Source organism: Myxococcus sp. AB056 (assembly GCF_006547365.1).
In the GTDB taxonomy this organism is placed as follows: Bacteria; Myxococcota; Myxococcia; order Myxococcales; family Myxococcaceae; genus Myxococcus; species Myxococcus virescens.
On the sequence record NZ_VHLB01000023.1, the window covers coordinates 1 to 56,708 of the forward strand.

48 protein-coding genes (1 of these 48 running past the window's edge) are annotated in these 56,708 nt (G+C 69.5%); 26 read left to right on the forward strand and 22 right to left on the reverse strand.

Going from position 1 to position 56,708, the window contains the following annotated elements:
- The first annotated feature begins 261 nt into the window (after nucleotides 1-261).
- Nucleotides 262-1,443 (forward strand): hypothetical protein, encoded by a 1,182-nt coding sequence (locus tag FMP39_RS12835; protein ID WP_141590194.1) that lies wholly within the window; start codon nucleotides 262-264, stop codon nucleotides 1,441-1,443.
- 110 nt (nucleotides 1,444-1,553) lie between these two features.
- Here the strand turns inward: FMP39_RS12835 and FMP39_RS12840 are convergent, their stop codons facing one another.
- Nucleotides 1,554-2,312: a DUF6209 family protein gene (locus FMP39_RS12840; protein WP_141590195.1), complete on the reverse strand. Its 759-nt coding sequence runs from the start codon at nucleotides 2,310-2,312 to the stop codon at nucleotides 1,554-1,556.
- Between the two features lie 340 nt (nucleotides 2,313-2,652).
- Here FMP39_RS12840 and cheB point away from each other — a divergent pair, with 340 nt between their 5' ends.
- From cheB to FMP39_RS12870, 7 genes are all read left to right on the forward strand, one after another.
- Nucleotides 2,653-3,711, forward strand: coding sequence for a chemotaxis-specific protein-glutamate methyltransferase CheB (gene cheB, locus FMP39_RS12845; protein ID WP_141590196.1), 1,059 nt, complete (start codon nucleotides 2,653-2,655; stop codon nucleotides 3,709-3,711).
- 6 nt (nucleotides 3,712-3,717) lie between these two features.
- Nucleotides 3,718-5,040, forward strand: a complete 1,323-nt coding sequence (locus FMP39_RS12850) for a protein-glutamate O-methyltransferase CheR (protein ID WP_141590197.1) — start codon at nucleotides 3,718-3,720, stop codon at nucleotides 5,038-5,040.
- Between the two features lie 88 nt (nucleotides 5,041-5,128).
- Entirely contained in the window at nucleotides 5,129-5,968 is an 840-nt protein-coding gene (locus tag FMP39_RS12855) for a tetratricopeptide repeat protein (RefSeq protein ID WP_194858375.1), read from the forward strand.
- Nucleotides 5,965-6,099 carry a hypothetical protein gene (locus FMP39_RS38415; RefSeq protein WP_002634075.1) on the forward strand — a complete coding sequence of 45 codons (135 nt, stop codon included), beginning with the start codon at nucleotides 5,965-5,967 and terminating at the stop codon, nucleotides 6,097-6,099. The genes FMP39_RS12855 and FMP39_RS38415 overlap by 4 nt, the downstream gene beginning before the upstream one ends.
- A 72-nt stretch (nucleotides 6,100-6,171) precedes the next feature.
- Nucleotides 6,172-7,110, forward strand: coding sequence for a 5'-nucleotidase (locus FMP39_RS12860; RefSeq protein WP_141590199.1), 939 nt, complete (start codon nucleotides 6,172-6,174; stop codon nucleotides 7,108-7,110).
- 111 nt (nucleotides 7,111-7,221) lie between these two features.
- Nucleotides 7,222-7,443, forward strand: coding sequence for a 50S ribosomal protein L31 (gene rpmE, locus FMP39_RS12865; RefSeq protein WP_011555112.1), 222 nt, complete (start codon nucleotides 7,222-7,224; stop codon nucleotides 7,441-7,443).
- A gap of 220 nt (nucleotides 7,444-7,663) precedes the next feature.
- A complete protein-coding gene (locus FMP39_RS12870; protein WP_011555111.1) occupies nucleotides 7,664-8,548 on the forward strand; it encodes a site-specific DNA-methyltransferase in 885 nt (294 codons plus the stop codon).
- Between the two features lie 21 nt (nucleotides 8,549-8,569).
- Here FMP39_RS12870 and FMP39_RS12875 read toward each other — a convergent pair whose 3' ends face one another.
- Nucleotides 8,570-10,324: a M1 family metallopeptidase gene (locus FMP39_RS12875; RefSeq protein ID WP_141590200.1), complete on the reverse strand. Its 1,755-nt coding sequence runs from the start codon at nucleotides 10,322-10,324 to the stop codon at nucleotides 8,570-8,572.
- 127 nt (nucleotides 10,325-10,451) lie between these two features.
- On the opposite strand from FMP39_RS12875, the gene FMP39_RS12880 reads away from it, so the two are divergent.
- Together FMP39_RS12880 and FMP39_RS12885 are read left to right on the forward strand one after the other, a co-directional pair.
- Nucleotides 10,452-12,830: a 3-hydroxyacyl-CoA dehydrogenase/enoyl-CoA hydratase family protein gene (locus tag FMP39_RS12880; RefSeq protein WP_141253589.1), complete on the forward strand. Its 2,379-nt coding sequence runs from the start codon at nucleotides 10,452-10,454 to the stop codon at nucleotides 12,828-12,830.
- A gap of 79 nt (nucleotides 12,831-12,909) precedes the next feature.
- Nucleotides 12,910-14,082 carry a thiolase family protein gene (locus tag FMP39_RS12885; protein ID WP_026114036.1) on the forward strand — a complete coding sequence of 391 codons (1,173 nt, stop codon included), beginning with the start codon at nucleotides 12,910-12,912 and terminating at the stop codon, nucleotides 14,080-14,082.
- 74 nt (nucleotides 14,083-14,156) lie between these two features.
- Here FMP39_RS12885 and FMP39_RS12890 read toward each other — a convergent pair whose 3' ends face one another.
- Nucleotides 14,157-16,001, reverse strand: coding sequence for a DNA mismatch repair protein MutS (locus tag FMP39_RS12890; RefSeq protein WP_194858376.1), 1,845 nt, complete (start codon nucleotides 15,999-16,001; stop codon nucleotides 14,157-14,159).
- A 166-nt stretch (nucleotides 16,002-16,167) separates the two neighbouring features.
- Here FMP39_RS12890 and FMP39_RS12895 point away from each other — a divergent pair, with 166 nt between their 5' ends.
- Nucleotides 16,168-17,262 (forward strand): vWA domain-containing protein, encoded by a 1,095-nt coding sequence (locus FMP39_RS12895; protein WP_141590202.1) that lies wholly within the window; start codon nucleotides 16,168-16,170, stop codon nucleotides 17,260-17,262.
- A 13-nt stretch (nucleotides 17,263-17,275) separates the two neighbouring features.
- Here the strand turns inward: FMP39_RS12895 and FMP39_RS12900 are convergent, their stop codons facing one another.
- Nucleotides 17,276-18,982: a HEAT repeat domain-containing protein gene (locus tag FMP39_RS12900; RefSeq protein ID WP_141590203.1), complete on the reverse strand. Its 1,707-nt coding sequence runs from the start codon at nucleotides 18,980-18,982 to the stop codon at nucleotides 17,276-17,278.
- Nucleotides 18,983-19,138: 156 nt separating this feature from the next.
- Here FMP39_RS12900 and FMP39_RS12905 point away from each other — a divergent pair, with 156 nt between their 5' ends.
- Both FMP39_RS12905 and FMP39_RS12910 read left to right on the forward strand, forming a co-directional pair.
- A complete protein-coding gene (locus tag FMP39_RS12905; RefSeq protein ID WP_141590204.1) occupies nucleotides 19,139-19,909 on the forward strand; it encodes a metallophosphoesterase in 771 nt (256 codons plus the stop codon).
- A complete protein-coding gene (locus FMP39_RS12910) occupies nucleotides 19,909-20,505 on the forward strand; it encodes a hypothetical protein (protein WP_141590205.1) in 597 nt (198 codons plus the stop codon). The genes FMP39_RS12905 and FMP39_RS12910 overlap by 1 nt, the downstream gene beginning before the upstream one ends.
- A 45-nt stretch (nucleotides 20,506-20,550) precedes the next feature.
- On the opposite strand, the gene FMP39_RS12915 is transcribed toward FMP39_RS12910, so the two are convergent.
- Entirely contained in the window at nucleotides 20,551-22,446 is a 1,896-nt protein-coding gene (locus FMP39_RS12915; protein ID WP_228557949.1) for a sulfatase-like hydrolase/transferase, read from the reverse strand.
- A 95-nt stretch (nucleotides 22,447-22,541) separates the two neighbouring features.
- On the opposite strand from FMP39_RS12915, the gene FMP39_RS12920 reads away from it, so the two are divergent.
- Both FMP39_RS12920 and FMP39_RS12925 read left to right on the forward strand, forming a co-directional pair.
- On the forward strand, nucleotides 22,542-23,462 hold the full coding sequence (locus FMP39_RS12920; RefSeq protein WP_141590207.1) for a LysR family transcriptional regulator: 921 nt from the start codon (nucleotides 22,542-22,544) through the stop codon (nucleotides 23,460-23,462).
- Nucleotides 23,463-23,565: 103 nt separating this feature from the next.
- Nucleotides 23,566-25,137, forward strand: coding sequence for an aromatic amino acid hydroxylase (locus FMP39_RS12925; RefSeq protein WP_194858380.1), 1,572 nt, complete (start codon nucleotides 23,566-23,568; stop codon nucleotides 25,135-25,137).
- Nucleotide 25,138: 1 nt separating this feature from the next.
- Here the strand turns inward: FMP39_RS12925 and FMP39_RS12930 are convergent, their stop codons facing one another.
- The 4 genes from FMP39_RS12930 to FMP39_RS12945 all read right to left on the reverse strand — a co-directional run bounded on the left by FMP39_RS12930 (nucleotide 25,139) and on the right by FMP39_RS12945 (nucleotide 29,307).
- Nucleotides 25,139-25,717, reverse strand: coding sequence for an SMI1/KNR4 family protein (locus FMP39_RS12930; protein ID WP_141590209.1), 579 nt, complete (start codon nucleotides 25,715-25,717; stop codon nucleotides 25,139-25,141).
- 124 nt (nucleotides 25,718-25,841) lie between these two features.
- Nucleotides 25,842-26,588, reverse strand: a complete 747-nt coding sequence (mrpC, locus tag FMP39_RS12935; RefSeq protein ID WP_002634092.1) for a Crp/Fnr family transcriptional regulator MrpC — start codon at nucleotides 26,586-26,588, stop codon at nucleotides 25,842-25,844.
- A 273-nt stretch (nucleotides 26,589-26,861) separates the two neighbouring features.
- Nucleotides 26,862-28,325, reverse strand: coding sequence for a sigma-54 dependent transcriptional regulator (locus FMP39_RS12940; protein WP_141590210.1), 1,464 nt, complete (start codon nucleotides 28,323-28,325; stop codon nucleotides 26,862-26,864).
- Between the two features lie 7 nt (nucleotides 28,326-28,332).
- Nucleotides 28,333-29,307, reverse strand: a complete 975-nt coding sequence (locus FMP39_RS12945; RefSeq protein WP_368667064.1) for a histidine kinase dimerization/phospho-acceptor domain-containing protein — start codon at nucleotides 29,305-29,307, stop codon at nucleotides 28,333-28,335.
- 44 nt (nucleotides 29,308-29,351) lie between these two features.
- Between FMP39_RS12945 and FMP39_RS12950 the strand changes: the two genes are divergently transcribed.
- The 3 genes from FMP39_RS12950 (at nucleotide 29,352) to FMP39_RS12960 (ending at nucleotide 33,606) form a co-directional block, all read left to right on the forward strand.
- Nucleotides 29,352-32,228 (forward strand): fused MFS/spermidine synthase, encoded by a 2,877-nt coding sequence (locus FMP39_RS12950; protein WP_141590212.1) that lies wholly within the window; start codon nucleotides 29,352-29,354, stop codon nucleotides 32,226-32,228.
- A 165-nt stretch (nucleotides 32,229-32,393) separates the two neighbouring features.
- Nucleotides 32,394-32,651: a hypothetical protein gene (locus FMP39_RS12955; RefSeq protein ID WP_026114034.1), complete on the forward strand. Its 258-nt coding sequence runs from the start codon at nucleotides 32,394-32,396 to the stop codon at nucleotides 32,649-32,651.
- 175 nt (nucleotides 32,652-32,826) lie between these two features.
- A complete protein-coding gene (locus FMP39_RS12960) occupies nucleotides 32,827-33,606 on the forward strand; it encodes a MerR family transcriptional regulator (protein ID WP_194858377.1) in 780 nt (259 codons plus the stop codon).
- On the opposite strand, the gene FMP39_RS12965 is transcribed toward FMP39_RS12960, so the two are convergent.
- Nucleotides 33,603-34,772, reverse strand: coding sequence for a hypothetical protein (locus FMP39_RS12965; RefSeq protein ID WP_141590214.1), 1,170 nt, complete (start codon nucleotides 34,770-34,772; stop codon nucleotides 33,603-33,605). The genes FMP39_RS12960 and FMP39_RS12965 overlap by 4 nt on opposite strands.
- A gap of 77 nt (nucleotides 34,773-34,849) precedes the next feature.
- Here FMP39_RS12965 and FMP39_RS12970 point away from each other — a divergent pair, with 77 nt between their 5' ends.
- The 5 genes from FMP39_RS12970 (at nucleotide 34,850) to FMP39_RS12990 (ending at nucleotide 40,240) form a co-directional block, all read left to right on the forward strand.
- A complete protein-coding gene (locus FMP39_RS12970) occupies nucleotides 34,850-36,175 on the forward strand; it encodes an amidohydrolase family protein (RefSeq protein ID WP_141590215.1) in 1,326 nt (441 codons plus the stop codon).
- A gap of 8 nt (nucleotides 36,176-36,183) precedes the next feature.
- Nucleotides 36,184-37,170, forward strand: coding sequence for a class I SAM-dependent rRNA methyltransferase (locus FMP39_RS12975; protein WP_141590216.1), 987 nt, complete (start codon nucleotides 36,184-36,186; stop codon nucleotides 37,168-37,170).
- Nucleotides 37,171-37,432: 262 nt separating this feature from the next.
- Nucleotides 37,433-38,659 (forward strand): serine/threonine-protein kinase, encoded by a 1,227-nt coding sequence (locus tag FMP39_RS12980; RefSeq protein WP_090491584.1) that lies wholly within the window; start codon nucleotides 37,433-37,435, stop codon nucleotides 38,657-38,659.
- A gap of 3 nt (nucleotides 38,660-38,662) precedes the next feature.
- Nucleotides 38,663-39,460: a tRNA pseudouridine(38-40) synthase TruA gene (truA, locus tag FMP39_RS12985; RefSeq protein WP_141590217.1), complete on the forward strand. Its 798-nt coding sequence runs from the start codon at nucleotides 38,663-38,665 to the stop codon at nucleotides 39,458-39,460.
- Between the two features lie 21 nt (nucleotides 39,461-39,481).
- Entirely contained in the window at nucleotides 39,482-40,240 is a 759-nt protein-coding gene (locus FMP39_RS12990; RefSeq protein ID WP_141590218.1) for a hypothetical protein, read from the forward strand.
- Between the two features lie 25 nt (nucleotides 40,241-40,265).
- On the opposite strand, the gene FMP39_RS12995 is transcribed toward FMP39_RS12990, so the two are convergent.
- Complete coding sequence (locus FMP39_RS12995; RefSeq protein WP_141590219.1) at nucleotides 40,266-41,174, reverse strand: universal stress protein; 909 nt, start codon at nucleotides 41,172-41,174, stop codon at nucleotides 40,266-40,268.
- 85 nt (nucleotides 41,175-41,259) lie between these two features.
- The gene (locus tag FMP39_RS13000; RefSeq protein WP_141590220.1) at nucleotides 41,260-42,870 is read right to left on the reverse strand and encodes a Na+/H+ antiporter; all 1,611 of its coding nucleotides are present in this window, start codon (nucleotides 42,868-42,870) and stop codon (nucleotides 41,260-41,262) included.
- A 186-nt stretch (nucleotides 42,871-43,056) separates the two neighbouring features.
- On the opposite strand from FMP39_RS13000, the gene FMP39_RS13005 reads away from it, so the two are divergent.
- Nucleotides 43,057-43,857, forward strand: a complete 801-nt coding sequence (locus FMP39_RS13005; RefSeq protein ID WP_141590221.1) for a TVP38/TMEM64 family protein — start codon at nucleotides 43,057-43,059, stop codon at nucleotides 43,855-43,857.
- Here the strand turns inward: FMP39_RS13005 and argC are convergent.
- From argC to FMP39_RS13040, 7 genes are read right to left on the reverse strand one after another with little or no spacing between them, the layout of a single operon-like run.
- A complete protein-coding gene (argC, locus tag FMP39_RS13010; RefSeq protein ID WP_090491578.1) occupies nucleotides 43,796-44,863 on the reverse strand; it encodes an N-acetyl-gamma-glutamyl-phosphate reductase in 1,068 nt (355 codons plus the stop codon). The genes FMP39_RS13005 and argC overlap by 62 nt on opposite strands.
- Entirely contained in the window at nucleotides 44,860-45,921 is a 1,062-nt protein-coding gene (locus FMP39_RS13015) for a hypothetical protein (protein WP_011555083.1), read from the reverse strand. The genes argC and FMP39_RS13015 overlap by 4 nt, the downstream gene beginning before the upstream one ends.
- Before the next feature lie 7 nt (nucleotides 45,922-45,928).
- On the reverse strand, nucleotides 45,929-47,119 hold the full coding sequence (argG, locus tag FMP39_RS13020) for an argininosuccinate synthase (RefSeq protein WP_090491576.1): 1,191 nt from the start codon (nucleotides 47,117-47,119) through the stop codon (nucleotides 45,929-45,931).
- 25 nt (nucleotides 47,120-47,144) lie between these two features.
- Nucleotides 47,145-48,494, reverse strand: coding sequence for an argininosuccinate lyase (gene argH / locus FMP39_RS13025; RefSeq protein ID WP_141590222.1), 1,350 nt, complete (start codon nucleotides 48,492-48,494; stop codon nucleotides 47,145-47,147).
- On the reverse strand, nucleotides 48,487-49,548 hold the full coding sequence (locus FMP39_RS13030; protein WP_141590223.1) for a M20/M25/M40 family metallo-hydrolase: 1,062 nt from the start codon (nucleotides 49,546-49,548) through the stop codon (nucleotides 48,487-48,489). Before FMP39_RS13030 ends, argH begins: the two co-directional genes overlap by 8 nt.
- Nucleotides 49,545-50,471: an acetylglutamate kinase gene (gene argB / locus FMP39_RS13035; protein WP_141590224.1), complete on the reverse strand. Its 927-nt coding sequence runs from the start codon at nucleotides 50,469-50,471 to the stop codon at nucleotides 49,545-49,547. Before argB ends, FMP39_RS13030 begins: the two co-directional genes overlap by 4 nt.
- Nucleotides 50,472-50,517: 46 nt before the next feature.
- Nucleotides 50,518-51,525: an N-acetylornithine carbamoyltransferase gene (locus tag FMP39_RS13040; RefSeq protein ID WP_090491573.1), complete on the reverse strand. Its 1,008-nt coding sequence runs from the start codon at nucleotides 51,523-51,525 to the stop codon at nucleotides 50,518-50,520.
- Between the two features lie 169 nt (nucleotides 51,526-51,694).
- On the opposite strand from FMP39_RS13040, the gene FMP39_RS13045 reads away from it, so the two are divergent.
- Complete coding sequence (locus FMP39_RS13045; RefSeq protein ID WP_141590225.1) at nucleotides 51,695-52,129, forward strand: arginine repressor; 435 nt, start codon at nucleotides 51,695-51,697, stop codon at nucleotides 52,127-52,129.
- 154 nt (nucleotides 52,130-52,283) lie between these two features.
- Here the strand turns inward: FMP39_RS13045 and FMP39_RS13050 are convergent, their stop codons facing one another.
- Complete coding sequence (locus tag FMP39_RS13050) at nucleotides 52,284-53,093, reverse strand: DUF6209 family protein (RefSeq protein ID WP_141590226.1); 810 nt, start codon at nucleotides 53,091-53,093, stop codon at nucleotides 52,284-52,286.
- 309 nt (nucleotides 53,094-53,402) lie between these two features.
- Here FMP39_RS13050 and FMP39_RS13055 point away from each other — a divergent pair, with 309 nt between their 5' ends.
- Nucleotides 53,403-53,954 carry a sigma-70 family RNA polymerase sigma factor gene (locus tag FMP39_RS13055; protein ID WP_141590227.1) on the forward strand — a complete coding sequence of 184 codons (552 nt, stop codon included), beginning with the start codon at nucleotides 53,403-53,405 and terminating at the stop codon, nucleotides 53,952-53,954.
- A 48-nt stretch (nucleotides 53,955-54,002) separates the two neighbouring features.
- On the opposite strand, the gene FMP39_RS13060 is transcribed toward FMP39_RS13055, so the two are convergent.
- A complete protein-coding gene (locus FMP39_RS13060; RefSeq protein ID WP_141590228.1) occupies nucleotides 54,003-56,222 on the reverse strand; it encodes an Ig domain-containing protein in 2,220 nt (739 codons plus the stop codon).
- A gap of 132 nt (nucleotides 56,223-56,354) precedes the next feature.
- On the reverse strand, nucleotides 56,355-56,708 hold the end of the coding sequence (locus FMP39_RS13065) for an amidohydrolase (RefSeq protein ID WP_141590229.1). 960 nt of this gene lie beyond the right edge of the window; only the last 354 of its 1,314 coding nucleotides appear in the window; its start codon lies off the right edge, out of view; the stop codon is at nucleotides 56,355-56,357.

The following is a 56,708-nucleotide window of genomic DNA, read 5'->3' on the forward strand; positions in this document are numbered from 1 at the left end:
GCCGGGGTGGACGGCTACATCACCAAGGGCGACCTGGTGCGCCAGGACCTGGTGGATGTGGTGCGGCGACTGCTGGGCTGACAGGCCCCTGTAGTGGCTGTACCCCGTCGGCGTAGAGGCGGGATAGGAGCCATGTTGGTTGAGGGTGAGGGCTGGAGTGGGGGAGGCGAGGAGGACCGGTGACGGGGGCCGGCCGGTGGATAGACTGCCGAGCCATCGCGGCGGTGTCGCTCAAACTCACCGCGCTCGAGGGCCAGGCCGATGGGTTACGACGTGAGGTGGGTTCGATACGACGACACGCTCCACACTGCGGCGTTCGTAAAGGCAGCCAGCCAGGAGGCAGAAGCGCGCGGAGGACTCGAAGTCGAGTTCAAACGCGGAGCCGGTGTGACCCGCTTGTTCGTCAAGTTGCCGCGCAGCTCACTCGAGGTGCAACCGGGTGAATCGGAACGGGCCCCGGACGACGGGGAGTGCTGGGGCGAGATCCACTTCAGCGTCATCCCCTCAGCTCAGCGTGGTTTCGAGGTCCTCCGACACTATCCGGATGAGCGAGGTTACATCGCGCTCTCGCGCTCCGGAGACGACGTGCTGATGCTGCGCGACGACGGAGTGGTGAGCCGGTGGGATGGCGTGGCCGTTCACGACGGGCCCCGCGTGTCCGAAGGATACCTCGACGATCTCTGGTCTCCAGAGCCAGGGGTGGCGTGGGTCGTGGGGGACGAGACGTTTCACCTGGGTCCCAGCGGCTGGACGCGCGTGGAGACGGGGGCGGGCGTTCCGCTTCATCGGATCTCCGGCCGCCATGCGCGCGACGTATGGGCAGTCGGAGAAGGGGTGGTCTTTCATTGGGATGGGGCGCAGTGGAGTCGAATCCCTTCGCCCGATTTCGGAGTGGGTTATGGCTTGTGGGTCGACGCCGAGGGGGTCTGGCTTACGGGCTCGAACGTGAAACTGCTTCGGTTCGAAGGCTCGCAAATGGTTCCGCTCGAGATTCCAGGCGGCGTCGGCGCCGAACACTCCTGGTACGAGGCCATCTTCCGAAGTGGCGGCGAGCTCTGGCTTGCAGCGGAAGGCGAATGCGTTCGCTGGAACCGCGGCGGGGCCACGGTGCTCAGGACCGGCGTCGAGGGCCCCTCTGCCTTTGCAGGTACTTCCTCAGACGCGTTGGTCCTGGTGGGGACTTGCACCTCGGCCTCGTGGGACGGCCGCAGTTGGTCGCCAGTCGCATCGCTCACCGAACGGTACGTGGCTGCGTGCGTTTACAGCGATGGTTCAATCCTCGCGTCGAATCCGGATGAAGGGCTCACGCGTCTGGTGCCCAGAGGCACGCACGCCGTGCTCTCTGTCAGCTCCGGCTTCAGTTCCAATCGCAACCTATGGCTTTCGATCGCTGAGTTCGCCGCCGCGATTGCACGTCGCCTGAGCATGACGGTTCAACCTTAGGTCGGCGGTGCCGATGAGGATGGGGTGATTCGGCTCCGGGTTCACCACGACGCCGCCTGCAGCCTCGAACCTGATGACACTGCAGCCGGTCGCGACCTAGCAGGTGCGGCTCACTCCACGGCGAAGTGATAGTTGGAGCCGTATTGGCTGTCGTAGCTCACGCACGAGCTGCGGTCCGTGTTGCGGAACCACATCTCCAGGTGGCGGGCGCCGGCCGGAGCGGTGATGGCCGTCGGTTCGGACCTGCCGGAGCCGGTGACGCCCGTCTCCTGGATGGGGCCGTTGTCGAAGCGGTACTGCGCGACAATCGCCCAGGCCGGGCCGTTGTATGTCGCGCGACACTCGGGCAGGCGGGCCACGTCGTAGTTGACGATGAACTGCTGGCCGGCGCGCAGCGTGCCCGCAATCACCTCGTCCCAGTTCGCGTTGAAGGAGAGGGTCGGCGCGCCGATGGCGAAGTGGTAGTTGCTCCCGTGGTTGGAGTCCCAGGCCTGGCAGCCCTGGCTCGAGATGTCGAACCACATCACCAGGGCGCCGCTCAACCCCGCGGGGAGATGCAGGACGCGCTGCGAGGGGTTGCCGTCCGGCGCGTGGCCGGCCACCCAGAAGCTCACCACCGGGCCGCGGTTCACCTGGACGTGGCCGGTGATGGTCCAGGTCGGGTTGCCGGAGGAGGTGGTGCCCCGGCACTGCGGCAGGCGGCTGATGTCGTAGTTGACGACCACCTGTCCGCCCACGGGAATCAGCTCCACCGACGGCGTCTCGTTCCAATAGCCATCGAAGGTGATGGAGGTGGGGGTGGTCTGCGCCGCGGCCGTGGAGGCCACCAGCAGCAGCGGGAGGAGGGAGGGAAGAAATCGCCGGACCAAGATGCGCTCCTTTCGAGCGGCAGAGGGGTCGGACGGCGGTATCCCGGCTCCCGTGCATCGGGTCAATGGCTTCCCCGCTTATCTATATAGGTTGGAAAAAGCCACATTGAGGGTGCGAGTCGGGCTCGGGCCTCACCACCACGCGGCCTGCGGAGGCACCCCGTCCCTTCGAGGCTCCCGGTGGTCAGCCTTCACCATCCGTGGAGGGAGGAGGACCGGCGGCGCGGGGGCTGGCGACACCGCCCAGGGCAACCTGATGGATGTGGTGCGGCGACTGCTGGGCTGACAGGCCCCTGCATTGGCTATACTCCCGGGCTCGCGCACGGGGTATGGACAGGGCATGGGCAAGAAAGTGTCGGTGCTGGTGGTCGATGACTCCCTCATCTGCCGACAGCTCATCTGCGAGGCGCTGAGCAAGGACCCCGATATCGAAGTCGTGGGCACCTGCGCGGACGGCAAGCAGGCCGTGGAGATGACCAAGGAGCTGCGTCCCCACGTCATCACCATGGACGTGGACATGCCCGTCATGGACGGGCTCACGGCCACCGAGCACATCATGGCCGAGTGCCCCACGCCCATCCTGGTGCTCACGGCGGACCCGCGCTCCCAGGCGCCGGAGCTGACGTACCGCGCGCTGGAGCTGGGGGCGCTCGCCCTGCAAATCAAGCCCGCGATCGACGCCGGGCCGGACGCGTGGAACCTGGTTCGCGAAATCCGGCTGCTGTCCTCGGTGCGTGTCATCCGCCACCTGCGCCGGCCCCAGCGCGGCCCGCTGCTGCCGCCCCGGGTGGCCACGTCGGTGCTGCCGGCGGTGTCCATGGGCGTGGTGGTGGTGGCGGCGAGCACGGGCGGGCCCCAGGTGCTCTTCAAGATGCTGTCGGAGCTGCCCGCGGACTTCCCGGCGCCCATCGTCATCGTCCAGCACATCAACGCCGCCTTCGCGGAGTCCCTGGCGGGGTGGCTGGCCGGGGCCAGCAAGTTGAAGGTGCGGCTGGCGCAGGACGGAGAGCCGCTGATGCCGGGGCACGTCCTCATCGCTCCGCCGGGGCAGCACACCGTCATCCCCTTCCGGGGACGCGTGGGGATCAAGCAAGGCGTGGAGCGGGATGGGCACATGCCGTCCGGCACGGTGCTGCTGGAGAGCGCCGCCCGCACCTATGGCCGGCGCGCGGTGGGCCTGGTGCTGACGGGCATGGGCGCGGATGGCGCGGATGGCCTGCTGGCCATCAAGCAGGCGGGCGGACTGGCGGTGGCGCAGAACGAGGAGTCCTGCGTGGTGTTCGGCATGCCGGGCGCGGCGGTGGAGCGCAAGGCGGTGGACCACCTCATCCACGGTGACGAAGTCGCGGCGACGTTGGTGCGACTGGCGCGGGGAGAGTCCCTCTCGGTGGGGCGCTGAGCCCGGGTGGCTGACGGCGCGCCATGGGCCGGAGTGCGCGCCTTCCTGTCGGCGCGGACGGGGATGGCCCTGAGTGGCCCTCAGGTTCGCCGGCTGGATGAGCGGCTGGCGGCGCGCAGCCAGGGCCTCACGCCGCACCAGTACCTGATGTTCCTCCAGTCCCCGTCGGGCGTGACGGACCTGGAGGACCTCATCGCCGCGGTGGTGGTGAACAAGACGGACCTGTTCCGCGACGAGGTGCAGCTCGCCGCGTTTCGAGCGCAGGTCCTCACTCCACTGGTGGCGAGGAATCGGCGGCCCCTGCGCGTCTGGAGCGCGGGCTGCGCCACGGGCGAGGAGGTGGCCACGCTGCTCGTCCTGCTTGCGGAGGCAGGGGCGGACCCGGACAGCACGGTGTTGGGGACGGACATCGCCGGGGACACGCTGCGCCGTGCGCGGTGGCTGGCCTACGGCCGGGAGCAGCTGCGCCGCGTCCCACCGGAGCTGCGCTCGCGGTACTTCGTCCGGTCCGGCGCGAAAGAAGCCCTGACGCCCGCGCTGCGGGAGCGCGCGAGCTTCCAGTGCCACAACCTGATGGAGTCGCCGTATCCGGTGGCGCCCGGCGGAGGCGGCTTCGACGTCATCTTCTGCCGCAACGTCCTCATCTACTTCACCGCGGAGGCCTTCCAGCGCACCGTGGAGGCGCTCGCGGGGAGCCTGGCGCCCGGCGGCGCGCTGGTGCTGTCCGCGTCCGAGCCGCTGCTCCGGGTGCCGCCAACGCTCCGGGTGCGGCGCGGCGAGCAGGCCTTCTTCTACGTCCGGCCGGAGGAAGGGGAGTCCGAGCCGCCGCCAGCCCCGCTCTCCTGGAACGGCGCTGCGTCATCTTCAAGGAAGCGTGGCATGGCGCTGCCCCCGGGCCGAGCCCCTGAGCGCGCTCGCACCGAGGCTCACCGTGGGCTCTCTGTCCCGGCTCCCCTGGAGGCGGAGGGCGTCCGGGGGCCCGTGGCCACCGCGCCCGAGCCCAGCCCGGAGGCCTGCGCGGAAGCGGACCTCCTCTTCGCCTGCGTGCTGGATGGCGCCGCCTCGGGTGTCTCCGACGCCGTGGCGGAGCAGGACCTGCGTCGCTGCCTGACGCTGGACCCGGACCACGCCGCTGCCCGGTACCTGCTCGGGCTGCTCCTGGAGCAGTGCCGGCGCACCGCCGAGGCTGCCGCCGAGTACCGCCGGGCCTTCCATGCCCTGGAGTCGGGCCGCTCGCGCCCCGTGGCCTTCTTCCTCAACTCCGACCGCCTCCGGGTGGCCTGCGCGCATGCTGCCGAGCGACTGGAGTTTTCCATCCAGAAGCGGTGACCGGCCAGCCGGGCAGGCCTTGGCGGGGGCCTTAACTGGACAAGAGAAGTCCGGACGGGCAGGGCGTTTGCGCCTAAGATGGCGCCCGATGCGAAGCTTGGCGCTGATATCCCTGCTGGCCCTCCCTGGTTGCTTCTATCCCGCTGACCGCGGCCGTGCCCTCGAGGCGAAGGTCGACCGGCTCGGCACCGACTCCGCCCAGATTCAGACGGAGCTGAAGGAGACGCGCGAGCAGCTCGCCGCCACGCTCCCGAAAATCGACGAGAAGGTCGCGGAGGTCACCAAGGCCCTCAAGGGGCTGGACACCGCGGCGCGCCGCAAGGACGCGGACATCGGTGTGCAGTTCCAGAAGACCGTCGAGGACCTCGCCCAGCTTCGTGGCCAGGTGGAGACGTACCTCCACAAAATCACCGAGCTGGAGACGGCGCTGGCCGCGCAGGACCAGAAGCTGGTCTCCATGCAGGGCGAGGCGGCGCTGAAGGAGGCCGAGGCGAAGAAGAAGGCCGAGGAGCTCAAGCGTCCTACGGACAAGAAGGAGTTCCTGGCGCTCGCCAAGGCGAAGGCCAAGGCCGGCGACGTGCTGCTGGCGCGCCAGCTCTACAACGAGTTCATGAAGAAGTGGGCCAAGGACCCGCTGGTGGGGGACGCCCACTTCGGCCTCGGTGAGACGTACTTCTCCGAATCCAAGTGCCGCGAGGCCCTCTTCGAGTACGGCAAGGTGCTGCAGGACTTCCCGAAGGCGGAGTCCGCGCCGGAGTCCTACCTGCGCTCGTCGGACTGCTTCGCCCAGCTGAAGATGAAGGAGGAGTCGCGGCTGGCGCTGGAGGAGCTCATCAAGAGCTACCCGAAGTCCGCCGAGGCGAAGACGGCCAAGGAGCGCATCGCCGAGCTGGACAAGAAGGCGCCCGCCAAGAAGGGCAAGAAGTGAGCCCGCGTCCGGTGAAGCTGGCCGCGCTGGCGCTGCTGCTCCTGCTGCCCCTGGTGGCGGGCGCGGCGCCCAAGCAGCTCGTCCTCCTCTTCACCGGAGACAATGGGGGCGAAGTCGCCCCCTGTGGTTGAAGGCACAACCCCTCTGGCGGTCTGGCCAGACGAAAAGTCGCGATTGAGAAGGAGCGCAAGCAGGGCACGCCCGTGCTGGTGCTGGACGCCGGCAATGCGCTCTTCAAGAGCCGGGACAGCGCGCAGGCCCCGGATGCACGGGCGCGCGCGGAGCTCGTGCTGTCGCAGATGGACGCGCAGGGCACCGCGGCCATGGCCGTGGGCGCGCGCGACCTCGGGTTCGGCGTGGGCTTCCTCAAGAAGCAGACGCGGCAGGCGAAGCTGAAGCTCCTGTCCGCGAACCTCGCGGACGCGCAGGGCAAGCTGCTGTTCCCCGCCTCGTGGGTGACGACGGTGGGCGGCGTGAAGGTGGGCGTGGTGGGCGTCTCTCCCGCCATGGCCAAACCCACCCCGGTGGGGCTGGCCGTTCCGGGCCAGGCGCAGGAGCAGGTGCAGGGCCTGCCGGTGCAGCCCGCCGTGGCCGCCGAGGCGAAGCGCCTGCGTGAGAAGTCGAAGGTGGACCTGGTGGTGGTGCTCGCGGCGGTGCCCCACGCGGAGGCGCTCCAGCTTGCCGACCAGGTGGAGGGCGTGGACTTCGTGGTGCAGTCCCACGAGGGCCGGGGGCAGGGCATCGCCCAGCGGCAGGCCCTGGCCACGGTGATTCCTTCCGGGGCCCGGGGCCGCGAGCTGGCGAAGCTGGTGCTCCAGTTGGAGGGGACGGGCCGCTTCGCCGACGCCTCCGTACAGGAGCGCACGCGGCAGCAGCTGCGCCTGCTCGAAGGCAACCTCACCCGGGCGAAGGCGCGGCTGGCGGGGACCCAGGATCCGGCGGAAAAGCAGCCCCTGGAGGCGACGATTGCCCGCCTGGAAGCCTCGCGGGCGGCCTACCAGAAGGATCTGGCCGGCGGCGCAACGGACGCCGGGCGCACGCATCTGTTGTCGTACATCCAGCTTGGCAGTGACGTCCCGGCGGATCCGGTCGTCCAGAAATGGGTGGAACGCGTCGAGCCCCCCGGCTCGGCGGCCCATTGAGCCGTGCTGGCCTTGTGAAGCGGTCCAAGCGCCATTATAAGCGCCGACCATCCCTCAGCGCCGGACCTCCTACCCGTCAGCGGGTGGGGGCAAGGCATACTGGAGCGTGTCATGAAGCCTGAAATCCATCCCGTCTACCCGCCGTCCCGCGTGACCTGCATGTGCGGCAACGTCGTGGAGACGAAGTCCACCCGCGGCTCGTTCTCGGTGGAAATCTGCTCGAACTGCCACCCCTTCTTCACGGGCAAGTACAAGCTCGTGGACACGGCCGGCCGCATCGACCGCTTCCGCAAGAAGTACGGCGCGTCGCCGACCTCCGCCAAGAAGGCGTAGGCCGCGGGGGCCACACACGGGCCCCGCAACAGTCCAGGCAGTACCCGTCGAGCAGGGTGTCGGAGGGCCTCCACGAGAGGCGCTCCCGCCCTGCTCGCGGCGCTTCTACGGCCTGAATCACCCGTCAAGTTTCAGGGTGCTACAGGCCAGAAATTAGACGTAGCACCGAAGCGACCGCACAGTCCGCCGCGTCCACGACGAAGAGTCCGACGGAGGCGAGATGTCCGCGCATGCTGCAGCAGCCCCTTCCCTGAAAGTCGTCCGCCGTTCGCTCAACGAGAGCGTCTACGCGAAAGGGGAGGCCTATACGCTGCTGCACGGCGACAGCCTGGAGCTGATGTCGCAGTTCGAGCCCCAGACGTTCGACATGATTTTTGCCGACCCGCCGTACTTCCTCTCCAACGGCGGCACCACCTGCAAGGGCGGCAAGCGCGTCTCGGTCGCCAAGGGCGGCTGGGACGTGTCGCGCGGCGTGGAGGAGGACCACAAGTTCACCACCGAGTGGCTCGCGGCCTGCCAGCGCCTGCTCAAGCCCACCGGCACGTTGTGGGTGAGCGGCACGCAGCACGTCATCTTCAACGCCGGCTTCGCGATGCAGAAGCTCGGCTACAAGCTGCTCAACACCGTCACCTGGTTCAAGCCCAACGCGAGCCCCAACCTGGCGTGCCGCTACTTCACGCACTCCACGGAGCTGCTCATCTGGGCCTCGCCGAAGTCCGGCGGCAAGCTCCAGCACACGTTCAACTACGCGCGCATGAAGGCGGAGAACGGCGGCAAGCAGATGCGCGACGCCTGGGCGCTGCCGCCCTCCGGTGACGCCGAGCTGACGGCGGACGGCGAGGGCCGGATGTGGACGCTCACCGTCCCGCGCGGCGGCGAGGAGAAGGCCTTCGGCAGCCACCCCACGCAGAAGCCGGTGGCGCTGCTGGAGCGCATCCTCGAGGCGAGCTGCCCCCCGGACGCGCTCGTGCTGGACCCCTTCAACGGCAGCGGCACCTCGGGCGTGGCGGCCCTCAAGCTGGGCCACCGTTACGTGGGCATCGACATGGACGAGAAGTACCTCGCCCTGTCGGAGAAGCGCCTGAACGCGGCGGCCTCGAAGTAGTCCCGTCCTGCTCGCGCGTCCTCAGGCGCGCGAAAGGATGAGCTCCACGCCCTGACGGGCGATGGGGTGGTAGCGCTCCCCGTGCTTCTTGAAGAGCGCGCGCGCCAGACTCCGGTGCGCATGCGACGCGGAGAGCACCCCGTACAGCGGCTTGAGGTACTTCATCCGGCCCACCTCGCCGAGGAACGTCTCGGTGCGAGCCACGGCCGGCTCCCAGTCCGCGCGCAGCGCCACCACCAGCCACGCCACCAGCACCTCCGAGTTGCGGCTCTCGGTGAGGCTGAAGCGCGCGTCGAGTTGCTGGATGACGTCCCGTGGAATGTCCCAGGGCAGTGACTCCAGGTAGAGCTGCCACTCGGCCGGCGTCCAGTCCTTCGCCTGCTCTGGCGTGGGCACCTTGCCGCGCAGCGCGTCCATGGCCTCCAGCCGCAGGGAGCGCGGTGACGGCGCCCCGGGGGGCACGCCGGGCCGGTGCAGGTACGCCTCCGCGTCCACCTTGGTCAGCACGCCGGGCAGCTCCTTCTCCGCGAAGGCGACGAACTCCTCGGTGGTGAGCGCGCGGAAGCGGTAGGTGGCCAGGTAGCGGCGGAGGAACTCGTCGAAGGCGGGCCGCCCGGCCGCGTCCTCCATGGCGCGCAGCAGCAGGTAGCCCTTCTCGTAGGGAATCTGGGAGAAGGCCTCGTCCGGGTCCACGCCGGCCAGGTGGGTGCGCAGCGACGTCAACTGCGGGTGCGCGCGGAAGTGCTGCAGCGCGGAGTCCAGCGCGCGGCGGCCCAGCGCGCCGTGCAGCGCCGACACTTCCGGACCCTCCAGGACCTCCAGGATGCGGCGCTCGGCGAAGACGGTGAAGCCCTCGTTGAGCCAGAAGTGCTCCGCGGAGGCGTTCGTCACCAGGTTGCCCGTCCACGAGTGCGCCAGCTCGTGCGCCACCACGTTGACCAGGCTCTTGTCGCCGGTGATGAGCGTGGGCGTGAGGAACGTCAGGCGCGGGTTCTCCATGCCGCCGTAGGGGAACGAGGGCGGCATGGTGAGCAGGTCGAAGCGCTCCCAGTCATAGGGCCCGAAGAGTGACTCGGCGGCGCGCAGCATGTCGTCCACGCCGGAGAACTCCTCCGCCGCGTCCTCCAGCAGCTCCGGCTCCGCCCACACGCGCGAGCGCGGCCCCAGCTCCTTCGGCGCCAGGCTGCCCACCGCGAAGGCCAGCAGGTACGGCGGCACCGGCTGGGGCATCTCGTAGTGCTCCTCCGCCTCCACGCCGTGCTCCTCGCGCCGCAGGAAGCTGGCGGCCATGACGGCCTTGAGCGCCTTGGGAATCCGCAGCGACGCGGTGTAGCGGATGCGGATGCGCGGCGTGTCCTGGAGCGGCACCACGCTTCGGGCGTGGATGGCCTGGCACTGGCTGTAGAGGAAGGGGTGCTTCCCTCCGGCTGTCTGGGAGGGCGTCAGCCACTGGAGCGCGCTGGCGTGCGGCGCCGTGCGGTAGCGCACGGTGAATTGCCGCAGCCCCACCGGCAGCTCGATGCGCAGCCGGCTGCCGAGAATCGGCTCGGAAGGGGAGAGGATGTAGGGCAAGGGACGACCCGCGGCGTCGACGACGTCACGGATTTCCAAGTCCCGGGTATCCAGGTCCAGCGGCCCGGCCGAGGCTTCCTTGAGGGTGTGGGTGACCTCCGCGTGCAGCCGCTGCGTCTTGAAATCGACGCGGGCCCTCCAGTCCAGGGTTTCCGTCTCAGGCTGCGTGCTGTCGTTGTACGAGTGCGGGTCGAGGCGAGCCATGGAGGGCCGGTATCTAGTCGGCTTGTCCTCTGGTGGCGAGTGTCCTGGCCGTCCGAACCGATTGACTTTCGGGTCAATCGCCTACATTTGTGCAATCCCCTCCTTCCCAACAGGGAGCCTTTTCCACATGACGACGCGGATCCGCAAAGTGGCTGTGCTGGGCGCCGGAGTAATGGGCAGCGGCATCGCCGCGCACCTGGCCAACTCGGGCGTGCGCGCGCTCCTCCTGGACATCGTTCCGCCCAAGGCCGCGCCGGGCGAGGACACCTCCTCGAAGGCGTTTCGCAACAAGTTCGCCCAGGGCGCGCTGGCCAACCTGCGCAAGCAGAAGCCGAGCCCCATCGTCTCTGGTGAGGTCTTCACCAACATCGAGGTCGGCAACTTCGAGGACGACCTGCACCGCATCGCCGAGTGCGATTGGGTGGTGGAGGTGGTGAAGGAGGACCTGAAGATCAAGCAGGACCTTTTCGCCAAGGTGGAGAAGCTCATCCGCCCGGGCACCATCGTGTCGTCCAACACCTCCGGCATGTCGATTGTGGGGATGACCGAGGGCCGCGGCGCGGAGTTCAAGAAGAACTTCCTCGTCACGCACTTCTTCAACCCCGTCCGCTACATGAAGCTGCTGGAGCTGGTGGCCGGCAAGGAGACTGCCCCGGAGGTGCTCAAGACGCTGCACCGCTTTGGCGAAGAGGTGCTGGGCAAGGGCATCGTCTACGGCAAGGACACCACCAACTTCATCGCGAACCGCATTGGCGTGTACGGGATGATGCGGACCATCGCCGCCATGGACAAGGCGGAGCTCTCCATCGAAGAGGTGGACAAGATTTTCGGCCCGGCCATGGGCCGTCCCAAGTCCGCCGTCTTCCGCACCGCGGACATCGTGGGCCTGGACACGTTCACCCACGTGGCGAAGAACTGTTACGACACGCTGACGCACGACGAAGAGCGTGACGTGTTCGCCAGCCCCGCCTTCCTCCAGAAGATGGTGGAGAAGGGCATGCTGGGCGACAAGAGCGGCGGCGGCTTCTACAAGAAGCAGGGCAAGGACATCCTCGCGCTCGACCTGAAGACGCTGGAGTACCGGCCGCAGGCGAAGGTGCGCTACGAGTCGCTGGGCGCCGCGCGGGACATCGAGGACGTGCGCGAGCGCGTGGCCTCGGTGATGAACGCCGAGGACAAGGCCGCCAAGTTCGCCGAGGGCGTCACCCTGGACGTGCTGGCCTACACGAGCCGCCGCATCCCGGAGATCGCCGACGACGTGGTCAACGTGGACCGCGGCGTGCGCTGGGGCTTCGGTTGGGACCTGGGGCCCTTCGAGGTCTGGGACGCCTACGGCGTGAAGAAGGGCGTGGAGCGGATGAAGGCCCTGGGCCTGAAGCCGGCCGCGTGGGTGGAGGAGATGCTGGCCGCGGGCCGCGCGTCCTTCTACGGCGTGGAGAACGGCAAGGACACGTACTGGGACATCCCCACGAAGTCCGTGAAGGTGGTGCCGGAGAACGCCCGCACGCAGCGCGTGGAGTACCTCAAGCGCGGCAACAAGAAGATCGCCGGCAACGACGGGGCCACGCTGTGGGACATGGGCGACGGCGCGACGCTGCTCGAGTTCCACACCAAGATGAACTCCATCGATGACCAGATCATCGAGATGATGAACACCGCGCTGGACGAGACGGAGAAGAACCACAAGGGCCTCGTCATCGGTAACGACGGCTCCAACTTCTCCGCGGGCGCGAACATCGTGGCGCTGCTGTGGGCGGCCAAGAGCGGCGAGTTCGAGTCCATTCGCAAGCTGGTGACGGGCTTCCAGGCCGTCAATCAGCGCATGCGCTACAGCCCGGTGCCGGTGGTGACGGCGCCCTTCAACCTCACGCTCGGCGGCGGCGCCGAGGTGACGATGGGCGGCAACGCCATCCAGGCCAGCGCGGAGCTGTACATGGGCCTGGTGGAAGTGGGCGTGGGCCTCATCCCGGGCGGCGGCGGCAACATGCAGCTGCTGCGCAACGTGTACGGCCCGTTCGGCACGGACAAGGACTTCGACTTCTTCCCCTTCCTGAAGAAGATCTTCCTCACCATCGGCATGGCGAAGGTCGCCACCAGCGCCGAGGAGGCCCGTGAGGCGGGCTTCCTGACGCAGGCGGATGGCATCAGCGCCAACCGGGACTTCCTGCTGTCCGACGCGAAGGCCCGCGTGCTGGGCATGGCGGACGCCGGCTTCAAGGCGCCCCGTCCCACGCGCTTCCGCCTGCCGGGCACCAGCGGCGCGGCCACCATCGACATGATGCTCTACGACATGGAGCTCAACGGCCAGGTGAGCGCGCACGACCGGAAGATTGCCCAGAAGCTGGCGAAGGTGCTGACGGGTGGCAACACCAGCCCGTCGCTGCTCGTGACGGAAGAGCGCTTGCTGGAGCTGGAGGCGGAGGCCTTCCTGAGCCTGTGCGGCGAGGAGAAGACCCAGGACCGCCTGCAGCACATGATCGAGAAGGGCAAGCCGCTGCGGAACTGACGGCCGGCCAGTATCCATAGGCTACTGAACCTGAGATTCGCTGAATGCCCGGGTGCCCCCCGGGCAAGGAGACATCAAAATGGCTGGTCGAGTCGTGATTGCCAGCGCGGTCCGCACGCCCTTCACCCGCGCGCACAAGGGAGAGTTCAAGGACACCCGGCCGGATACCCTGGCCGCTGTCGCCATCAAGGAGGCCGTTGCCCAGGTCCCGGGCCTGAAGCCGGAGGACATCGGTGACGTCGTCCTGGGCTGTGCCATGCCGGAGGCCGAGCAGGGCATGAACGTGGCCCGCGTGGCCACGCTGCTGGCGGGCCTGCCCGTCACGGTGCCCGCGATGACCATCAACCGGTTCTGTTCCTCCGGTTCGCAGGCCATCGCCCAGGTGGCCCAGGCCATCCAGGCGGGGATGTACGACGTGGGCATCGGCGGTGGCACCGAGTCCATGACGATGGTCCCCATGGGCGGCAACAAGGCGAGCGCCAACCCCGAGGCCATGGAGCGCCTGCCGGAGATCTACACCTCCATGGGCGCCACGGCGGAGAACATCGCGTCGCGCTACGGCGTGTCGCGTGAGGACTCGGACAAGTTCGCCGCCGAGAGCCAGCGCCGCGCCGCCACCGCGCGCGAGCAGGGCAAGTTCAAGGAGGAGATCGTCCCCGTCACCACGACGTACTACGACGACGACGGCGTGGCGCAGAACGTCACCGTCACGGTGGACACCATCCTCCGCCCGGAGACCACGCAGGAGGGCCTGGCCAAGCTGCGCCCGGCCTTCAACCCCAAGGGCGTGGTGACGGCCGGTAACGCGTCGCCGCTGACGGACGGCGCCGCCGCCGCGGTGGTGATGAGCGAGGCCAAGGCGAAGGAGCTGGGCGTCAAGCCGCTGGGCTACTTCATCGACGCCGCGGTGGCGGGCGTGCCCCCGGAAATCATGGGCATCGGCCCGGTTCCCGCGGTCCGCAAGCTGCTGGAGAAGAATAAGCTCAAGGTCGAAGACATCGACGTCTTCGAGCTGAACGAGGCCTTCGGGGCGCAGGCGCTGTACTGCGTGCGCGAGCTGGGCATCCCCGCCGACAAGGTGAACCCCAACGGCGGCGCCATCGCCCTGGGTCACCCGCTGGGCGTCTCCGGCGCGCGCATGGTGGCCACCATCCTGCGTGAGCTGAAGCGCCGCAACGGCCGCTACGGCGTCGTCTCCATGTGCATCGGCGGCGGCATGGGCTTCGCCGCACTCATCGAGGCGCCCAAGTAGTCACCGCTTCGACGTGAGCCACTGATTCAAGCACGGGCCTCGGGGGAAACCCCGGGGCCCGTGTCGTTTCGGGCTCAGCGCGCCGCCGTGGCTTCGTCCGGGTCGTCCACCGGTACGCCGGCCAGGCGAAGCACGCGCAGGGCGTTGGTGGTGTCCACCACGCCTTGGCGCAGCTTGTAGTCGAACATCATCTTCCCGGCCTCCAGGTGGTCCCGGAAGTGGACGTTGACGACATGGGCGCCCGGCTCGTCCGCGAGCACCGCCAGGGACAAGTCGTGCGTCGTCACCGCGCCAATGGCGCCGGTGCCCAGCAGCAGGCGCAGCACCTCGCGCGAGGCAATCTGCCGCTCGCGGGTGTTCGTCCCCAGGAGGATTTCGTCCAGGAGGAACAGCACCTGCCCGCGCGCGGCCTGCGCCGCGTCCAGCACCGCCTTGATGCGCTGCACCTCCGCGTAGAAGTAGGAGACGCCGCGCTCCAGCGAGTCCTTCACCCGCATGCTGGTGAGCGTCTGGAGCGGTGTCAGGCGGAAGTGCTTCGCGCTCACCGGCGCGCCGGCCAACGCGAGCACCACGTTGGCGCCCACCGCGCGCATCAGCGTCGTCTTGCCGCTCATGTTGGAGCCGGTGATGAGCAGCGCGTGCCGGGGGCCGGGCAGGGACACGTCGTTGGGCACCGGCGCGTCCAGCAGCGGGTGGCCCAACGCCGTCGCCTCCACACAGGGGCCATTGGCCGCCAAGACGGGCCAGGTGAAGTCCGGCCGGTCATGGGCGAGGCCCGCGACGCAAGACAGGGCTTCCAGTTCGGCCAGGGCCTCGAACCACTGGCGCAGCTGCTTGCCGTGGGCCTCGCGCCAGCGCTCCAGCGCGAAGTGCGCGTGGATGTCCCAGAGCGTGAGCCAGTGAATCAGCGGGTGGAACTGGTGGCGCTTGAACTCGATGAAGGAGAACAGCCGGCTGAAGCGCTTGAAGTGCTCGGACACGGGCGGCTGGCCGGGCTGCTGGAGGCCGGCCTGGAGCGTCTTCAGGCGCGGGTGCTCGAAGCGCTGGGCCTCCACGCGCTCGAAGATGGGGGCGTAGCGCACGAAGCCGCGCTCACCCACCTCCACGCCTTCGTCCATGACCTTCAGCGGGCGGCGGGTGATGACGGCCACGCCCAGCTGCGCGGCCAGGCCCACCCAGAAGGCTGACTCCGGCAGCACCTCGAACTTGCCCAGGACGTAGACGGCCAGCGTCACCAGGGGCAGCACCACCGCCACCGGTCGGGCCCACCGGATGGCGTTGAGCTGCGGGCCCAACTCCGCCCACTGGATGAACAGCGCCGGGTCCGCCTTCTCGCGCGAGGCGTCCCGCGCGTCCACGCAGAGGTCCTGGCGGAAGTCCAGGTTGGGCGCCAGCTCGCGCGCGGCGCCCTGTCTGGCTTCGACCTCCTGGGCGGACGCGGGGGCGGAGAGCCACGCCGCCAGCCGTTCCTCGCCTGCGCGCGTGGCCGTCTCGTTGAGGAGCTGGAAGAGGCTGCCCTGGCCGAAGACATCCAGGTCCGGGGTGTACAGGTGACTGGGGGACAGGAAGCGTTCACCGCGCTCGGTGAAGTCGTGCCAGCCGGGCCCCAGCCGCGCCAGTCCGCGTTCGTTGAGTGTCACGTACAGCTTCGCCCGGGCCTCGCGGCGGAAGACCTGGTGGTGGAGGACGGCGAGCACGCCGTAGAGCAGCAGCGCGGCGGCGCTGGCCCACCACCACACCTTGGGCAGACGCCCCGCCAACACGAAGCCCGCGACGCCGGCCGCGGCCAGGAAGGCGAGTGTTCGCAAGTTGGCGTAGCGGGCGCTCACGCGGTCCAGCGCGGTCAGCTCCGCCTGCGCGGCGGCTCGGCGCTCGGTGTACGTACGATGCGGGGATGGGGGCTCGGCGGTGGCGGACACGATGGGCACGCATGCTGCGGTCGCGCGGCGTCCAGGGCAAGCGGCAGGTGCAAATGCGTGACGCCGGGTCGACGGAGGCCTGGCCAACACCCCATTTCCTGGCCTGATTCATGTCAGACCCGGCGCGTAGATTTGTCCTCGTCGGCGGTCACGAGGGGGCACCGGAATGAGCACGTCAGTCATTGATAACCGCGTCGAAATCGTCTTCAGCTTTGACACCACCGGCAGCATGTATCCGTGTCTTGCACAGGTGCGGAAGAAGCTGCGGGGCACCGTGTCCCGGCTGATGAAGGAGATTCCAGGCATCCGCATTGGAATCATCGCCCACGGGGACTACTGCGACGCGGGCTCCACGTATGTCACCAAGATACTGGACCTGACGGACGACGAGAGCGCCGTGGTCCGCTTCGTGGACCGCGTGGAGCAGACGGGCGGGGGCGATGCGCCCGAATGCTACGAGTTCGTACTGCATCAGGCGCAAAGCCTGTCCTGGACAGTCGGGTACACGCGGGCGCTGGTCTTGATTGGCGACGACGTTCCCCACGGGCCTGCGCAGAATCCACACAAGCTGGACTGGCGCAAGGAGGTGGCCGCGCTGGGGAAGATGGGCATCCCCGTGTATGGCGTGCAAGCCCTGGCGCGCCGTCACGCGACGGCCTTCTACAAGGAGCTGGCGGAGAAGTCGGGCGGCTTCCACCTGAGCCTGGACCAGTTCGCCCACGTCACCGACCTGCTGCTGGCCGTCTGCTACAAGCAGTCCTCGGACGCGCAGCTTCAATCGTTTGAGCAGGAAGTGGTGCGTGAGGGCCGCATGAGCCGCGGCCTCAACGTGATGTTCAGCACCATGCTTCAGCGCACGGCGCCGCCGCTCTACGGGGAGGCGGACCTGCGCGCGGTTCCACCGGGCCGCTTTCAGGTGCTGGACGTGGACCGGACCCAGCCCATCAAGGACTTCGTGCAGGAGAACGGCCTGCGCTTCAAGACGGGCCGGGGCTTCTACGAGTTCACCAAGACGGAGACCATCCAGGGCCGCAAGGAAGTGGTGCTGATGGACCGCAAGACGGGTGACCTCTACAGCGGCGAGCGGGCCCGCGAGATGCTCGGGCTGCCGCCCGGGGAGACGGTGCGCATCCGGCCCGCCAGCCTGGAGAAGTACGTCGTCTTCGTGCAGAGCACTTCGGCCAACCGGAAGCTGATGGGGGATTCGAAGTTCCTCTACGAGGTCGAGGACTGGGATGGCGCCCGGTCCGCCGCAGCATAGCGGCTCCCTCGCGTCAGTCGCCGTCGTCCGGCTCCATGTCGGCCTGCCGGAGCTCGATGAAGTGCAGCGTTCGGGGCGCCTCCGTGCCGGAGAGGACGTCCTGGGCCAGCTCCAGGCGGAAGCGGTGGGGCGGAGCTGCCGGCGTGACGGTGAAGGCCGTGCTCCGTTCGGGCGCGCCCTTGGGTTGGACGCGGAGCTGGTCGTCGAACGCGGTGTACTGGAAGGCGTGGACCCGGCCATCGGTGCCCTGCCGCTCCAGGGTTCCGCCTTCATAGAAGTAGAAGCGCTCGGTCGCGGGGTAGCGTTCGGGGGCCGCGATCCACTGCGCCACGCTCTGTTCCGTTCGCGCCGGGTCGAAGAGGAGCCGCTCGGCGGGCGAGGCCGCCCCAATGGGCGTGTCGCCAGGCGCTTGCTGTCGTTCGAGCGCCGCGTCCAGGTGTCGCAGAACGTCCGGGTCGCGTTCGGTGGCTTGATGGTCGCGCAGGGTTTGCAGGGCCTCCGGGCTGGCCTCGAGGCCCAGGGCTCGCACGGCCATCCGCCGGACCTCGGGCACGGAGTCCTCGAGCGCAAGCCGCAGGGCTCGGTGGGCCACCTCCGGGCGGCGGTTCATGAGGGCCAGGGCAACGGCCTTCCGTGTTTCCGTGTCGGGGGCGCCTCGCAGGCGCTCCAGCAGCACGGTCGTTGCGTCGGGCGGCGCGACGTCCGAAGCCCAGGCGATGATGGCGGCGCTCCGGACGCGGGGGGATTCATCTGAGAGCGCCTGGCGAAGTGCCTCCCAGGCTTCCGGACCCCCGAGTCCGCCGAGCGCGGCGACGAGGTCCGCCCGTTCATCTTCGTCGCGTGTCCGGGCCAGCATCTCCAGCAGGGTGGGCGTCGCACCGGTGCAGCCGAGCCGTTCGGTGGCGAAAATCGCCCTTCTGCGGAGCGAGGCGTCGGAGTCGGTCAGGAGCCGGCACACGGGCTCGCATGTGCTGGCGTCACGCCGAAGGATGAGCGCCTGAAGCGCCTGTGCGCGGACGGGTGGTGAGGACGATGCAGCGAGCAGCGGGACGAAGACGCTGGCGGGTACGTGCGCGCGATAGGTCAGCGTGCGGAGGGCGTGGAGTTGTACGTTCTCGGAGGCATCCGTGAGCAGGTGGATGAGCAGGCCCTCTGTCGCTTCGCCTTCTCGCGCGACCAGGTCAACCGCCGCGGCCCTGATGGTGGAAGAGGCCGAAGCCAGGCCGAGCCGAGCCAGGGCGCCGGATTCGGGGAGCCCCAGCCGTTGCGCGGTGGCGAGCGCGTTCAGCTTCTCCGCCTCCGGAGCTCGTTCGAAGCGATCGAGGAAGAGGTCGCTCGCGGCCGCCGGATTCATCCTCGCGAGCGAGTCCATGGCGGCGTACTGCACGGAGGGCTCGGTATCATCCAGCGCCTCCTGGAGGCTCCGCCAGTCCGCGGCGTCCTGTGCGCTCGCCAGCACCCGGGCCGCCAGGGCTCGGACGTCAGCCGCTGCGTCGCGCAGCGCGAGCCGGGCCAGGGCATGGGCTTCGGGTGACGCCAGCTCCCGGAGCACTCGCAAGGCCGTGGTCTTCTCCGAAGTGGTGCCCGACGCCAGGGCGTCCCGGGCGACCTGCGTGAAATCCGCTCGCGCGAGCAGTGCGTCGAGGTCTTCCCGCGTGCTCCGGGTGGGTTTCGTGGCCACCCAATGCAGCAGCGCCCATGTCGACAGCGGTGAGCTCACGGCACCGCCGTCATGCGCGTGGCGAGAAGGCTGCGGGAGGACACCTGAGTCCGGTTCATATGGCGCGTGAGAATGGCTGCTCCTTGTCGTCGCGTGCTCCTGAATCCGGCGTCACATTCCATGGAAGCATCGGGAGGCCGACGTTAGCGTGCGTCCGTGCGCGTCTGGGTGACATTGCTACTGGTGTGCGCGGGCTGTGGCGCCTTCGAGTTCCACCCCTATGAACTCCGGGGACCCCACCGGGACTTGCATGCGCGTTCGCTCGAACGGCTGTTCGAAGCGGAACCGAAGCAGGCCTTTCGCTTCGCGGTGGTGGGCGACATGCAGTTGTTCCTGGATGACTCCGCGGCGGCGATGCGGGACCTGGAGCAGCGCGGCGTCGACTTCGTGGTGCAGATGGGCGACCTGACGGAGTTCGGCAGCACGCAGGAGTACGAGTGGGGCGTCGAGCTGCTGTCCCGCTTGAAGGTCCCGTTCTTCGTGGTCATGGGCAATCATGACGCGCTGGGCATGGGGCAGAAGCTCTACCGGCGCACCTTCGGACCGGAGTCCTTCTCCTTCACGTATTCAGGCACGCGCTTCGTCTTCTTCGACTCCAACTCCCGCGAGTACGGCTTCCCGGGCGACATCCCGGACCTGCAGTGGTTGAAGACGGCGCTCACGCCGGAGCCCGCGGTGCTGAATACCTTCACCTTCTCCCACGTGCCTCCTGGGAACGGGGACTTTGACGATGCGCTCGTCGCGCCCTTGGTGAAGCTCCAGCAGAAGAAGGGCGTCGCCATCTCCTTCCACGGCCACGTCCACCAGTACCACGACGTCCATGCGCACGATGTCCGGTACGTCACCACCGATTCGATGAAGGGCCGGAGCTACCTCAAGGTGGACGTCGATGGCACCTCGGTGCAGGTGCAGAGGGCCACCTTCTGATGGCCGCGCACGGGAGTCTCCGCGCCTCGCTGCTGGCGGCGCTGCTGTTGGTGGCACGGGAGTCGCGGCCGGAGCCGGCGCACGAGGCGTCACCCTGGTACGTGCCCGACCATGCGGCGATGCAGTTCGCGGGCGCCATCGGCTTTCTCTCCGCGGGGCCGGGCTGGAGCTTTCTCGACGACACCGTGGAGGCCGCGCTGCTGGTGGGCTGGGCGCCGCCCGCGCTGGCGGGGGAAGACTTCTTCACCTTCACGTTGAAGGGGCAGTGGCGGCCCTTCCTGCTCGATGTGGAGGGGTGGACCGTCCGCCCGCTCATGGTGGGCGCGATGCTCAGCTACACCGCGGGCGACGACTACTTCGCGGGCCTGCCCAGCCGTTACGACCGGGGCTACTACTGGTTCCGCACCGCCATCCGGCCCGCGCTGCTGCTGGGCGCCAGCGTGGGGCGTCCGGTGGAGGCGCTGAACCTCCGGTTCGTGGAGGGGTACTTCGAGCTCGTCGCCACCGACTACCGGCTGGTGCAGTTCGTCCGCAATCCCGCCACCGTGAACGTCGAGCTCTTCACGCTGGCCCTGGGCGTGAAGCTCCGGTTCTGAAGCGGCGCGTGTGAGCACCGCCCCAGGGCCTGCCGCGAGGTTCCGTCAGGGCACGTCCGTGGCCGTGGCGGAGTCGGGGAGCGTCGACTCCGACGTCCCTCTCAGCCGGCGGAGGATGCGCGGGGCCTCGGCAGCGAGGCGCTCCTTGCCATCGGCCAGGGGACGGTCGCGCAGGTCGGTGATGACAGTGCCGGGCCGTCCCGCGCCGAAATGGACCTTCAGCCCCTGGCCGATGAGCGCGTAACGCGCCTCCCAACCCACGGTGGTGAGGAGGTATCGCTGCGGGTCCGGCCGGGACATGGGAATGCCGTCACCCAGCATTGCCGGGCTGTGCGTGTCTCCCAGCAGGTCGAAGATCGTGGACACCACGTCGATGTGTCCGGTGACGGCGTCGACCTGGCCCACGGGAAGCTGGTCGTCGAACACGAGCATGGGCACGTGAAGCTGGGAGGCGGTCACGTCGCTGGCGTGGCCTACGCGGCCGTGCTCACGGAACTCCTCGCCATGGTCGCCGGTGAAGAGCGTCAGCGGACGCGTGCCGCGCAAGCTCTCGATGCGCGCCAGCAGTTCCTCGACCTTGGTGTCCACTTCGTAGGCCGCGTTCCACGCGCGAGCCTTGAGGTGCTCGGGAGGCACGCGTGCCGTGGAGAGTCCGCCCTTGCCATTCCAGGCGGGCGAGAAGACCTCGGAGCGCGGCGGGTAGTCGTAGTCGAAGTGCGTGCCGGCGAAGAACACGAACAGGAACAGTGGCTTGTCCTGAGGCGCGGCCTCCACGGCCGCCAGCGCGTCGCGGACCATGGCTTCGTCCCGCAGGTGGCTGCGGCCCGTGTAGTCCGTGCGCAGGCCTCCCGTCACGTCGCGGAAGACGGTGTCCTTGAGGCCCATCCAGTCAACGGAGGACGCGGCGAAGAAGAACTGCTGGTAGCCATTGTGGGCCAGCGCGGGGAAGAGGAGGGGCGTGCGGCCCGCGCCCACCACGGCATTGCGGCGCTGGGCCTCCAGCCCGAAGAACATGCTGAACAGCGAGTAGTCCGTGGAGCTGGCCGCGCTGTGGTGATGCAGGAAGCGCGTGCCGCTCTGCGCCCTGCGCCACATGTTCGGCATGACGTCGGCGGTGAAGAAGTCGTCACGCAGGCTCTCCACCAGGACGACGACGATGTCGGGACGGCGGGTGAAGCGCACCTCCGCGGGGGCGATGCTCGCCGCGGGCACGCCCGCCTCGGGGCTCACGCCCAGGCGCAGGCCGGACGCGGGCGCCTTGCCAGTGATGCGCGAGAGGAGGGTGTTCATCCGCACCGGTGCCTGGAGGGGCAGGGTGGTGGTGGCGTGCTGCACGGCGCCGCCATGGGCGAAGACGAGGGACGCGGTGATCAGCCGCTCGGCGGTGCACAGGGCCGTCATCAGCACCACCGTGCGCGCCACCCGGCGAGGGCCAAAGCCCCGGCGCAGGAACCAGATGCCCGCCGCCGTGTCGAGCGCGAGGATGACCACCATCGCCCCGGCCACCAGCGCCACCTCCGACGAAGACAGCCCCGTCTCCGCCAGGGCGTGCGGCTGGAGCGCCACCGCCAGCACCAGGCCGTTGATGTGGAAGCCCAGTGAGTTGAGCACCAGCGCGTCCAGCCCGAGCAGCACGCCGCCCACCGCCGTCAGCACCGGGAGCGCGAAGCGGTAGCGGTGGCCGAGCAGGATGGTCAGGGGGAGGGTTCCAAGAAAGGCCACCAGCCCCAGGAACAACGCCTGGGCGAAGCTTCCCGCGAGCAGGAGGGGGCGGAGCCCCGGCGCCAGCCGCTCCACGGCCACGCGCAGCGCGCCGCCGAAGTACAGCAATGCGACGAGCCCGTGGAGCACGCACCAGGTCAGCGCGGTACTCAGGTAGGGCCGGGCTGCTTCGAAGCGCTGGAGGAAAATGGCGGCTGCGGAGGACGCCGCATCAGACATCCGTGACATTGCACGGCGCAGGTATTCCGGATGCCGGACTTTCGCAAGCAGCAATGAAGTCCGGGGGCGCATCCCGCTGATGGCGACGTGCAAGGATGCTGCTCATGCCTCCGCGCAAACTCGTTCGCCACCTCGTCTGGTTGGAGTCCTTCGCCGCCGCCGTGGAGGCGGGCAGCATCGAGGCCGCCGCGGAGCACCTGGGCGTGGCGCGCTCGGTGGTGAGCGAGCACGTTCGCTCGCTGGAGCTGGCGCTGGCGGATGGTGCGCCGCTGTTGGAGCGCGGGCCTGGCCGTCGCTTGCAGCTCACCGCCCGGGGGGAGCGGCTCTTCGCGGGCACCCAGACGCCGCTGCATCAACTGGACATGAAGCGGCTGCGCGACCTGGCCAGCGCCGAGCCCGTGGTGCGGCTGGGCCTCAACCCGACGCTGTCCTTGTCCTTGGTGGGCGCCGTGGCGAGGGACGCCGCCGCCGCGGACCTCAAGCTGGTGCTCAGCTTCGGAGGGCCCCACGAGCTGACGCGCCAGGTGCAGACGCGGCAGCTCGACCTGGCGCTCGACTTCACGCCCCTGCCAACCCATGAAGGCGTGGAGTCGGAGTCACTGCTGCGCATGCCCTTCGTCGTGCTCGCCGGGCCGGACAACGAGCTCGCGCGGCAGGCCGCGTCCCGGACGTCGCTGCACGTGAAGGACCTGGAGGGGCAGCGCTTCGTGGACTGGCTGCGTGATGACCCCTACGGCGGCGCCAACAGCGCCCGCTTCGCCGCCCACGGCGTGACGGTGGATGAAGTGGGGCGCGCGGAGAGCTTCCTTCTCCTCTACGAGTTGCTGCGCGCGTTCCGCGCCTGCTCCATCACTCCGGACCTGCGCCCCATGCACCCGTTTCCACCAGACCTCCATGCGTGGCCCCTCCTGGAAGAGGAGCCCCAGGCGGTAGAGGTGGTGGCCTTGTGGCCTTCGGGAGCGCTCAGCCCCGGCGCCCGGTTGGTGCTGGATGGACTTCGCCGCAAGCCAGGTTAGTTCGACGTTAAAGCGACGAAGACGTCGAATTCTGACGGATTTCCGTTCGCCCAGAGAAGGGATATCTTCAAAAAGAAGAAGATTCCGCCAGAGGTGAATGATGATGACTCCCACGGAACGGACGATTGCCCGCCTGCCTGCTCATCTGCGTCGATACGTGGTGAGCCAGGACTACGCGGCGTATACGTCGCGGGACCAGGCCGTCTGGCGGAACATCCTGGGCTCCTTGAGGGGCCACCTGGCGGACAAGGCGCACCCCGTCTACCTGGAGGGCCTGGAGGCCACGGGCATCGGCTCGGAGTGCATCCCCAGCCTGGATGAGATGAACGAGAAGCTCGCTCGCCTGGGGTGGGCCTGTGTGGGGGTGCGTGGCTTCATTCCACCCGCCGTCTTCACGGAGCTCCAGGCGATGGGCGTCCTGGCGATTGCCGCGGACATCCGCACCCACGAACACATCGAGTACACGCCGGCGCCGGACATCGTCCATGAGAGCGCCGGGCACGCGCCCATCATCGCCAACCGCCGCTACGCGGAGTACCTCAAGGCATGCGGGCTGGTGGGCTTCAAGGCCATTGCCAGCGTGGAGGACCAGGCCGTCTTCGAGGCCATCCGGAACCTGTCGGTGGTGAAGGAGGACCCGGACGCCAGCGAGGAGGAAGCGGCGCACGCGCAGGCCCGGCTGGAGGCCGCCAGCGCGAGCCGCCGCTACGTCAGCGAGAGCACGCGGGCGAGCCGTCTCTACTGGTGGACGGCGGAGTATGGCCTCATCGGGAGCGTGGCGTCGCCGCGTATCTACGGCGCGGGGCTGCTGTCCAGCATTGGCGAGGCGCAGCACTGCCTGACGCCGGCGGTGAAGAAGCTGCCGCTGAGCGTGGCCTGCGCGGACATGGACTACGACATCACCCGCATGCAGCCGCAGCTCTTCGTGGCGCGGGACTTCGAGCACCTGTTCGAGGTGCTGGCGGAGTTCGAGTCCACGCTGTCGTGGAAGCGGGGCGGCGACTTCGGCCTGACGGAGGCGCTGCGCGCGCGGACCGTCAATCACCTGGTGCTGGCGGACGGCCGCGAGGTGACGGGCCGGGTGCTGGAGATGCTGGCCGCGCCGCGCGAGGTGGCGCCGGGGTTGGGCACCGCGCTCGTCTGCATGGAGGGGCCCATCATGGCCTCGCGCGGCGGGCGCTCCCTGGACGACAAGCCGTGGAGCGGGCCGGCGCTGGTGGCGTTCGGCGCGGGGACGTTGCCGGAGCGCGGGCCCTTCAAGCTGTCGCTGGAGAGTGGGCTGGAGCTGGAGGGTTTCGCCACGGACGGTGGCCAGGTGCTGGCGCTGCGCGGCCGGTTGGCGGGGCGCGAGCTGGCGCTGCCTGCGGTGGCGAAGCTCTTCGTCAGCACGCACCTGCCCTCGGTGGCGGGTGGGCCTTCGGACCCGGCGACGTGGGACCGCTGGTACGGCGAGCTGAGCGCCTTCGCGGAAGGGGATGGCGAGGAGAAGGCTCGCACACGCAAGGCCCTGGCGCTGCACCCGGCGCTGGCCGCGCTCTACCGCGAGGTCCGGAAGATGCGGGAGACGCACTCCGTGAAGCCCGAGCGGCTGAGCCAGATTGCCGCGGCGGCCACGGACTTCCCGGACGACTGGCTGCTTCGCGCCGAAGTGGAGGAGCTGCGCCGCCGCGTCTGAGTCAGCGCCCCCAGTCCTTCTCCTCCAGGCCCTCCCGGAGGACCCAGCGCAGGTGTTCGTCGAAGTCGAAGGTGCAGCCCGAGACGTCGGGCGCTCCGTCCAGCAGCCACGTCGACAGGTCGAAGTCGTCGTGGCGCGCCGGGAAGATGAGCAGCCCGGTGTCGCGACGCATCCCCGTGTCGAAGTAGTAGTAGTCGCTCACGTTCGAGCAGGCGCTGTACTGGAAGGGGATGAGCCGCTCGCGGAGCTTCTTCTCGAGGATGGCGGCTTCCAGTTCGTCCTCGTTGTCGCCGAAGGCGCCCTCCTCGACGTACGCCTTGGACCACTCGAGCGTCTCCAGCACCTCGGTGGGGCTCAACATCCGAGCGCGCTCATGTCCCTGCCAGTCCACCGCGGAGAACAGGCCGTGGCGGGAGATGAAGTCGACGTAGGCCTGGGGAAGCAACGCGCCCAGCGAGGACTCCAAGACGCGGAGGTCCTGCGCGGCCACCGGCGTGAGCGACACGGACCGGAGCGGGAGCTTTGTCTCGTGCTTAAGGCGCTCCTGGAGCGCGAGGATGGAATCAATGGCGCCAGACATTCGCGCCATCCTACGCACACCCGGGGAGCGCCGTTCGCTGGAAACACCACGGGCCCGGCCACGCGGCATGCGCATGGTCAGGCCCGTCTGGTGTCCTGCTGCCCGTTCGCCGCGGGCGCGTGGACTACTTCTCCTTGCCGGCGATCTTCCGCAGGGCCTTCTGGTCACGCACGCAGAGGATGCGGCCGACGTTGCCGAGCACGCCCTCGCGCTTCATCTCGTTGATGAGCGTGGACACGAAGGAGCGGGAGGCGCCCACGAGGTCCGCGAGGTCCTGCTGGGTGATGCCGCGCAGGTCCGTCTCGCCGCCGTGCGGGCAGCGCTCGCCGTGCGCTTCAACCAGGGTGAGCAGGGTGTCCGCCAAGCGGGCCGGAACCTCCTTGAACGTCAGGCCCAGCACGCGCTTGCGCAGGGCGCGCACGCGCTCGGCGTAGGCGCGGACCACGTCCACCGCCAGGGCCGGACGGGCCTCCAACTGGGCGCGGAAGTCGCGGCCCTCGATGCTCCAGACCTCGGCCTCACCGGCGGCGATGGCCATCTCTTCAATCGGCGTGCCCTCGGGGCGGAACAGCTCGCCGAAGAGGTCGCCCGGGCGGAGGATGGACACCACGGAGCGGGTGCTGTTCTTGCCGATGCGCATCAGGCGCACGCGGCCGGACTTCAGCAGGTAGACGCGGTCGGTGTTGTCACCGGGGCGGTAGATGGTCGAGTTGTGCGGGAAGGACTCGACCTTGAAGTAGCCCTTGAAGTCGATGGCTTCCTGGCCGGGCACCAGCTTGTTGGCGGTGACCATCATCCCGGAGCTGGTCGTCTGCAGCGGCGCCACGACGTTGGAACCGATGGGGCCGAGGGGGCGATTGAAACCGTGCATGGCATTACTCCTGGGAAGGAAGCGTAGGGAAGTCGGGCCGTCTGCTTCAGCGGCGAACGGGACTTTCCTTCTCCAAGGTTCGTGCCAGCGGGAATTGAAATGCCGCCGGGACAACACCTCCTGAAATGCCGGGTACTTAGCGCTACAGGCCCGCACCAGAGCCCGTTCTGTGTCCAAAACCTGAAACAGAACGTTCAAACAGTCTGATCAATTTGAACGAAACGTTCAAACCGGGGGCGTGAGTGTCGGAGCAGCGACACTGTCCAAGAGTGCTCACAACGCATCCTTCACAGGGAAGGTGTGCACTTGAGGGCTCTGGCCCTGTGCAAGACCGTACTTCTGGAGCTTGCGCTCCAGGGTGGGGCGGCTGATTCCAAGGATCTGACAGGTGCGACCCTTGTGCCCCTTCGTGACGGTCATCGCACGGGCGATGAGCTGGCGCTCGGCCTCTTCCAAAGTGGGAATCAGGCTGGCGTCGTCCTCGGCCGGCGCGGCGAACATGGCGCTGGCGGTGTGGGCGGAGGCGGCCCGGCCTGGCTCCGGCGAGGGGAGGGGCGACTCCAGGGCGGGCAAGTCGTCCCCGCGCAGGACGTCACCGGGGGCCAGCACCACGGCGCGGGTGAGCACGTTCTCCAGCTCGCGCACGTTGCCGCGCCAGGGCAGGCGGGTGAGGCGCTCCATGACCTCGCCGGGCACTCGGGTGACGCGCTTGTGGACCTTCTCGTTGATGCGCTCGAGCAGGTGCTTCACCAGCGGGGGGATGTCCTCGCGCCGCTCGCGCAGCGGGGGAATCTGGAGGGTGATGACCTTGAGGCGTTGGTAGAGGTCCTCGCGGAAGCGGCCGGCCTCCACCTCCTCCACCAGGGCGCGGTGGGTGGCGGCGATGACGCGGGCGCGCAGCTTGATGCGTTTGACGCCGCCCACGCGCTCGAACTCGCGCTCCTGCAGCACGCGCAGGAGCTTGGCCTGGAGCATCAGCGACATGTCGCCAATCTCGTCCAGGAACACCGTGCCGTCCTCGGCCAGCTCGAACTTGCCCGGCTTGCCCGCCGTGGCGCCGGTGAAGGCGCCCTTTTCGTGGCCGAAGAGCTCGCTCTCCAGCAGCGTGTCGACGATGGCCGAACAGTTGATGCCGATGAAGGGCCGGGGCTCGTCGTAGGAGTAGTTGTGGATGACGCGGGCGATGAGCTCCTTGCCGGTGCCGCTCTCGCCCGTAATCAGCACGGTGGCGTGGCTGCCGGTGACCTTTCCAATCTCCTTCACCAGTTGCTGCATCAGCGGGCTGGTGCCCACGATGTCGCCCAGGCGGGCGGCGGCATTCTCCCGGTGGACCTCGTCCGCGCGGCGCGACAGCTGGCGGTACTCCAGCGCGCGCTCCACCACCAGGTCCAGGGCGGCCGGGTCCGGGAAGGGCTTGTGGATGTAGTCGAAAGCCCCGGCCTTCATGGCCCGGATGGTGGTCTCCATGTCGTGGTACGCGGTGACCAGGATGATGCGCGCGTCTCCGCACAGGCCCTTCATCTCCTCAATGATTTCCAGGCCCGTGCGGTCCGGGAGCATCATGTCGAGGATGACCACGCTGGGCATGGTCTCCTGGGCGGCGCGCAGCCCCGCCGCGGCGCTGGTGGCGGTGGCCACCTGGTAGCGGGGCTGGCCGTCCTGCTCGATCTCCTCGAAGTGCATCTTCAGCGTTTCGAGGAGCGAGACGTCGTCGTCGACGATGAGAAGGGTCTCCATGGCGCTCTCAGGTGGCGAACGTCAGCGTCAGCACCACGCCCGGCTCGGCGCTGCCCCGGGCGGCCACGTCTCCCCCCACGCCCATCATCACCCGGCGCAGGGCGGCCAGGGACAGACCGGCGCCCCGGGCCAGCCGGGAGCCGAAGGGCTCGAAGAGCGAACCGTTCTCCTCGGGGGGCAGGGCGGCGGCGGGGTCGTGGAGCACCATCATCACCTGGTGGGGGCCACCCCGGCGCAGGGCCACCTCCATCGGGCTGCCCTCCGCCTGGCCCATGGCGACGTTGAGCAGCACCTGGGCCAGCACGGGCCGCAGCCGCGTCGGGTCCACTCGGACGCGGGGCAGGTCGGGTTCCTCGTCCACGCGGACCTCCACGCGCCGCTCGGCCAGCTCGGGGGCCACCATCTCCGTGGCCTCCTGCACCACGCCGCGCAGCGGATGGGCGTCCATCTTCGGGGTGGTGTCGCGGCCGTATTCGGAGAGGAGCCAGAGCATGCGCTCCATGGTGCGAATCTCCCGGTTGGCGATGGTGAGCCGCCGCTTGTCCCGGTCATTGAGGCCGGTGTTCCGGGCCAGCGTCTGCACCGCCATCTTCACCGAGGAGAGGGGGTTGCGAATCTCGTGGCTGAGCGAGGAGGACAGCCGTGAAATCTGCACCGGGGGGGCGCCGTCCAGCACGGCGTTGAGGTCCAGCACGGTGGCACTGGCCTCGCCGTCGTCCAGTCCCAGGGACAGGCGGAGGGGGCACGCGTCCTCGCCGCCGAGGTTGGCGGAGACGAACTCCACCGCGCGGCGGTCCTCGCGGGCGCGGGCGTCCAGCTCAAGGGCGCGCTTGGGCGACACGCCGAGGACCTCGTGGAGCGGCTGCTCCAACAGGGCCTCGGCGGGGCGCCGCAGGATGCTGGAGAGGTCGCCTTCGGCGCGTGTCACCCGCAGGCTTGGAGTCCAGGCGAGCATCGCGGCTTGCAGGAGATGGGTGTTCATTTGATGGGCCTGAAACATACCGACTAAGGTTCCGCGCTGTCCCCATGTCATCTCCGGCGCGTTTTCCTAAGAACCTTGTGGCCTGCCTCCTCTTCCTGTCCGGGGGCACTGCGCTCGTCTACGAACTCGTCTGGTCCAAGTACCTCGGGAATGTCCTGGGGAACAGCGGCCAGGCGCATGCAGTGGTGCTCGCCACGTTCATGGGCGGGCAAGCGCTGGGGGCATTTGTCTTCGGGCGGACAGCCGACCGGGCAAAGAACCCCCTGGCCCTTTACGGCCTGCTGGAGCTGGGCGTGGGCCTGTACGCGCTGGCCTTCCCCTATGTGCTCGATGTGCTGGGGGCGCTGTGGCTGAACGTGGCCCCCTCCGTGCCGGATGGCTGGCGACTGGGGCCCCGGCTGCTGGTCTCCTCCGCGTCGCTGCTGATTCCCACGCTGCTGATGGGCGGCACGCTGCCGGCGCTGGTGCGGCACTTCGCCTCCAGCCTGTCGGGGGTGCGCTACGAGTTGGCGCGGCTCTACGCCGTCAACAGTCTGGGCGCGGCGCTGGGTGTGTTCATCGCCGGGACGAAGCTGGTGCCCGCCATCGGCCTGTCCTCCTCGGCGGGGCTGGCCGCGGGGCTCAACATCCTGGTGGCGCTGGCCTCGCTGGGGCTGGCGCGGCGCTTCCCGCCCGCGCTGGTGCCGGGACAGACGCCTCCCTCGGAAGCGGGCGACGCGGAGGTGTCCTATCCGCGCATCGCGGTGAGGGCGGCGCTCATCGGCGTGCTGCTGTCTGGCTTCACGTCCATGCTGTACCAGGTGACGTGGATCCGCCTGCTGTCCATCGTCCTGGGCGCGTCCACCTACGCCTTCACGCTCATCCTCACCGCGTTCATCATGGGCATCGGCCTGGGCAGCTTCTGGCTGATGACGCGCAAGGGACAGGTGGACTCGCTGCGCCTGTTCGGCCGGCTCCAGGTCGCGCTGGTGGCCAGCATCTGCGTGGCGCTGCCGCTCTACGTCCGGCTGCCGCACCTGTTCCGCAAGGCGCAGTGGATGATGACGCGCTCGCTGGACACCTGGCCGCTGTTTCAGGTGCTGACCTTCGGCTTCTGCTGCCTGGTGCTGCTGGTTCCCACCTTCTTCATGGGCGCGGCCTTCCCGGCGGCGGCGCGCGTGGCCACGGCCAAGGTGTCCGAGGTGGGGCGCCAGTTGGGCGGCGTCTACTTGTGGAATACCATGGGCACGATTACGGGGTCGGCGCTGGGTGTGCTGGTGCTGATGCCGTGGTGGGGCATGGAGGGCAACTTCATCGCGGGCGTGGCGGCCAACCTGCTCGGCGCGGGGCTGGCCTTCCATGCGGCCCCCGGCCGTCCCGCGCAGCACGCGCGTGCCTTGTGGCCGGTGGCCGCCACGGCGGTGCTGGCGCTGGTGGTGCTGGGCGGGATGAGCGGCTGGGCGGTGCGGTTGTCGGGCATCGCCTCCATCCGCTCCCACGAGAAGCCGCCGGAGAGCTACGCGAAGCTGGTGGCGGACACGGAGGCCATCATCCGCCCCATCTTCTACCAGGACGACACCTTCGCCACGGTGATGGTGGCGGACGTTCCCGTGGACAACCTGCGGTTCATGAAGCTCAACGGGAAGGTGGACGCGTCCAACGGGAGCGACGTGGAGACGCAGGTGGTGGCCGGTCACCTGGGCGCCCTGTTGCACCCGCGTGAGCCCAAGACGGTGCTGCTGGTGGGCGCCGGCGCGGCTATCACCGCGGGCAGCGTGCTGGTGCACCCCGTGGAGCACCTGGACATGGTGGAGATTGCTCCCGCCGTCATCGACGCGGCGCGCCTGTTCAAGGCGGACAACCGCAACGCGGTGGATGACCCGCGCACCCACGTGCACGTGGACGACGCCAAGACGTTCATGGCGCTGTCGCCGCGCAAGTACGACCTGGTGGTGAGCGTGCCGTCCAACCCGTGGGTGTCCGGCGTGTCCGGCCTCTTCACGCGGGACTTCTTCCAGACGGTGGACCGGCACCTGGCGGACGACGGCGTGCTGGTGCAGTGGATTCACACCTACGAGAGCAACGAGGACCTCATCAAGCTGGTGGTCCGCACCCTGCGAGACACCTTCCCGCACGCCACCACGTGGCTGGGGCCGCATGACCTGGTGATGGTGGCCAGCCGCAAGCCCCTGGCCTTCGATGCGGCGCGCCTGGCCGAGCGCATGGGGCATCCGGAGGTGCGGAAGGACTTGTCCCGCGTGGGCATCAACGACGTATTCGCGCTGCTGTCCAAGCAGGTGCACAGCGAGGCCGGCCAGCTCGAGTTCGCCGGTGAGGGCCCCATCAACACGGACGACCACAACCTGCTGGAGTACGCGTCGCCCATCGCCTTCTTCGTGTCGAATCTGGACGTGCGCGTGAAGGACGAGCGGCGCGCGCCCGAAGGCGCGGACCGCCTCTTCCTGCACGACTACGTCCAGCAACACCCGCCCACCGCGGAGCAGGCCGCCGGGCTGTACCGGAACATCGAGCGCTACCACGCGCCCAATGACCCCATGGTGCGCGGCGCGGCCGCGCAGTGGCGGCGGCTGGCCCCCGACAGCCCCGAGTCCGCCCTGGCCCTGGGCAAGGCGGCGCTGGCCCAGCAGGATTTGACGCTGGCCGCCTCGCTCCTGGAGCCCGAGGTGGCGCGGGGAGGACGCGAGCCCGCGCTGGTAGCGGCCTACCTCCGGCTGGTGACGGCTCAGACCTGGGCTTCGCGCACCATGTGGACGCCTGTAGGTGCCCTGCACGACACCGTGGCCCTGGGGCGCGAGGTTGCGTCCCGGCACCCGGACGACGAACATCTGGCCCGGGCGCTGCGCTCGCTGTGCGAGGCGCTGCCCCGTTCGAGCTGCGAAGGCACGGCCCAAACGCCCGTTGCCGCCCCCGGGGGCCCCTGAAATGAGGGGCCTGGATCATCCCAATCGGGCCAATTGCCTGGAATCACTGAGAATTCCTGGCATCCTCCCGATGACCGATGGAGGTGGAAGTGGGATCTGCCCTAGGGTGCGAATCACCCAAGCAGCAGGGTGTTTTTTCCACCACTGCAATCCCCGGAGAGTTCCATGAAGGCGATCTCGAAGAAGCAGCAGCTCCGCAAGGCTCGTGGCCAGGGCATGACCGAGTACATCATCATCGTCGCCCTCATCGCGATCGCCGCCATCGGCGTGGTGACCCTGTTCGGCGACAACATCCGCAAGCTGTTCGGCGCCTCCGCCGACGCGCTGGCCGGTAACGCCTCCGTCGACTCCGAGGCCACCGAGCGTCAGCGCCAGCTGGAGAAGAAGACCATCAAGACGTTCGGCCAGAACAACGCGTACTGAGCCGTGTCCTTCCGGGGGGAGCCATACCTGCCTCGTGCGGGTGGCTCCTCTCGGGCGGCTGAGGTCGAGGGCTGAGTCGTCAGCCCGGTGCCCGGCCAGAAGTAGCAGCACCCCCGCCCAGGGGCTTGACCCTCACGCGACGTGAGGCCCTACACCTCCTCATCAAGAGGTGGAGATGGCCCTGACGGTGAGCCAGGTCGCCCGGTTGGCGAAAATCAGCATCCGCGCGTTGCACCACTACGACGAGCTGGGCCTGTTGTGTCCTTCGGACCGCAGCGAGGCCGGCTACCGGCTCTATTCACAGGCGGACCTCCAGAAGCTCCAGCAGGTGCTCTTCTTCAAGGAGCTGGGCTTCCCGCTGGAGGACATCCGCCGCATCCTGGGCGACCCCACCTTCGACCTGCGCACCGCGCTGCGGATGCAGCGGCAGCTCCTGACGGAGCGGGCCGCCCGTCTGGACGCGCTGGTGCACGCCGTGGACGCGGCGCTGGACGCGCTGGAGAAGGGGACACACGTGGACAAGGACGCGATGTTCGAGGCCTTTGGCGACTTCGACCCCTCGAAGTACGAGGAGGAGGCGAAGCAGCGCTGGGGGAACACGGAGGCCTACAAGGAATCCGCCCGGAGGGCGGCGCGCTACAAGAAGGAGGACTGGAAGCGCATCAAGGAGGAGGGGGACGCCCTCTTCCAGGCGTTGGCGGACCTGCTCGCGGCGGGCACCAGCGCCGCGTCGGCCGCGGCCATGGACCTGGCCGAGGCGCACCGGCAATACCTGGGCAAGTGGTTCTACGCGTGCCCACCCGCCATGCACCGGGGCCTGGGGGAGATGTACGTGGCGGATACGCGCTTCACGGAGAACATCGACAAGGTGCGCCCTGGCCTGTCGCTGTTCCTCCGGGATGCCTTCGCGGCCAACGCGGAGCGACAGGGGGCCGCCGATGCTCCCTGCGGCTAGCTGAAGCCCAGCCGCTTCAGCATCACCGCGCGGATGGAGGGAATCCGGAAGCGGTAGATGAGCGCGTCCGCGAAGTAGTGCGCCAGCACCACCGCGAAGCCCAGGGACGTCATGGCGCGCAGCAGGGGATGCGTCTCCGCCACGCCCATGTTGCTGCCCAGCGCGCCGCGCACCACGCCCTGCTGGAGCAGGCCGTGCACCGCGCCCAGCGCCAACAGGGGCAGCATGGACGCAATCATCGCCGGGACGATGAACTTCCGCGGCAGCCGGGGCGTGTCACCCTCGCGCGGCTCCAGCATCCGCGCGGTGAGCATGTAGTACTCCAGGCCGTGCATGCCGGGCAGCATGACGTAGCCCCAGGTGGGCGCTACCAGCACCAGCCCGGTCGCCGTCGCCATGGCCAGGAGGTAGAGCACCTTGGGCCCGCTGACGGCCTCCGCGCGCAGCACCGTGCGGAACAGCAGCATGAAGTAGCCCAGCCACACCGCCAGCAGCACCCCTAGCGTGCCGTGCGGGAGCACTGCCCCCTGGCCAATGTCGAGGTACGCCGGCGCATCGGGCCCGGGGGCCTCCGGCACGAAGAAGATGCGCACCAGCAGCAGCGTGAGCAGCAGCGGGACGTACATCTGTTGCAGCTTGCGCTCCAGCGCCGACGCGCCGGGCAGGCCGGCCTTGCCCGCGCGCAGCCCGTGGAGTGACCAGATGCCCCGGTGCTGGGACAGGGTGTGGTGCGTGCCGAAGACGTTGAAAATCACCGCCACGCCATACGTGTGCGCCGTGCGCTCCGCGTAGAAGGTGAAGAAGAGCACTGTGCCCACCGCGAGCATGCCCAGCGAACCCGCCAGCACCTGCCGGGGTTGGCCCGGGGCGGACGTCAGCACGTCCCGGTGCACCGCGAAGAGCAGGAACGTGAGGATGACGTGGGTGGCGTTGCCGAGCAGGTTCTGCGCCGTCCAGGCTGAAAGGCGGTGCGCGCCTTCCGCGGCGCCCGGGGCCAGCCAGACATTCGCGGCCGCCGTGCACAGGGCCAGGGCCAGGGGCAGGGCGACGATGAGGGCATCTGCCCGCGGTGAGAAGAGCCACAAACCCCGGAAGGCCAGCGCCCCTCCCGGGGAGGGGGCCGCCAGGGGAGACGGGGAGTTCACGGCGGGGCTCAGCGGCGTCATACCGTACGGACCCTAACATGCTCGCTGGCGGCGGCGCCGCTCGCGCCACGCCGCGCCCGTGTTAGAACAGAGCTTTCATGGAAGGCCGCCTGCTTCTGAAAAACTGTGCCGTGTTCAGGGCGGACGGACGCGTCCGCCATGGCATGGCCGTGGTGGTGGAAGGCAACACCATCCGCCGCATGGCTCCGGACGCCCAGGTGCCCGTACTGCCCGGGGACTGGGAAGTCGCCTGTCATGGCCGGCTGGTGGCGCCAGGCCTGGTGGACTGCCACACGCACCTCGTCAACGGCCAGTTGCTGCCGCCGACGGGACACTTCCTGATGCTTCCGCCCCGCGAGCGCCTGGACCGGCTCCGGCACGTGGCGCGGCTGCTCACGAACGAGGACGTGGAGGCCCTCACCCGCTACGCGGCGGCCCGGGCCCTGCGTCAAGGCGTCACCCTGGCGGTGGAGCACCTGTCCTGCCAGGACGTGGCAGGAGGGCTCGCCGCCCAGGCTCGCGCCGCGGAGGCGGTGGGCTTGCGGTTGGTGACGAGCCACTCCACCCACGGATTGGACGGCGCCGCGCAGGCGCAGGCGTGGCTGGACGCCAACGCGGACTTCACGCGCGCGCATCGGGACCACCCGCTGGTCCGGGGGGCGCTTGGCTTCCATGCGTCGTTCACCTGTGACGACGCGCTGCTGCGCCGCATCGCGGAGCTGAGCCGGGTGCTGGACGCGCCCACCGTCTTCCACCTCGCGGAGAGCGAGGACGACCTCTCCTCCACCTACTCGCAGCACGGCAAACGCGTGGTTCCGCGGCTGGATGCGCTGGGGCTGCTCGGGCCGCGTGCCATCGCGGGCTATGCGCGCGTGCTGGACAGCGCGGAGGCGGAGCTGCTGGAGCAGAGCGGTGCCTTCGTGGCGCTGGCGGCCCGGGGCGTGCGCGCGCTGGAGCGTGGCGCGGACCCCATGGACGCGGTGCTGTCGCGGGTCCACCTGCTGGGGCTCGGCACCGGGGGCCATGGCAGCCTCCAGGACGAGCTGCTCGCCGCGCTGGTGGGCGTGCTGCGCATCTCCCGTTCCGGAAGGATGCCGGACGTGGATGGCGCGCTGGCGCACCTGCTCGTCAACGGCCCGGCGGAACTGTGCACGCGGCTGTTCGGCCTGCCCTCCGGGAGCGTGGAGGAGGGGAGCATCGCGGACCTCGTCGTCTACGACGTCGTGCCCACCGCGGATCCGGAGACGGGCTACTCGCCCTATCTGCTCGGGCAGCTGGCGCATTCGCCGGTGGGGTGGACCATCGTGAACGGCCGGGTCTGCGTGCGGGAGGGGCAGTTGCTGGGGCTCGACTACGTGGCGCTTTCCCGTGCGGCGACCCAGGCCCTGGAGCGTGTCTGGACGCGCGCGCGTCTGGGCAGTTGAGCGGCGGCATGGGCACATTGCCTTCTTCTCTCGTGGAGACGCTGCGCGCCTCGCGCGGCCGGCGCGGGCCGCTGCTGGGAGACGCGCGGACCACGGCCTGGCGCGTGGTGAACGCCGAAGCGGACGGCGTGCCGGATGTGACGGCGGATGTGTTTGGTGACGTGTACGTCATCAGCCTCTACCGGGACTTCACGCCGGACGAGGAGGAGACGCTGCTCGACGCGGCCATGGCCGCCTGGGCACCTCGAAGCCTCTACCTCAAGCGCCGGCCCCGGGAGGCGCGTGTCCTGGCCAACGTGGCGAAGGAATCGCTCGCACCCGAGGCACCCGCCCGGGGCGAAGCGGTGGAGTCCTTCACCGCGCTCGAAAACGGACTGACGTTCCTCATCCGTCCGGCGCAGGGGCTGTCGGTGGGGCTGTACCTGGACATGCGGGACACGCGGGCGTGGCTGCTGTCGCAGGCACGGGGCCTCACCGTGCTCAACCTCTTCTCGTACACCTGTGCCTTTGGCGTCGTGGCCATGGCGGGCGGCGCGAAGCGGGCGCTCAACCTGGATGCGAGCCGGCGCGTGCTGGAGTGGGGCGAGGAGAACGCGCGCCTCAATGGCCAGACGGTGGACCGGTATGACTACGTGGCCGGCGACGTGTTCGATTGGCTGAAGCGCCTGGCGAAGAAGGGCGAGTCCTTCGACATCGTCATCTCGGACCCGCCGTCGTTTTCGACGACGCGCAGTGGTCGGTTCTCCGCGGCGCGCGACTATGCCCGGCTGGCCGAGGCCGCCGCGCGTGTCGTCAGCCCGGGAGGTCAACTGGTGGCGTGCTGCAACCACGCGGGACTGCCTGCACGCCGCTTCGAGGCCATGGTGCTCGAAGGGGTGTCTCAGGCGGGACGCCTGGGGAAGTCGTTGGGCTCGCTGGCGCCGTCCGCGTTGGATTTCCCACCGCCGCCCGGACAGGAGCCCGCGCTGAAGGTGCACCGGGTGCAGGTCCGGTAGTGCCAGGGGCCGGGGAGGTGAGCCCTCGATGCGCTCACACGCCCTCTGGTACGCTCCAATGGGATGAAGCCTCGGGATCGAGTCGTGTTCATCATGTGCATGGTCTTTGTCTTCTCGTGGCTCGTCTACGAGTGCAGGGGCTTCATGAAAGTCGACGGATGCCTTGACCGGGGTGGGCGCTGGGATGAGGCCAAGGATGCATGCAGCTTTGAACCTGAATAGTTGCCACTCCCTGGTCCGGCACGGGTAGGCTCGCCACGTCATGCCTCCCGCCGCCCCGCAGCGCGACACCGGCCGCTTTGGAAAGTACCGCCTCATCGACCGCATCGCCGTGGGAGGCATGGCCGAAATCTTCCTCGCGCATCAGCAGCAGGAGGACGGCCGCGAGTCTCCCGTCGTCATCAAGCGCATCCGCCCGCATCTGACCAAGCACGCGGCCTTCGTGAAGATGTTCCTCAACGAGGCCCGGCTCGCCGCGCAGCTCAACCACCCCAACGTGGTGCAGATTCACGACCTGGGGAAGATTGCCGACAGCTACTTCATCGCCATGGAGTACGTGTCCGGGCGGGACATGCGCCGCGTCGTCCCCAAGGCGGAGGCGCTGGGGATTCCCTTCCCGCTGGTGTACGCGGTGAAGATTGCCTCATGCGTCTGCGCGGGCCTGCACCACGCGCACACCAAGGTGGACCTGTACGGCAACCCGCTCAACATCGTCCACCGGGACGTGTCACCGGAGAACATCGTCGTCGCCTTCGACGGCTCGGTGAAGATTCTGGATTTCGGCATCGCCAAGGCCGCCAACCAGATGGAGCAGACGCGCAACGGCGAAATCAAGGGCAAGCTCAGCTACATGAGCCCGGAGCAGTGTCTGGGCAAGCCGCTCGACTGCCGCAGCGACGTCTTCTCCCTGGGCGTGGTGCTCTACGAGTGGCTCACCGGCTTCAAGCTCTTCACCGGGGAGTCCGAGGCCGCGGTGATGCGCAGCATCACGGACGGGAAGATCTACGCGCCGTCGTACTTCCGCGAGGACCTGCCGGAGCGCCTGGAGACCATCCTGATGCGGGCGCTGGAGCGCGACCGGGACAAGCGCTACCAGACGGCCGCGCAGATGCAGAAGGACCTGGACGCCTTCCTGGACGCGTACGACTTCACGCCCACGGCGCTGCACCTGTCCAACTTCATCAAGCAGCTCTTCGAGGAGGAGCTGGCCGCCGAGCAGCGCCGCCTGGCCGTGCGCGCCGCGGCCGCGCCCACGTCGGAGGAGGCCCTGGAGCTGTCGGATGTGGCGGACGCGCTCGACACCGCGAAGGCCATGCCTGCTCCGGAGCCGGAGCCCCCGGCCCACGATGACCGCACCGAGCCGCGCACCCTGGCCGTGCCGCTGAGTCCCGCCGTCTCGGAAGCGCTGGAGGCGGTGGCCCGCCGCAACAACGTGCCCGCGGGCCGCATGGTGGCCGAGCTGCTCGAGTCCTGGCTCAAGTACCGCTGACCCATGCCCCGGCTGAAGCTGACGCTCGAATACGAAGGAACGCGCTACGTGGGCTGGCAGGTGCAGCCCAACGGGCCCTCCATCCAGTCGGTGCTGGAATCGGGACTGGAGCGGCTGCTGGGGGCGCGTGTGTCGGTGGCGTCGGCGGGGCGCACGGATGCGGGCGTCCATGCCTCCGGGCAGGTGGCTTGTTTCGACTCGCCCCGAGTGTTGCCGATGAAGGCGTACGTCATGGGGCTCAATGGCCTGCTGCCGCCCGACGTGGCCGTGGTGGACGCGGTGGAGGTGGCCGAGGACTTCGACCCGCGCCGGTGGTCCCGGGGCAAGCGCTATCGGTATCGCGTGAGCAACCGGCGCACGCGCTCGCCCCTGCGGCGGATGACGCACTGGGAAGTCTTCGCTCCGTTGGATGTGGAGGCCATGCGGCAGGCGGCCACGCACCTGCTGGGGCGGCATGACTTCTCCGCCTTCAGGGCCGCGGACTGCCAGGCGAAGCACGCCGTGCGGGAAATACGGAGCTTGGCGGTGGAAGGCACGTCGGGGGACGCCGTGTCCTTCGTGGTGGAGGGCACCGCGTTCCTGAAGCACATGGTGCGCAACCTGGCGGGGACGCTGGTGGAGGTGGGGAAGGGACGGCGGCCCGCGTCCTGGGTGGCGGAGGTGCTGGTCTCCAAGGAGCGCAAGCGCGCCGGGCCCACCGCGCCGGCTCAGGGGCTGGTGCTGGAGGAGGTCTTCTACGGGGACGGCCCGCCTGCCCGCACGCCGGGGGGAACGACGGACGCGGAAGAGGAAGAGGGCTGAAGTGGAGTAGGCTGCCTGCCCGTGAGCTCCAAGACGAGTGTCCTCGAACCGCTGCGCGTCCGTGTCCGTCGCTTCCAGTTCATCATGGGGCTGGGGTTCATCGCGCTCATCGCGGGGTCGATTCTGAGCGTGGCGCTGACGCTTCGGCTGAGCGTGCGCATCCAGGCGGTGCCGGTGGGCGTGCTGCGGGTGGCGCTGGCGGTGCTGCTGGAGAACCTGTGGGTGCTCGGGATGTTGCCGGTGCTGTGCTACGGCGCCGCGCGGGTGATGGAGCTGCGTCCGTGGACCACGGCGGGCGGTGCGGCGCTCACGGGCGCGGCCTTCCTGAACGCGATGGCCTTCATTCAGAGCGGCGTGTACGGGCTGTGGGCCGGGGACATCGGCTCCGTGTTCAGCCTGGCGGCCTTTGCTGGAGGCGTCGTGCTCAGCGCGCGTGCGGTGATGATGGGCCGGCACGCCGCGGCACAGCAGTCGGTGAAAACCCAGGCCAAGGCAGCGGAGCGCAAGTCCGAATACGACGAGTTCCTCCGCGCGGCGGAGCAGGGCGGGGCGCGGCTGGAGCAGCGAGAAGCCCAGTCCACGGCTGTGGCGGGAGACGCGCTCACGGCCGCGGCCCTCTCGGCGACGGTTGCTTCCGCGCCGGCCCAGGCGCCAGCCAGCGACGCGAACGCTCCTGCATCGCAGGCGCAGGACTCCGGGGGCGCGGAGCCCACTGCGACGGAAGAGGCAGGGGCATCACCCGCCACCGACATCCAGGCAGGCAAGGCCCCCGAGGCCTGAGCCCGCACGAGCAGGGGCCTTCACGCTAGTCGCGGGGCTCGGCCTCGCGGACGACGAGCACGTCGCACTTCGCTTCGCGGATGAGGTCCGTCGCGACGCTGCCGAGCAACGCGAACGCCACACCGGAGCGCGCCCGGGTGCCCAGCGCCAGCAGGTCCGCGCCCTGGTCGTCCACGAACTCGAGGACGATGGAGCGTGAGCCGCCGTTCTCCATCACCAGGTGGTACGGGATGTCGACCGCATCGAGCTCCCGCTGCAACGCCTTGAGCTTGCGCTCCGCGGTCGCCTTGAACGTCTGCCGGTAGCGCTTGTGCTCCTTCGCCGTCAGCCCGGGGAACACCGCGTACTCCAGCGGCACATCATACGCGTGCACCAGCGTCAGCTCGGAGCCGGGCGTCATCAGCGTGGGAACGAAGCTCGCCGCGCGCTTGGACGTTTCGTCCGCGTCCACGGCCACGACGGGCCGTAGGTAGGGCCCAGGAGCCCGCCGGTTGGCGATGAGCACGGGCAGGTCTCCGCCGCGGATGACGTTCTCCGCCGTGGAGCCCAGGAACATGTTGCGCAGCGGCTTGTCGCCATGCCGGCCCAGGACGATGAGCTCCGCGCCAAAGGCCCGGGCCCGGCGCAGGATGGCCTCGACGGGCTTGCCGCGAGCGATGTGCGTGTCGACCGTGGCGGAGCTGCCCTCGGCGCGCAGCATCTTGCGCAGCCGGCCGGCGACCCGCTCCAGCTCGCGCGCGGTGGCCTGGAGCGCTCGGGCGCCCACCTCCGCGGGCATGCGGCTGGGGAGGACGTGTGTCACCAGCACCTTCGCGCCGTCCGCGAGTGGCAGGTGTCCAGCCCTGCCCACCGCGTGGGTGCTCGCCTCCGAGAAATCAGTGGCGACGAGCACTCTGCGAAGTCGCCTCGGGAACGCCTGCTTTCGTGGTTTCACACACGAGAGTCTAGGAGGCCCAGACGCAGCAGGCACGGCAAACCCGCCTGAATGTCCTCAGGCGGATGTGCCGTGCCCGGATGAATCAGGCGCTCGCGGCGCCAGCCACGGCCGGAGTCTCACCCTCTGGCGGCACGTGGTTCTCCGCGGCGTCCGCGGCGGCGATGCGCTCATCCAGATCCGCCGTCAGCCGTGCGAAGGCCTCCTTGCCAATGGTGGCGGACTGGTAGGCCTTGAGCAGCGCCGCCTTCTCCACGATGAGCACGCGGCGGACCGCTTCCTGGTGCTCCTCCTCGTGGAAGCGCATCGACTGCTGCTTCAGCGCCGTCAGCTCCTTCTCCGCGACGACTTCCTTCTCCTGGTAGTCCTTCTCCAGCTGCGTCACCACATCCCCGGGAATCTCCCGGGCGCGGCGCATGCCCTCCAGCGCGGCCTGCGCAGCGTGGATGGCGCCCAGGCGGCCGCGGGCCAGCTCGTACTGCTCCTGGAACGCGTCCTTGAGGCCGGTGATGCGCAGCTTGCGCAGCAGCGGCGCCATGGTGAGGCCCTGGAAGATGATGGAGAGGACCACCACGCCGAACGTCATGTTCACCAGCAGCTCGCGGTGCGGGAAGTCCGTGGGAAGACCGAGCACCAGCACCATAGAGATGGCGCCACGCAGGCCGCTCCAGGTGAGCACCGCGCTCCAGGTCCACGGCATCTTCTCCTTGGTGAAGCGGAGCAGCGCGGACACGCCGTAGACGACCACGGCGCGGGCCACCATCACCGCCACATAGGCCGCGAGGATGGGCTTCCACGAGGCCAGCAGCGAAGAGAGCTGCACCTCCAGGCCGATGAGGAGGAACACCACGGAGTTGAGCGCGAACGCCAGGTACTCCCAGAAGCTCTCCACCGCGATGCGGGTGGCGGGGCTCATGCCCTCGTGCGTGGCCCAGTTGCCGCACAGCATGCCGGCCACCACCGACGCGATGACGCCCGAGTAGTGGAAGTGCTCGGCGAGCACGAACGAGCCGTACGCCGCGATGACCGTGAGGGTGATTTCCACCATGGCGTCGTCCACGCGCTTGATGACCTGCGCGACGGCGAAGCCCACCGCGCTGCCCAGCAGCACGCCCATGCCGAAGACCTTGATGAAGTCGAACAGGGCGCCGCCCACCGTGAACTGGCCACCCGTGGCGACCGCGACGATGAGCGTGAAGAGCACGACGGCGGAACCGTCGTTCAGCAGGCTCTCTCCCTCCACCAGGATGAGCAGCCGCTTGGGCGCGCCCAGTGACTTGAAGAGCGCCACCACGGCGATGGGGTCCGTGGACACGATGACGGACGCGAACACCAGCGCGGACAGCATCCCGAAGCCATGGACGAAGTCCAACCCATCCACCACGCGCGTGAGGATGAAGGCCGTGAGCCCCGCGGAGGCCAGGAGCCCTGGAATGGCCAGGGCATGGATGGCCATCTTGTTCTTCCAGAACTTGCGGAACTCGACGTGGAAGGCCGCTTCGAAGAGCAGACCTGGGAGGATGATGGCGAAGAGCAGCTCCTTCGTGAGGTGCGGCGGCTCGAACGCCTTGAACGTACCCAACAGCAGACCCGCGACGACCAGGGCAACCGTATAGGGGATTTTGAAGTACCGCGCGGCGATGGCCACAGCGGTCGCGATGGCGAAAATCAGTACGAAGGCCAACTCGAAATGCATTCGTCCTTACCTGTCTTGACTTAAAGCGCGGGACGATAGCGCAGTTGAGCTGGACAGAGACGCACTCGATGTTGGTCTTGCTCGTACGGAGGGCATCGCAAATTGCCAGGGTGAGGCGGAATGCAAGGTGTCATCGCTCGCCTGGCTGCTCTTGCCTTCCCGCGTGGGGCTTCCCAGCTTTGAGCCATGTCCAAGCACCCTCGCTCCAAGGGAGGACGGCTGAGCGCGGGCCTCAAGCTCATCGGACCGCTCTGCATCTCCGTCGGCTTGCTCGTGGGGCTGCGGCTGCTGGGGCCGCAATACCTGGATCAGCAAACGCTGTCGGGCTGGCTGAGGCCCCTGGGCGCGTTGGCGCCCTTGGCCTTCATCCTGCTCCTCGCGGTGCGCCCGGTGACGCTGCTTCCCGGGCAGCTCTTCACGGCGGTGGGCGGCATCCTCTTCGGCATGGCCGCGGGCACGGCCTACGCGCTCGTCGGGACGCTGCTGGCCTCGGGCCTCATCCACTTGCTGGCGCGCAGGCTGGGCCGCAAGCCCATGCGGCGGCTGGCCGGGGACAAGCACCCGGTGTTCGAGCGCGCGGCGCGCGAGCATGGCTTCCAACTCGGCTTCCTGGCCTGCATCAATTCAGTGATTCCGGCGGATGTGATGCTGGCGACGGCGTCCGCGTCAGGCGCCCGCTACGTCCCGCTGGCGCTGGGCGCGGTGGTGGGCACCCTCCCCGGGACGCTGCTGACGGCGCTCTTCGGCAGCTCGCTGGGGCAGGGGAAGACGTGGATGACGGCCGTGTCCGCCACCGGCATGGGGGTGAGCCTGCTGCTGGGGCTCGTCCTGGGACGCAAGCTGATGCGGGAGTTGCTCGCGAAGGATGCGGCCGTTGCGAGCGGGGGGCCTGGACGCGTGCGCCCAGGCCCCAGGGACGCGCGGCCTACGGGTAGCAGGCGGCCTGGCGCAGCGCCGTGTCTTCCGGCAGCCCCAGCGCGACGTTGAAGTTCTGCACCGCCTGGCCGGCCATGCCCTTCACCAGGTTGTCGAGCGCCGCCATGACGGCCACCGAGCGGCCCTTGGTGGCCACTGCGATGTCGCAGAAGTTGCTGCCGGCCACCGCGGCGATGCGCGGCGTGCCCTCGACGATGCGCACGAACTTCGAGCCCTCGTAGTAGCGGCGGTAGCGCTCCATCAGCGACGCCGTCACCACGGCGCCGCCGTGCTCCGGCCACTCGAACTGCACGGTGGCGAAGATGCCGCGCACCATGGGCGCCGAGTGCGGGACGAAGGCCAGCCGGTGCCGCTGCGCGCCGTGGGCCACCAGCATGACCTCCACCTCGGCCTCGTGCTGGTGCTCCAGCGGCTTGTACGCGCGGAAGTCTTGCGCGCGCGTCGGGTGGTGCGTGCCCTCACCGGGCAGCGAGCCGGAGCCGGACGAGCCCGTGACGCCGGACACCGCGAGCAGCCCCAGGCCCGGCGTGGAGGCGATGGGCAGGAGCGCCAGCTGCACCGCCGTGGCGAAGCAGCCCGGGTTGGCGATGCGCTTCGCCGTCTTCACCGCGTCGCGCTTCCACTCGGTGAGGCCGTAGGTGAAGGTGCCCAGCAGCTCCGGGGACGGGTGGGGCCGGCCGTACGCGCCCGCGTAGCGGCCCGGGTGGTCCAGCCGGAAGTCGGAGGACAGGTCCACCAGCAGCAGGCGCTCGGCGATGCCGACCTCCGCCCACTGCTTCTCCAGGCCCGCGAACTGCTTGGCCAGGTCGCCGTGGCCCAGCGCGCTGAAGACGACGGGCTGCTCGCAGTCCGCCAGCCACTTCCAGTCGGGCTCGCCCTCGAAGCGGCCCTCCACCAGTCCGCGCAGGTGCGGGTGCACCTTGTGGATGGGCTCGCCGGCGTGGTGCCGCGACACCGCGCGGATGCTGCCCACCGCGGGGTGGCCGGAGAGGATGCGCAAGAGCTCGCCGCCGCCGAAGCCGGAGGCACCCAGGATGTAGATGTTGACCTGCGTCATGACTTCCTCCCCGCGCCCAGCTTGGGGGCGATTTTTTCCAGGATGAGTCCGCCCAGCGCCGCCGCGTCCGCGCGGGCGTTGCGAGCGGGGATGCCCACCACCTGCTCCACGAAGCGCACGCCCACGGCGTTGTCCGTGGCCGGTCCGGCCACCACGTCCACTTCGATGCCGTACGCCTCGCGCAGGTGCCGCACGCCGCCGGATGCGCCCACCGGGTCGTTGGCGCACAGCACCCACGCCCCCGCCAGGCTCTTGAGCTCCGGGTCCGCGAGGATGCCCTGTACGCCGTACTCGCCCATGATGCCGTCGCCCGTCTCCGCGACGATGACGTCCACGTTCTCCGCCGCCAGCTCGGAGAAGAGCACCCGCGCCACGCGCGCGCCCGTGCGGGGGCCCGTGCAGACGATGCCTGCGTCCGTGAAGTCCATCACCACGTCCGCGCCGGAGTCCTGCATGCTCAGCGTGTCGCGCATCAGCGACACCCCCGTCAGCTTGGCGCCGCCCACGCGGAAGCCCGCCTGTGCCAGCTTGCGCACCATGGCCGCCGAGGCGAACGTCTTGCCCGAGTTCATGCAGGTGCCCACCACGTAGACGACGGGGCACTTCACCGGCGACGACGTGCCCTTCAGCGCGCCGGAGGACACGTGCGCTGGCTGCCCGGTACGCGACATCAGCTCCGGGAACTCCAGCACCTGGCCCAGCACCTCCGCCTCGAAGGGCAGGCCCACGCCGTGGTTGTGCGACGTGCACTTGCCGATGACGCCGCCCATGTTGAGCATGTGCAGCCGCTCGCCCACGGTGACGGACGCGGGCACCACGCCCTCATAGCCGTGAAGCGCGTTGCGGTGGCCCAGCGCGCCCACGACGATGTCACCGGCGTGCAGCGTCACCAGGCGCCCGTGCACGTCCTCGAGCTGGTTGTACGTGCTCTTCTCTCCGTGGATGCGCACGGCCACCACCGCGCCCTCCTCGGCCTTCACCTCGGACGCGAGGTGGACGGTACGGCCCAGGCCGAGGTTGCGGGTGACACTGCCTACCTTGTCGACGAAAACCTTCATGGCACCCTCACTTCGCGCGATGCGAGAGCATCTGCGCGACGCCGTACAGCTTGGCGAAGCCCGCGGCTTCCGAGCCGTTCCACAACACGTTGGCCTCTCCGTACGTCGCCACCTTCGCGTCCATCAGCGAGTGCGGCGAACGCACGCCTTCCACCACCTGCGTGCGCGGGTGCAGCACCAGCCGCACGTCACCCGTCACGCGCTCCTGCGACGAGGTGAGGAACGCCTCCAGGTCCTTCACCAGCGGGTCGAAGAAGTGCCCCTCGTGCAGCAGCGAGCCGTAGAGGTTGCCCATCGACTCCTTCCAGAAGAGCTGCTTGCCGGAGAGCACCAGCTTCTCCAGCTCGCGGTGCGCGGTGACGAGCAGGTGCGCCGCCGGCGCCTCGAAGCCCACGCGGCCCTTGATGCCCAGAATCGTGTCACCCAGGTGCACGCCCCGGCCGATGCCGTAGGTGCGCCCCAGCGCGTTGAGCGCCTCCACCAGCTTCACGGGGCCCAGCTTCTCGCCGTCCAGCGCCACCGGGACGCCCTTCTCGAAGGACACCGTGAGGGGGCGGGGCTTGAGGTCCTGCGACAGCTCGCCGCCGGGGAAGGCCGCCTCGGGCAGCGCCTTCCAGGAGTCCAGCGTCTCGGCGCCGCCCACGGAGGTGCCCCACATGCCCTCGTTGACGGAGTAGGAGCCCAGCTTCGGCGGCATGTGCACGCCGCGCTCGGCCAGGTAGGACAGCTCCTGCTGCCGGCTCAGGGACAGCGTGCGGATGGGCGTGAGCAGCTCCAGCTCCGGCGCCAGCGAGCGGAAGGCCACGTCGAAGCGCACCTGGTCATTGCCCGCGCCCGTGCTGCCGTGCGCCAGCGCCTGGGTGCCCTTCTCGCGCGCCACGCGGACGACCTCCGCCGCCTGGCAGGCCCGCTCCGCGGAAACGCTCAGGGGGTAGACCTGGCCGCGCAGCACGTTGCCCGCGATGAGGTAGCGCAGGTAGCCCTGGAAGAGCGTCTCGCGCGCGTCCACCGTCACGTGCTCCACCGCGCCCAGCTGCTTGGACAGCGCGGCGATGCGCTCCAACTGCTCGGGCGGGAAGCCGCCGGTGTCCACCGTGACGGTGGTGACGTCGTAGCCCTGCTCGCGCAGGTAGACGGCGCAGAATGCGGTATCGAGTCCGCCGGAGAAGGCCAGCACCACGTTCTTCTTGTTGCTCATGATTCGCTCCTCACGGGGATGCGGTTCAAACCGTCCAGACGCGCCCGGCGGCATCGGCCACCAGGCGGTGCGTCTCATCGAGCCAGGCGCGCGAGGCGGCCAGCTCTTCCCGGGCCTGGGGCAGGCCCAGGTTTCCGGCGCCACCCAGGTGGGTGGCCGTCAGGGCGCCGCGGTCTGGACGGAACGTTCCTTCCACCAGCTCGCGGCCCACCTGCTTGTAGGCGTCACGGAAGGCCTGTCCCTGGGCCACCAGCGCATAGGCGTGGTGCGCCGCGTACAGCGTGTCGTCGCTGGCACGCGCCGCCGCGTCCGCCTTCACCTGGAGCGCGGGCACCAGCCGGGTGAGCACGTCCAGCAGCTCCCGCGTGGAGCCCAGCGCCGTCAGGGTGGGGGACTTCAGCAGTTGGAAGTCGCGGTGGTAGCTGGATGGCAGTCCGCCCGCGACGGCTTCCACCTGATGCGCCAGCCCGCTCAGCTCGCGGCAGCGGCCCCGGGCCAGCTCCACGACGTCCGGGTTCTTCTTCTGCGGCATGATGGACGAGCCCGTGGTGTACGCGTCCGGCAGTCCGAGGAAGCCGAACTCGTCCATGCTGTAGAGCTGCACGTCCCACAGCCACTTCTCCAGCGTGCCCGCCACCGAGCAGGCCCAGCCCAGCACCGCGGACTCGTGACGGCCGCGTCCGTTCTGCACGTCGATGGGGCTGCGCTGCACGCGCGAGAAACCCAGCAGCGCCGCCACGTACTCCCGGTCGATGGGCAGCGGCACGCCGAACCCCGCCGCCGCGCCCAGCGGGCAGCGGTCCAGCCGAGCCCACACGCCGCGCAGCGCCTCGAGCTCCTCCAGCAGCCCTTCCGCGAACGCCATGCCCCACAGACCGAAGGTGGAGGGCATGGCCCGGCGCAGGTGCGTGTAGCCCGGCAGCGCCACGTCCTTGTGCGCCTGCGCGAAGTCCAGGAAGGCCCCCGCCAGCTCCGCCGCCCGCGCGCCCAGCGTGAGCACTTCTTCACGCAGCAGCAGGCGCAGGGCCAGCTGCACCTGGTCGTTGCGAGAACGCCCCAGGTGGATGCGCTTGCCCGGCTCGCCCACGCGCTCCACCAGCGCCGCCTCCAGGGCGGTGTGGCCGTCCTCCTGCTCGGGACGGATGACGAACGTGCCCGCGCGGGCCTCGTCGTGCAGCGCCTTGAGCGCCGTCACCAGGGCCTTGGCCTCCGCGTCCTTCAGCAGGCCCACGCGCGCCAGCATCCGCGCGTGCGCGGCCGAGCCGAGCGCGTCATGCGGCGCCAGCGCCAGGTCCACCACCGGGTCGTTGCCCACCGTGAAGCGGTGGATGGCCGCGTCCAGGGGAAGGCCCTTGCCCCACAGCGTGTCAGCCACGAGCCACCTCCTCGAAGTAACCCCGAACCAGTTGCGTGTAGAAGGCGGCGCCAGCTTCCAGCTCCGCCCGGGTGATGAATTCGTCCGCCAGGTGGCTGCGCAGCGTGTCGCCAGGGCCCACCTTCACCGCGGGGATGTCCCCCAGGAAGGCCCAGTCCGACGCCGTGCTGGAGCCCACCGGCTGCGCGCCCGACGCGGCCACCGCCGCGCGGACGATGGGCTGCTCCGCCGACGTCGCCTTCGGCAGGTAGCGCTCCGAATGGACCTTCACTTCGCTCCTCAACGCGCCCGCCACCTGCCGGGCCACCAGCGCGTGCTCCATGCCCGGCGTGGTGCGGAGGTCCACGAAGAACTCGCACTGGTCCGGCACCTGGTTGCGCGCCAGGCCCCCCGACACCTGCGTCACCTGCGCCCGGGCCTCGCCCAGGAGCGGGTGGGGCGGAAAGCGCAGCTCGGCCAGCACCGCGATGTCCGTCGCGGCCAGGTGGATGGCGTTGACGGCCTCCGTGGCGTGCGCGTGCGCGACGTGCGCGCTCTTGCCGTGCGCGGTGCAGCGGAGCAGCAGCATACCGCGCTGGGCGGTGCAGGGCTTGAGGCTGGTGGGCTCGCCGACGATGGCGGCGTCCAGCGGGCCCAGCTTGGGCAACAGCGTTCCCAGTCCCTGGCCTCCCGTCTCTTCCTCCGCGGTGAACGCGAACACGACTTCCGCGCCCGTGGGCGCGCCTTCGGCCAGCAGGGTCCGCGCGGCGAGCAGCATGCCCGTCACGCACCCCTTGGCGTCATTGCTGCCCAGGCCGTACAGGCGGTCCTCGCGCCACACGGGCGCGTGGGGCTCGTACGTCCACCCGGCGCACGGCTTCACCGTGTCCAGGTGCGAGTTGACGAGCAGCCGGCGCGGCCCGCTCCCCACGGAGAACCACACGTTGTGGCCCTGCCGCTGGACGCGCGCGCCCCAGCCTTCCGCCCACCCGGACACGGTGTCCGCGATGCGGCCCTCGTCACCTGACACGCTGGGGATGGCCACCAGCGCCTGGAGCAGCTCCGCCGCCGTCATCCCACCGCCCCCCCGGGCTTCTGCGCGTTCTCCCGCACGACCATGGTCCCGCTGCCCTCGTTGGTGAAGACCTCCTCCAAGAGCGCGTTGGGCTGCACGCCGCTGACCAGGTGCACGCTGCCCACGCCGCCCACGAGCGCGTGGCGGATGGCGTGCGCCTTGGGCTTCATGCCGCCCGCGATGGCGCCGGTGCTCTCCATGGTGGCCAGGTCCGTGAGGTTGGCCAGCGTGACGAGCGACGACGGGTCGCTCACGTTCTTCAGCAGGCCCGGAACCTGGACCAGGAAGAAGAGCTTCTCGGCGGACAGCGCCACCGCCAGCGCCGCGGCCACGGTGTCCGCGTTGGTGTTGTACACGGCGCCGTCCGTGCCACCCGACAGGGGGGCGATGACGGGCACGTAGTCGGCCGAGCGCAGGTGCTCCACCACGCGGGTGTCCACCTGCTCGATGTCGCCCACCAGGCCGTAGTCCACCAGCTTGCCCTCGGTGGCACCGGCTTCCGTCACCATGACGGGCGGGCGCTTGCGCGCCTTGATGAGGCCGGCGTCCACGCCGCTCAGGCCCACCGCGGGCACGCCCGCCGCCTGGAGGTCCGCCAGCAGGTCCGTGTGCAGCTTGCCCGCGAGCACCATCTTCGCCGCGTCCAGCACGGGCGCGGAGGTGACGCGGCGGCCGGCCACCTTCTCCACCGGCAGGTGGAGGGCGTCACACAGCGTGTCCAGCTCCGGACCGCCGCCGTGTACCACGACGGGGCGGATGGAGAAGGTCCACAGCAGGGCAATCTGCTCGCAGGCGGCGCGGCGCAGACGCGGGTCGCTGAGCATGGCGCCGCCGAGCTTCACCACGAACGTCTTGCGGCGGAACTGCTGCACGTACTTCGCCGCGTGGCGAAGCGCGGAGTAGGGGTCGGGCGAAAGGGGCACGTGAGTCCTCGAAGAAGTCAGAAAAGGAAGAATGCGGAGGGGCCGCTCAGCGCGAACGCATCCAGTGCAGCAGCGCCCGCTGGACGTGGTAGCGATTGCCGGCTTCGTCTACGACGCGGCTGCTCGGGTGGTCCAGAACCTCATCGGCCACTTCCACGTTCCGGCGCACGGGCAGGCAGTGGAGGAAGGCCGCGTCCTTCTGCGCGCGCGACATCGTCAGGCGGGTGGGCATCCAACCGGAATAGGACGCGAGCAGCGCGGAGACGTCATTGGGCGAAAACGCCGCAGCGGCCGTGGGGCCCCACGACTTGGCGTAGACGGCGCGGCTGCCGGCCAGGGCCTCGTCCTGGTCGTGCGTATAGGTGACGCTGCCGCCCGTGGCCTTGGCGTATGCCTCCGCCTCGGCGCGGACGGCCGGGTGCAGGTCGAACCCGGGAGGGTGCGCCACGCGAATCTCGCAGCCCGCCGCCGCCGCGCTCAGCAGAAAGGAGTTGGGCACGGCCTTGGGCAGCGGCTTGATGTGCGGCGCCCACGTCAGCGTCACCGGCAGCTTCTTCGTGCTGCCGAACGTCTCACGCAGCGTCAGCATGTCCGCCAGACCCTGGCAGGGGTGCTCGCGCGCGGACTCCATGCTCACCACCGGCACGGTGGACCACTTGCGGAACGCGTTGATGACGGGGTCGAGTTCGTCCTCCTCGTCACCGCCGCCCTGCGAGAAGGTGCGCACGCCGAGCATGTCCACGAAGCGCGACAGGACGGGCGCGGCCTCCTTGAGGTGCTCGGCCCGGTCCGCGTTCATCACCGCGCCCTCGCGGTGCTCCAGCTTCCAGACGCCAGCGCCCACGTCCAGGATGATGGCGTTGCCACCGCCGCGCAGCATGACGGCCTCGAACGAGGTGCGCGTGCGCAGCGACGGGTTGAAGAACACCATCCCCAGCAGCGTGTTGGCGAAGAGCGCGTGCTCCGGGCCCTTCTGCTTCCACGCGAACGCCTGCGCGAGTACCGCCTCCACGCCTTCGGGCCCCAGATCCTTGATGTGCGTGACGTGCTTCATGGGCCTGTCCTCCCCGGCAGCGGCTGCCTGCATATTCGTGATGAATATGCGTGAAAATGCGTGCATTGCCGCGAAAAGGCGGCGGATATTATGCAGAAAGACGCGCCGCGCAAGCGGATTATTCGCAACAGGCGCATGCATGTTCTTGCATGAATATTCACGGGGATGCATGTTGGTGGGAATGAATCTGGACGAGGCCATCCTGCGGCTCATCGCCGAGCGGGAGATCGGCGATCAGGCCGTGCTGCAACAGCTCCTGGAGGCGGAAGGTCAGGCGCCGAGCCAGTCGACGCTGTCGCGGCGCCTGAAGAAGCTGGGCATCTTGAAGGTGGGTGGGCGCTATCAGCGCGCGCCGACCACGCCCGCGGTGATGCCGGAGCGGCCCCGCGTCACCATCCTGGAAGCGCCGCCCAACCTGCTGGTGATTCGAACGGCGCCGGGGTTCGCGCCGGTGCTCGCGCTGGCGTTGGACAAGGAGCGGGAGCTGCCGGGGCTTGCGGGGACGGTGGCGGGGGATGACACCATCTTCGTCGCGGTGACGGACCCGGCACTGCTGCGCGACGTGCGCGCGGCGGTGGAGCGGCTCCTGTCGCTGGGGGCGTGAGAGGCGCGCCCCGTCAGGGGACGCTCGTCATGGGGCTGCGTCCCTGGCGCAGGCGCGGTCTACACGGCCTTCGTTGCCGGCGACCGTTGGACCGCGCCGGGCATCACTTTGAATCACCTGTTCGACGCGTCGAAGCGCCCCGGAGCGCGGGAGCTCACTGGATGGCGAAGACGTAGTTCTGCCCGTGGCGCGAGTCCCACTGCTGGCAGCCCTTGCGGTCCTGGGAGGAGAACCACAGCTCCAGCGTCGCCGGGCCGGGCGGCAGCGGAATGAAGGCGGGGATCTGCCTCCAGAATTCGGCGTCCCATTCACCCCAGCTCGCCGTCAGGCTGAGCATCGTCACCGGGCCGCCGTTGATGCGGTAGTACGCCGTGGTGCCCCAGGCCTTGTAGTTCAGGTACTGCGCCCGGCACTGGGCGATGCGGCCGATGTCGTAGTCCACCATCAGCGTGGTGCCGCCCTGGAGCGTGCCGTGGACCGTGTACGTCCACGCTGGCGCGGGGTGGAACGAAATCGTCGGGTTCTGCGTCACCCACGTGTGGAAGTTGTACTCAAGGTTTGAATCCCAGTGGGAGCAGCCGGTGGCGTCCGTGTTCTGGAACCACAGCTCCAACGTGCCGCCCTGGGCCAGGGGCAGCTGTGTCTGCGCGATGGCGCCCACCGTGGTGGCATCCGCCACGGGGAAGCTTTGCACCGGGCCCCGGTTCGACATGGCGAAGCCGGTGACGGTCCACCCGCTGCCCCGGCACAGCGGCAGGCGCGAGGTGTCATAGGCGATGTCCAGCGCGCCGCCCGCCTCCGGCTGGCCACTGAGCGTGACGCTCCAGTCCGCGGCGAAGGTCAGCGTGGGCGGTCCGGACAGGAAGGCCACGTCGGACTGCACGGCGACGGGCGCTTGCGGCGCTGCGGAGGCGGAGGAGGCAAGACACAGCAACGGCAGCAGGGCGGACAGCAGCGGCTTCATGGCGACTCCCGGGCACGGAGGGTGGTGGCGCCCGGACGGAGGGTGTGGCCCGCCGGACGCGAGCGGCTCGCTAGCACGACCCGGGGAAATGCCGGAATGCCCTGCTTCCGCCGTGCCTGCGGGTGCGCCTCGGCCTGACGTCAGCGGGTGAACGCCTCCTGCTGTAGGACACTGTCGTTTCCCAGCCCCTCCGGACGGGGGAATCGTTGCACCGTGAGGGGTATCCGCCCCAGTTTTCCAAGATTTCTCGTTGAGGGCGTAGTTTCTGTGAGGGCGGCGAACCCGTCTGGCCTGGAGGTGAATGTGGGCATGTCGGAGCTGACAGAGCTGCTGGACCACGCGCGCAAGGGCGAGCAGGGCGCGCGGGATGCGTTGACGGCGGCGGCCTACCGGGAGCTGCGGGACATGGCGCAGCGGGCCATGTCCGATGCGGCGTCGACGCCGTCACTGCAACCCGCGGTGTTGGTGAAGGAGGCGTGGCTGCGTCTGTTCGGCGCGGGGGCCCCGGTGGAGGCGCGGCGTCACTTCTTCAGCGCCGCGGCGCAGGCCATGCGGCGGGTGATGGTGGACCGGGCGCGGCTGCGCAGGGCGCAGCTCCGCGAGGCCCGGCTGGAGCGGGTGAGCCTGGGGGACGTGGCGGCGGATGTCCCGGCGGGTTTGAGCATGGAGGTGCTGGAGCTGGACCGCGCGCTCTCGGAGCTGGACACGTTCCAGCCGCGGCTCGCGCGCATGCTGGAGCTGCGCTACTTCGTGGGCCTGGACCTGCTGGACACCGCCGCGGTGCTGAGCGTGTCGCCCGTCACTGTCAAACGCGACTGGGCCTACGTCCGGGAGTGGCTGCTGACGCGGCTGGGCAACTGACGGCCCGCGCGTCCACGCGGGCCGGGTTGGAATCAGGGGGCGTCGGGCTCAGCGCTTGCGGCGGGCTCGGCCCATCAGTGCCAGCGCCGCCAGCCCCAGTGCCTGGACGCCCGCGCCGCCGCCGCTGCAACCACAGCCGCTGGGCGCGTCGCCCTTGTCGTCAATCGGAGGAGGCGGGGGCGCGATCTGCAGCGACACGCTCCGCGCCGCCGTCTGGTTCGCCGAGTCCGTCACCCGCACCGTCAGCGGGAAGGTGCCGCTGGCGGTCGGAATCCCGCTCAGCACGTAGGCGCCGTCGCGCTGCTGAATCGTCAAGCCTCCGGGCACGGTGCCGCCGTCCAGGCTCCACGTATACGGCGCCCGGCCGCCCTGGACGGTGAAGCGCGCCTCATACGCGGTGCCCTGGGTCGCGGACGCAATCGCGCCGCTGGAGATGCTCAGGGTGCCCACCACGTCCACGCTGTACGTGCGCGCCGCCACACCGCCGCGCGCGTCGCGAACCCGGACGGTGACGGCGGTGCTACCGGACTGCGCGGGCGTGCCGGTGAAGGTACCCGTCGTGGGGGAGAACGTCAGGCCCGAGGGCAGCGTGCCCTCCAGCTCGAACGTCAGGGTGCCCGAGCCGCGCGTGCTCAGTTCCACGTTGGCGGCCGAGCCCAGCCGGAACGGGGGCAGCGTCTCCGTGAGGAGCTCCGGCAGCGGCCAGGGCCGGCGCGCGGCCACCAGCAGACGCCGCTGGCTCACCGCGACCACGGAGGTGTCGCCCGTGGCGAAGGCCGTGGACGCATAGTTGCCGCCCGCGCCCGTCGGGTGCGCCGTCCATTCCTTTCCATCCGCCGACACCTGCAGCTCGAACGAGGGCAGTACTCCCACGACTTGCGGGTCGACGGCCGTCCAGCTGACGACGAAGCTCTGGTCCACGAACGTCATGAGCGGGGTGGGGAGCGGAGCGTCGGCGGGAAGCCGGAGGCTCTCCACGCGCGTCCAGGTGCCGCCGAGGTCCTCGGAGAGGAAGAATCCGCTCGTCGGTTCCACCGCCTGGGGCGCCAGAGGGGGCAGTTGGTTGGGACGGGCGAAGGCGAGGAAGCGACCATTTCCGGCGATGAGCCGGGCGATGGTGAGCCCGGACAGCGTGGCGGGCTGGAACACCTCCCAGGCGGCGCCAGCGCCCTGGGGCCGCACGAGGACAGGATGCTGGGAGGGCGCGCCCGCCATCGGGTTGGCCACGGCGAGGAAGCTGCTCTGACCGGCCACCAGCGTCACGACGTCATAGGCGCTGTTGATGCTCTCATCGGTCCAGCGCTGGCCGTCCGTGGAGCTGGCGATGAGGCCCGCGGTGCCCACCGCGACCATCCGGCTTCCGCTGAGCGCGAGCTCCAGGAAGCGCCGGCCCCCGGGCGCCGGGTCCTGGTAGGCGGGGGCCCAGGTGTGCGCGTTGTCGGACGAGACGACGATGCGCCCGTTCGACAGGCCGAACCACTTGCGCTGGGAGTAGACCAGCCGCTCCAGCGGGAGGGGCGACGTGGTCCCCTCCGCCACGGGAACGAAGCCCGTCCACTGGCGCCCGTCCGGGGAGCGCAGCAGCTCCGGGTTGCCCGTGGCCGCCGCCAGGAACGTCCCGTTGCCATGCCAAGCGCGCGTCACGGACGGCGTCACCAGGATGCCGGTGGCGACGCCTGCTTGCCAGTCGTCGAAGGTGGTGGCGGGCGCCACGTTGACGTGGAGCAGGCGCTCCAGGCGTCCCGAGAAGTCCGTGGGCTGGTAGGTCGGAGCCTGCCCCCCTCCGACCGGAGGCGTCATCTCGCGGAACCCGCTCTGGTACCGCACCCGGTAGGCCCCCTGGGCCGCCGCGGGCACGGGGAGCGTGAGCTGCGCGGTCGTTTGGACCTCCTGGTTCGTCGTGGTCACGTTTTCCGACACCAGGCAGTGCCAGGTGGCGCCGTCGACGGGCCAGGCGGACTGGGCCTCGGCGGAGAGCGCCGCGGCGCCCGGCTGCGCGGCGGTGGCCGCCGAGCCGGCATGCGTGTAGCTGCCGCCCGGCGCTTGCCAGCCCACGGGCAGGGCGATGCAGGCCACCAGCTGACCGGTGCGCGCGGAGGTCAGACTGGGCCCGGAGGAGACCTGGAGGCTCAGTGAGACGGAGGTGCCACTGCGGACCGTGCCTTCGTGACTGACGATGGCCTCGGACTGGAAGCCGGAGACGACCCACCACAGCGAAGCCCCCAGCAGGGCTCGCAGGGAACGATTGCGATTGAGCAAGGGGGACATCCTGTCGCGATGCGAGAGGAGCCCTGTCTACGGTTTCGCATTCCCCCGAGTCAAATCAGCGTGGGCGTCTCGCGAACCCCGCCGCCGAACAGGTGCCGGCTCGGGGGCAAGGTGCTGCGCGCTCCCTGGCCATCACGGCTTGTCGAGCAGCTCCAGGGCGGCGGTGGTCAGCGTGGTGACGCCCGTGCGCAGCGTGCGCTCGCGGTCCGGCGCGAAGAGGGGCGAATGCATCGAAGGCAGCGCGGTCCCCGCGGACATGGCCTGGGCGTATTGCCGCGGCTCGGTGGAGCCGAGCCAGAGCATCACGGCGGGAACGCCCGCGCGCCCGTACTCGGAGAAGTCCTCGCCGCCCATGACGGGAGGCGCCTCCTGGAGGTTCTTTTCGCCCAGGACGCGGGACACCGCGCCCACCAGCCGCTTGGTGAGTGCCGGGTCGTTGAAGGTGGAGGGCGTGCCCTCGGTGATGGCGATGTCGGGTGGACGGGG

Coding starts and splice junctions, on each gene's coding strand:
- FMP39_RS12835 (WP_141590194.1), top strand. CDS start 262: ATGGGTTACGACGTGAGGTGGGTTCGATACGACGACACGCTCCACACT.
- cheB (WP_141590196.1), top strand. CDS start 2,653: ATGGGCAAGAAAGTGTCGGTGCTGGTGGTCGATGACTCCCTCATCTGC.
- FMP39_RS12855 (WP_194858375.1), top strand. CDS start 5,129: ATGCGAAGCTTGGCGCTGATATCCCTGCTGGCCCTCCCTGGTTGCTTC.
- rpmE (WP_011555112.1), top strand. CDS start 7,222: ATGAAGCCTGAAATCCATCCCGTCTACCCGCCGTCCCGCGTGACCTGC.
- FMP39_RS12870 (WP_011555111.1), top strand. CDS start 7,664: ATGTCCGCGCATGCTGCAGCAGCCCCTTCCCTGAAAGTCGTCCGCCGT.
- FMP39_RS12875 (WP_141590200.1), bottom strand. CDS start 10,324: ATGGCTCGCCTCGACCCGCACTCGTACAACGACAGCACGCAGCCTGAG.
- FMP39_RS12880 (WP_141253589.1), top strand. CDS start 10,452: ATGACGACGCGGATCCGCAAAGTGGCTGTGCTGGGCGCCGGAGTAATG.
- FMP39_RS12885 (WP_026114036.1), top strand. CDS start 12,910: ATGGCTGGTCGAGTCGTGATTGCCAGCGCGGTCCGCACGCCCTTCACC.
- FMP39_RS12895 (WP_141590202.1), top strand. CDS start 16,168: ATGAGCACGTCAGTCATTGATAACCGCGTCGAAATCGTCTTCAGCTTT.
- FMP39_RS12910 (WP_141590205.1), top strand. CDS start 19,909: ATGGCCGCGCACGGGAGTCTCCGCGCCTCGCTGCTGGCGGCGCTGCTG.
- FMP39_RS12915 (WP_228557949.1), bottom strand. CDS start 22,446: ATGTCTGATGCGGCGTCCTCCGCAGCCGCCATTTTCCTCCAGCGCTTC.
- FMP39_RS12920 (WP_141590207.1), top strand. CDS start 22,542: ATGCTGCTCATGCCTCCGCGCAAACTCGTTCGCCACCTCGTCTGGTTG.
- FMP39_RS12925 (WP_194858380.1), top strand. CDS start 23,566: ATGACTCCCACGGAACGGACGATTGCCCGCCTGCCTGCTCATCTGCGT.
- FMP39_RS12930 (WP_141590209.1), bottom strand. CDS start 25,717: ATGTCTGGCGCCATTGATTCCATCCTCGCGCTCCAGGAGCGCCTTAAG.
- mrpC (WP_002634092.1), bottom strand. CDS start 26,588: ATGCACGGTTTCAATCGCCCCCTCGGCCCCATCGGTTCCAACGTCGTG.
- FMP39_RS12940 (WP_141590210.1), bottom strand. CDS start 28,325: ATGGAGACCCTTCTCATCGTCGACGACGACGTCTCGCTCCTCGAAACG.
- FMP39_RS12945 (WP_368667064.1), bottom strand. CDS start 29,307: ATGAACACCCATCTCCTGCAAGCCGCGATGCTCGCCTGGACTCCAAGC.
- FMP39_RS12950 (WP_141590212.1), top strand. CDS start 29,352: ATGTCATCTCCGGCGCGTTTTCCTAAGAACCTTGTGGCCTGCCTCCTC.
- FMP39_RS12955 (WP_026114034.1), top strand. CDS start 32,394: ATGAAGGCGATCTCGAAGAAGCAGCAGCTCCGCAAGGCTCGTGGCCAG.
- FMP39_RS12960 (WP_194858377.1), top strand. CDS start 32,827: ATGGCCCTGACGGTGAGCCAGGTCGCCCGGTTGGCGAAAATCAGCATC.
- FMP39_RS12965 (WP_141590214.1), bottom strand. CDS start 34,772: ATGACGCCGCTGAGCCCCGCCGTGAACTCCCCGTCTCCCCTGGCGGCC.
- FMP39_RS12970 (WP_141590215.1), top strand. CDS start 34,850: ATGGAAGGCCGCCTGCTTCTGAAAAACTGTGCCGTGTTCAGGGCGGAC.
- FMP39_RS12975 (WP_141590216.1), top strand. CDS start 36,184: ATGGGCACATTGCCTTCTTCTCTCGTGGAGACGCTGCGCGCCTCGCGC.
- FMP39_RS12980 (WP_090491584.1), top strand. CDS start 37,433: ATGCCTCCCGCCGCCCCGCAGCGCGACACCGGCCGCTTTGGAAAGTAC.
- truA (WP_141590217.1), top strand. CDS start 38,663: ATGCCCCGGCTGAAGCTGACGCTCGAATACGAAGGAACGCGCTACGTG.
- FMP39_RS13000 (WP_141590220.1), bottom strand. CDS start 42,870: ATGCATTTCGAGTTGGCCTTCGTACTGATTTTCGCCATCGCGACCGCT.
- FMP39_RS13005 (WP_141590221.1), top strand. CDS start 43,057: ATGTCCAAGCACCCTCGCTCCAAGGGAGGACGGCTGAGCGCGGGCCTC.
- argC (WP_090491578.1), bottom strand. CDS start 44,863: ATGACGCAGGTCAACATCTACATCCTGGGTGCCTCCGGCTTCGGCGGC.
- FMP39_RS13015 (WP_011555083.1), bottom strand. CDS start 45,921: ATGAAGGTTTTCGTCGACAAGGTAGGCAGTGTCACCCGCAACCTCGGC.
- argG (WP_090491576.1), bottom strand. CDS start 47,119: ATGAGCAACAAGAAGAACGTGGTGCTGGCCTTCTCCGGCGGACTCGAT.
- FMP39_RS13030 (WP_141590223.1), bottom strand. CDS start 49,548: ATGACGGCGGCGGAGCTGCTCCAGGCGCTGGTGGCCATCCCCAGCGTG.
- FMP39_RS13040 (WP_090491573.1), bottom strand. CDS start 51,525: ATGAAGCACGTCACGCACATCAAGGATCTGGGGCCCGAAGGCGTGGAG.
- FMP39_RS13045 (WP_141590225.1), top strand. CDS start 51,695: ATGTTGGTGGGAATGAATCTGGACGAGGCCATCCTGCGGCTCATCGCC.
- FMP39_RS13050 (WP_141590226.1), bottom strand. CDS start 53,093: ATGAAGCCGCTGCTGTCCGCCCTGCTGCCGTTGCTGTGTCTTGCCTCC.
- FMP39_RS13055 (WP_141590227.1), top strand. CDS start 53,403: ATGTCGGAGCTGACAGAGCTGCTGGACCACGCGCGCAAGGGCGAGCAG.
- FMP39_RS13060 (WP_141590228.1), bottom strand. CDS start 56,222: ATGTCCCCCTTGCTCAATCGCAATCGTTCCCTGCGAGCCCTGCTGGGG.